At 56.4% G+C, this 55760-nt stretch carries 55 protein-coding genes (2 of these 55 cut by a window edge); 27 read left to right on the top strand and 28 right to left on the bottom strand.

Annotated elements, in window-relative coordinates; genetic code table 11:
• The 4 genes from ftsY to rpoH all read left to right on the top strand — a co-directional run.
• Positions 1-633: the final stretch of a signal recognition particle-docking protein FtsY gene (gene ftsY, locus K0H79_RS18070; RefSeq protein ID WP_220076752.1), read on the top strand. The gene continues 1110 nt to the left of window position 1, outside the view; 633 of the gene's 1743 nt are visible here — the last part of the coding sequence; its start codon lies beyond the left edge, outside the window; the stop codon is at positions 631-633.
• Complete coding sequence (ftsE, locus tag K0H79_RS18065) at positions 630-1319, top strand: cell division ATP-binding protein FtsE (RefSeq protein WP_203325351.1); 690 nt, start codon at positions 630-632, stop codon at positions 1317-1319. Before ftsY ends, ftsE begins: the two co-directional genes overlap by 4 nt.
• A 9-nt stretch (positions 1320-1328) precedes the next feature.
• Complete coding sequence (gene ftsX / locus K0H79_RS18060; RefSeq protein ID WP_220066025.1) at positions 1329-2294, top strand: permease-like cell division protein FtsX; 966 nt, start codon at positions 1329-1331, stop codon at positions 2292-2294.
• A gap of 212 nt (positions 2295-2506) precedes the next feature.
• Complete coding sequence (gene rpoH / locus K0H79_RS18055; RefSeq protein WP_011761571.1) at positions 2507-3364, top strand: RNA polymerase sigma factor RpoH; 858 nt, start codon at positions 2507-2509, stop codon at positions 3362-3364.
• A gap of 89 nt (positions 3365-3453) precedes the next feature.
• Here the strand turns inward: rpoH and menE are convergent, their stop codons facing one another.
• From menE to K0H79_RS18030, 5 genes are all read right to left on the bottom strand, one after another.
• The gene (gene menE, locus K0H79_RS18050; protein ID WP_220076751.1) at positions 3454-4917 is read right to left on the bottom strand and encodes an o-succinylbenzoate--CoA ligase; all 1464 of its coding nucleotides are present in this window, start codon (positions 4915-4917) and stop codon (positions 3454-3456) included.
• Entirely contained in the window at positions 4914-5999 is a 1086-nt protein-coding gene (menC, locus tag K0H79_RS18045) for an o-succinylbenzoate synthase (protein ID WP_220076750.1), read from the bottom strand. Before menC ends, menE begins: the two co-directional genes overlap by 4 nt.
• Complete coding sequence (gene menH, locus K0H79_RS18040) at positions 5992-6828, bottom strand: 2-succinyl-6-hydroxy-2,4-cyclohexadiene-1-carboxylate synthase (RefSeq protein WP_220076749.1); 837 nt, start codon at positions 6826-6828, stop codon at positions 5992-5994. Before menH ends, menC begins: the two co-directional genes overlap by 8 nt.
• Entirely contained in the window at positions 6810-8528 is a 1719-nt protein-coding gene (menD, locus tag K0H79_RS18035; RefSeq protein ID WP_220076748.1) for a 2-succinyl-5-enolpyruvyl-6-hydroxy-3-cyclohexene-1-carboxylic-acid synthase, read from the bottom strand. The genes menH and menD overlap by 19 nt, the downstream gene beginning before the upstream one ends.
• Before the next feature lie 546 nt (positions 8529-9074).
• A complete protein-coding gene (locus tag K0H79_RS18030; protein WP_203325344.1) occupies positions 9075-9506 on the bottom strand; it encodes an Lrp/AsnC family transcriptional regulator in 432 nt (143 codons plus the stop codon).
• A gap of 165 nt (positions 9507-9671) precedes the next feature.
• Here K0H79_RS18030 and yjeH point away from each other — a divergent pair, with 165 nt between their 5' ends.
• Complete coding sequence (yjeH, locus tag K0H79_RS18025) at positions 9672-10928, top strand: L-methionine/branched-chain amino acid transporter (RefSeq protein WP_220076747.1); 1257 nt, start codon at positions 9672-9674, stop codon at positions 10926-10928.
• On the opposite strand, the gene K0H79_RS18020 is transcribed toward yjeH, so the two are convergent.
• The gene (locus tag K0H79_RS18020; RefSeq protein ID WP_220076746.1) at positions 10925-11533 is read right to left on the bottom strand and encodes an energy transducer TonB; all 609 of its coding nucleotides are present in this window, start codon (positions 11531-11533) and stop codon (positions 10925-10927) included. The genes yjeH and K0H79_RS18020 overlap by 4 nt on opposite strands.
• Before the next feature lie 174 nt (positions 11534-11707).
• On the opposite strand from K0H79_RS18020, the gene K0H79_RS18015 reads away from it, so the two are divergent.
• Together K0H79_RS18015 and K0H79_RS18010 are read left to right on the top strand one after the other, a co-directional pair.
• The gene (locus tag K0H79_RS18015; protein ID WP_220076745.1) at positions 11708-12463 is read left to right on the top strand and encodes a class I SAM-dependent methyltransferase; all 756 of its coding nucleotides are present in this window, start codon (positions 11708-11710) and stop codon (positions 12461-12463) included.
• A 62-nt stretch (positions 12464-12525) separates the two neighbouring features.
• A complete protein-coding gene (locus K0H79_RS18010; protein ID WP_220076744.1) occupies positions 12526-13350 on the top strand; it encodes an HDOD domain-containing protein in 825 nt (274 codons plus the stop codon).
• Here the strand turns inward: K0H79_RS18010 and K0H79_RS18005 are convergent.
• Together K0H79_RS18005 and K0H79_RS18000 are read right to left on the bottom strand one after the other, a co-directional pair.
• Positions 13347-13784, bottom strand: coding sequence for a TerB family tellurite resistance protein (locus K0H79_RS18005; RefSeq protein ID WP_220076743.1), 438 nt, complete (start codon positions 13782-13784; stop codon positions 13347-13349). The two genes, K0H79_RS18010 and K0H79_RS18005, sit on opposite strands and share 4 nt — an antisense overlap.
• 25 nt (positions 13785-13809) lie before the next feature.
• Positions 13810-14352, bottom strand: coding sequence for a DUF2780 domain-containing protein (locus tag K0H79_RS18000; protein ID WP_220076742.1), 543 nt, complete (start codon positions 14350-14352; stop codon positions 13810-13812).
• A 231-nt stretch (positions 14353-14583) separates the two neighbouring features.
• On the opposite strand from K0H79_RS18000, the gene K0H79_RS17995 reads away from it, so the two are divergent.
• Positions 14584-15285: a hypothetical protein gene (locus tag K0H79_RS17995; RefSeq protein WP_220076741.1), complete on the top strand. Its 702-nt coding sequence runs from the start codon at positions 14584-14586 to the stop codon at positions 15283-15285.
• A gap of 12 nt (positions 15286-15297) precedes the next feature.
• Positions 15298-16713, top strand: coding sequence for a DUF4145 domain-containing protein (locus tag K0H79_RS17990; protein ID WP_220076740.1), 1416 nt, complete (start codon positions 15298-15300; stop codon positions 16711-16713).
• Between the two features lie 15 nt (positions 16714-16728).
• On the opposite strand, the gene K0H79_RS17985 is transcribed toward K0H79_RS17990, so the two are convergent.
• Positions 16729-17064, bottom strand: a complete 336-nt coding sequence (locus K0H79_RS17985; RefSeq protein ID WP_220066013.1) for a hypothetical protein — start codon at positions 17062-17064, stop codon at positions 16729-16731.
• Positions 17065-17133: 69 nt separating this feature from the next.
• Complete coding sequence (locus K0H79_RS17980) at positions 17134-18114, bottom strand: LysR family transcriptional regulator (protein WP_220066012.1); 981 nt, start codon at positions 18112-18114, stop codon at positions 17134-17136.
• Positions 18115-18223: 109 nt separating this feature from the next.
• Between K0H79_RS17980 and K0H79_RS17975 the strand changes: the two genes are divergently transcribed.
• From K0H79_RS17975 to K0H79_RS17940, 8 genes are all read left to right on the top strand, one after another.
• On the top strand, positions 18224-19426 hold the full coding sequence (locus K0H79_RS17975; RefSeq protein ID WP_220066011.1) for a multidrug effflux MFS transporter: 1203 nt from the start codon (positions 18224-18226) through the stop codon (positions 19424-19426).
• 138 nt (positions 19427-19564) lie between these two features.
• Complete coding sequence (locus tag K0H79_RS17970) at positions 19565-20146, top strand: tRNA-uridine aminocarboxypropyltransferase (RefSeq protein ID WP_258405430.1); 582 nt, start codon at positions 19565-19567, stop codon at positions 20144-20146.
• A 101-nt stretch (positions 20147-20247) separates the two neighbouring features.
• On the top strand, positions 20248-20592 hold the full coding sequence (locus K0H79_RS17965) for a hypothetical protein (RefSeq protein WP_408733358.1): 345 nt from the start codon (positions 20248-20250) through the stop codon (positions 20590-20592).
• Positions 20589-21230 carry a class I SAM-dependent methyltransferase gene (locus tag K0H79_RS17960; RefSeq protein WP_220076738.1) on the top strand — a complete coding sequence of 214 codons (642 nt, stop codon included), beginning with the start codon at positions 20589-20591 and terminating at the stop codon, positions 21228-21230. The genes K0H79_RS17965 and K0H79_RS17960 overlap by 4 nt, the downstream gene beginning before the upstream one ends.
• Positions 21231-21428: 198 nt before the next feature.
• Positions 21429-22760 (top strand): pitrilysin family protein, encoded by a 1332-nt coding sequence (locus K0H79_RS17955; RefSeq protein ID WP_220066007.1) that lies wholly within the window; start codon positions 21429-21431, stop codon positions 22758-22760.
• Complete coding sequence (locus tag K0H79_RS17950; protein WP_220076737.1) at positions 22757-24178, top strand: pitrilysin family protein; 1422 nt, start codon at positions 22757-22759, stop codon at positions 24176-24178. Before K0H79_RS17955 ends, K0H79_RS17950 begins: the two co-directional genes overlap by 4 nt.
• 165 nt (positions 24179-24343) lie before the next feature.
• A complete protein-coding gene (locus K0H79_RS17945; protein ID WP_220066005.1) occupies positions 24344-24919 on the top strand; it encodes a hypothetical protein in 576 nt (191 codons plus the stop codon).
• The gene (locus tag K0H79_RS17940; protein ID WP_258405429.1) at positions 24879-25439 is read left to right on the top strand and encodes a hypothetical protein; all 561 of its coding nucleotides are present in this window, start codon (positions 24879-24881) and stop codon (positions 25437-25439) included. Before K0H79_RS17945 ends, K0H79_RS17940 begins: the two co-directional genes overlap by 41 nt.
• 6 nt (positions 25440-25445) lie before the next feature.
• On the opposite strand, the gene trmL is transcribed toward K0H79_RS17940, so the two are convergent.
• The gene (gene trmL, locus K0H79_RS17935) at positions 25446-25910 is read right to left on the bottom strand and encodes a tRNA (uridine(34)/cytosine(34)/5-carboxymethylaminomethyluridine(34)-2'-O)-methyltransferase TrmL (RefSeq protein ID WP_220066003.1); all 465 of its coding nucleotides are present in this window, start codon (positions 25908-25910) and stop codon (positions 25446-25448) included.
• 78 nt (positions 25911-25988) lie between these two features.
• Here trmL and K0H79_RS17930 point away from each other — a divergent pair, with 78 nt between their 5' ends.
• On the top strand, positions 25989-26249 hold the full coding sequence (locus K0H79_RS17930; RefSeq protein WP_220076736.1) for a hypothetical protein: 261 nt from the start codon (positions 25989-25991) through the stop codon (positions 26247-26249).
• Between the two features lie 110 nt (positions 26250-26359).
• On the opposite strand, the gene K0H79_RS17925 is transcribed toward K0H79_RS17930, so the two are convergent.
• The 5 genes from K0H79_RS17925 to K0H79_RS17905 form a co-directional block, all read right to left on the bottom strand.
• The gene (locus K0H79_RS17925; RefSeq protein WP_220076735.1) at positions 26360-28612 is read right to left on the bottom strand and encodes a molybdopterin cofactor-binding domain-containing protein; all 2253 of its coding nucleotides are present in this window, start codon (positions 28610-28612) and stop codon (positions 26360-26362) included.
• Complete coding sequence (locus K0H79_RS17920) at positions 28609-29064, bottom strand: (2Fe-2S)-binding protein (RefSeq protein ID WP_220076734.1); 456 nt, start codon at positions 29062-29064, stop codon at positions 28609-28611. Before K0H79_RS17920 ends, K0H79_RS17925 begins: the two co-directional genes overlap by 4 nt.
• Positions 29065-29067: 3 nt before the next feature.
• Positions 29068-29679: a nucleotidyltransferase family protein gene (locus K0H79_RS17915; protein ID WP_220076733.1), complete on the bottom strand. Its 612-nt coding sequence runs from the start codon at positions 29677-29679 to the stop codon at positions 29068-29070.
• Positions 29676-30731 (bottom strand): XdhC family protein, encoded by a 1056-nt coding sequence (locus K0H79_RS17910; protein ID WP_220076732.1) that lies wholly within the window; start codon positions 30729-30731, stop codon positions 29676-29678. The genes K0H79_RS17915 and K0H79_RS17910 overlap by 4 nt, the downstream gene beginning before the upstream one ends.
• Positions 30732-30881: 150 nt before the next feature.
• Entirely contained in the window at positions 30882-32402 is a 1521-nt protein-coding gene (locus K0H79_RS17905) for an aldehyde dehydrogenase family protein (RefSeq protein WP_220076731.1), read from the bottom strand.
• Between the two features lie 275 nt (positions 32403-32677).
• Here K0H79_RS17905 and K0H79_RS17900 point away from each other — a divergent pair, with 275 nt between their 5' ends.
• Positions 32678-34456 (top strand): sigma-54-dependent Fis family transcriptional regulator, encoded by a 1779-nt coding sequence (locus K0H79_RS17900; protein WP_220076730.1) that lies wholly within the window; start codon positions 32678-32680, stop codon positions 34454-34456.
• A gap of 21 nt (positions 34457-34477) precedes the next feature.
• Here K0H79_RS17900 and K0H79_RS17895 read toward each other — a convergent pair whose 3' ends face one another.
• Positions 34478-35839 carry an ATP-binding protein gene (locus K0H79_RS17895; protein ID WP_220076729.1) on the bottom strand — a complete coding sequence of 454 codons (1362 nt, stop codon included), beginning with the start codon at positions 35837-35839 and terminating at the stop codon, positions 34478-34480.
• A complete protein-coding gene (locus K0H79_RS17890; RefSeq protein WP_220076728.1) occupies positions 35836-36522 on the bottom strand; it encodes a response regulator in 687 nt (228 codons plus the stop codon). The genes K0H79_RS17895 and K0H79_RS17890 overlap by 4 nt, the downstream gene beginning before the upstream one ends.
• 197 nt (positions 36523-36719) lie before the next feature.
• Between K0H79_RS17890 and K0H79_RS17885 the strand changes: the two genes are divergently transcribed.
• The 4 genes from K0H79_RS17885 to K0H79_RS17870 all read left to right on the top strand — a co-directional run bounded on the left by K0H79_RS17885 (position 36720) and on the right by K0H79_RS17870 (position 39814).
• Positions 36720-37211: a Spy/CpxP family protein refolding chaperone gene (locus K0H79_RS17885; RefSeq protein ID WP_220065993.1), complete on the top strand. Its 492-nt coding sequence runs from the start codon at positions 36720-36722 to the stop codon at positions 37209-37211.
• Positions 37212-37335: 124 nt separating this feature from the next.
• Entirely contained in the window at positions 37336-38205 is an 870-nt protein-coding gene (locus K0H79_RS17880) for a cation diffusion facilitator family transporter (RefSeq protein ID WP_220065992.1), read from the top strand.
• A 181-nt stretch (positions 38206-38386) separates the two neighbouring features.
• Complete coding sequence (locus K0H79_RS17875) at positions 38387-38956, top strand: porin family protein (RefSeq protein WP_220076727.1); 570 nt, start codon at positions 38387-38389, stop codon at positions 38954-38956.
• 312 nt (positions 38957-39268) lie between these two features.
• Positions 39269-39814, top strand: a complete 546-nt coding sequence (locus tag K0H79_RS17870; RefSeq protein WP_220065990.1) for a porin family protein — start codon at positions 39269-39271, stop codon at positions 39812-39814.
• Positions 39815-39879: 65 nt separating this feature from the next.
• On the opposite strand, the gene glnG is transcribed toward K0H79_RS17870, so the two are convergent.
• The 4 genes from glnG to K0H79_RS17850 form a co-directional block, all read right to left on the bottom strand.
• Positions 39880-41292, bottom strand: a complete 1413-nt coding sequence (gene glnG / locus K0H79_RS17865; protein ID WP_220065989.1) for a nitrogen regulation protein NR(I) — start codon at positions 41290-41292, stop codon at positions 39880-39882.
• An 18-nt stretch (positions 41293-41310) separates the two neighbouring features.
• Positions 41311-42357: a nitrogen regulation protein NR(II) gene (gene glnL, locus K0H79_RS17860; RefSeq protein WP_220065988.1), complete on the bottom strand. Its 1047-nt coding sequence runs from the start codon at positions 42355-42357 to the stop codon at positions 41311-41313.
• Positions 42358-42483: 126 nt separating this feature from the next.
• Positions 42484-43020, bottom strand: coding sequence for a DUF4124 domain-containing protein (locus tag K0H79_RS17855; protein ID WP_220065987.1), 537 nt, complete (start codon positions 43018-43020; stop codon positions 42484-42486).
• A gap of 101 nt (positions 43021-43121) precedes the next feature.
• Positions 43122-43430 carry a pyrimidine/purine nucleoside phosphorylase gene (locus K0H79_RS17850; protein WP_220065986.1) on the bottom strand — a complete coding sequence of 103 codons (309 nt, stop codon included), beginning with the start codon at positions 43428-43430 and terminating at the stop codon, positions 43122-43124.
• 216 nt (positions 43431-43646) lie between these two features.
• Between K0H79_RS17850 and K0H79_RS17845 the strand changes: the two genes are divergently transcribed.
• The gene (locus K0H79_RS17845) at positions 43647-45194 is read left to right on the top strand and encodes an AbgT family transporter (protein WP_220076726.1); all 1548 of its coding nucleotides are present in this window, start codon (positions 43647-43649) and stop codon (positions 45192-45194) included.
• Positions 45195-45249: 55 nt separating this feature from the next.
• Here K0H79_RS17845 and ovoA read toward each other — a convergent pair whose 3' ends face one another.
• The 4 genes from ovoA to K0H79_RS17825 form a co-directional block, all read right to left on the bottom strand.
• Entirely contained in the window at positions 45250-47379 is a 2130-nt protein-coding gene (gene ovoA / locus K0H79_RS17840) for a 5-histidylcysteine sulfoxide synthase (protein ID WP_220076725.1), read from the bottom strand.
• A gap of 223 nt (positions 47380-47602) precedes the next feature.
• Positions 47603-48229: a Type 1 glutamine amidotransferase-like domain-containing protein gene (locus K0H79_RS17835; RefSeq protein WP_220076724.1), complete on the bottom strand. Its 627-nt coding sequence runs from the start codon at positions 48227-48229 to the stop codon at positions 47603-47605.
• A gap of 18 nt (positions 48230-48247) precedes the next feature.
• Positions 48248-48802, bottom strand: coding sequence for a zf-TFIIB domain-containing protein (locus K0H79_RS17830; protein ID WP_258405428.1), 555 nt, complete (start codon positions 48800-48802; stop codon positions 48248-48250).
• 99 nt (positions 48803-48901) lie between these two features.
• Positions 48902-49366 (bottom strand): Lrp/AsnC family transcriptional regulator, encoded by a 465-nt coding sequence (locus K0H79_RS17825; protein ID WP_220065982.1) that lies wholly within the window; start codon positions 49364-49366, stop codon positions 48902-48904.
• A gap of 152 nt (positions 49367-49518) precedes the next feature.
• On the opposite strand from K0H79_RS17825, the gene K0H79_RS17820 reads away from it, so the two are divergent.
• Positions 49519-50697, top strand: coding sequence for a monodechloroaminopyrrolnitrin synthase PrnB family protein (locus tag K0H79_RS17820; protein WP_220065981.1), 1179 nt, complete (start codon positions 49519-49521; stop codon positions 50695-50697).
• Positions 50694-51809 (top strand): aminotransferase class V-fold PLP-dependent enzyme, encoded by a 1116-nt coding sequence (locus K0H79_RS17815; protein WP_220076723.1) that lies wholly within the window; start codon positions 50694-50696, stop codon positions 51807-51809. The genes K0H79_RS17820 and K0H79_RS17815 overlap by 4 nt, the downstream gene beginning before the upstream one ends.
• Positions 51810-51954: 145 nt before the next feature.
• Here K0H79_RS17815 and glnA read toward each other — a convergent pair whose 3' ends face one another.
• Complete coding sequence (gene glnA, locus K0H79_RS17810; protein ID WP_220065979.1) at positions 51955-53364, bottom strand: glutamate--ammonia ligase; 1410 nt, start codon at positions 53362-53364, stop codon at positions 51955-51957.
• A 458-nt stretch (positions 53365-53822) separates the two neighbouring features.
• Between glnA and typA the strand changes: the two genes are divergently transcribed.
• Complete coding sequence (gene typA, locus K0H79_RS17805) at positions 53823-55637, top strand: translational GTPase TypA (protein ID WP_220065978.1); 1815 nt, start codon at positions 53823-53825, stop codon at positions 55635-55637.
• Positions 55638-55688: 51 nt separating this feature from the next.
• Here typA and K0H79_RS17800 read toward each other — a convergent pair whose 3' ends face one another.
• On the bottom strand, positions 55689-55760 hold the 3' end of the coding sequence (locus tag K0H79_RS17800; protein ID WP_220076722.1) for a M20/M25/M40 family metallo-hydrolase. 1962 nt of this gene lie beyond the right edge of the window; the window shows 72 of its 2034 coding nt (coding positions 1963-2034); its start codon lies off the right edge, out of view — the gene reads right to left on this strand; its stop codon occupies positions 55689-55691.

Genomic DNA, 55760 nt, shown 5'->3' with positions numbered 1-55760 from the left:
GGCCCCTATGTGATCCTGATGGTGGGTGTAAATGGTGTGGGTAAAACCACCACCATCGGCAAGCTTGCCAAGCAGTACCAGAGCCAGGGCAAGAGCGTAATGCTGGCCGCCGGCGATACCTTCCGCGCCGCCGCCGTTGAGCAGCTTCAGGTGTGGGGCCAGCGCAACAATATCCCCGTGGTGGCGCAGCATACCGGTGCCGACAGTGCCTCTGTGCTGTTTGATGCGCTGCAATCGGCCAAGGCCAAGGGTGTGGACGTGCTGATTTGCGACACCGCCGGTCGTCTGCAGAACAAAAACCATCTGATGGAAGAGCTGAAAAAAGTCGTGCGGGTAATGAAGAAGCTCGACGAGAGCGCACCTCACGAAGTCATGCTGACCCTGGATGCCAGCACGGGCCAGAATGCCATCAGCCAGGCCAAGCTGTTCCAGGAAGCCGTGGGTGTAACGGGTATCTCCATTACCAAGCTCGATGGTACTGCCAAGGGCGGAGTTATCTTTGCCATTGCCGATAAATTTGGTATTCCTATCCGTTACATAGGTGTTGGCGAACAGATTGACGATCTGCGGGTATTTAACGCCCGCGACTTTATCGATGCCCTGTTCAGTCAGGAGAAAACGGATAACCCATGATTCGATTTGAGCAGGTCAGCAAGGTCTACCCCGGTGGTCAGAAGGCCCTATCCGATGTGAATTTCCATCTGCGCCGTGGCGAGATGGCGTTTCTCACCGGCCATTCGGGGGCGGGAAAGAGCACCCTGCTCAAACTCATTACGGTTATCGAACGTGCCAGTGCCGGTAAGGTGTTTATCAACGGCCACGATATCGCCGATATCAGCCGCCGTCATGTACCTTACCTGCGCCGTGAAATAGGCATGATTTTCCAGAATCACCATCTGTTGATGGACAGAAGCGTATTCGACAATGTGGCGCTGCCACTGGTGATAGAAGGCTTCAGCCACGGTGAAATCAAAAAACGGGTCGCCGCTGCGCTGGATATGGTGGGCCTGTATGGCAAAGAGCGCCATAACCCCATCATGCTCTCCGGCGGTGAACAGCAGCGGGTCGGCATCGCCCGCGCCATAGTTAACAAGCCGGCCCTGCTGCTGGCCGACGAGCCCACCGGCAACCTGGATCCCAAGCTGTCCATGGACATCTTGCGATTATTCGAAACCTTCAACGATGCCGGCACCAGCGTGCTGATTGCCACCCACGATCTGGGGCTGATAGCCCGGATGAAATACCGCACCCTGACCCTGCGTCAGGGCCGTATGTTGGGGGCGCGCGAAATCGGCGAGCCTCTGCGTCCGGGTGTATAAGGAGCCAAGATGCGCGAACATGGCGAACTGACCCGCAGCAAGCTGCCCATCAGTGGGCAAATCGTGATGTTTTTCATCCGTCACATTCAGCAGGGCATGGCCAGTATCGGTGAGCTGTGGCGTAATCCGGTATCGTCGCTGATGACCATGGCGGTGCTGGGGGTGAGCCTGAGTCTGCCTGCCGCGCTGCAGGTGCTGGTAAAAAACGCCGATACCATTACCCAATCCTGGAACAACGCCGCCGAAATCTCGCTGTTTATTGAAGAAGGCAAGAACGAGCAGGCGATTCAGAGTCTTATCTCCCGTATCAAGGTGTACCCGGAAGTTGCCGAGGTGCACTACATCAATCGTGACCAAGCCCTGGCGGAGTTTCAGCGTCTCTCCGGCTTTGGCGAGGCTCTGTCGTATCTCGAGTCCAATCCACTGCCCGCCGTGGTGACTGTGCTACCCACCGAGAAATACTCCAGCCCCATAGGCGCCCGTGAGCTGTTGACCAAGCTTGAGCGCGAGCAGGGCGTCAGCTTTGGCCGCCTCGACATCGAATGGCTGGAACGGCTGCAGGCCGTGGTGCGCTTGCTTGAGCGCACTGTGCTTGCCATCGCCGCGCTCCTGGTTGTGGCTGTGGTGCTCATCATAGGCAACACCATTCGGCTGGCGATTATGAACCGGCGCAACGAAATCGAGGTGATGAAGCTGGTCGGGGCCACAGAGGCTTTTATTCAACGGCCATTTTTGTACACCGGCATCTGGTATGGGGTGATTGGCGGCATGCTGGCCTGGATCATCATCAATCTGCTGGTGTGGTATCTCGATGGTGCCATTGCCGAGTTGCTTGGGCTCTACGGCAGCGATATCGAAATGGCTTCCTTAAGCTTCACCGAATTGGTACAGCTGGTCTTTTTGGCCTCATTCCTCGGCTGGCTTGGCTCATATTTATCAGTGCGTCAGCATCTTAGGGCAATTGAACCATCCTGAGTCAGCGGGTGCAGTGGCTGATAAATGAACGAATGTTCACTTGTGATGTCCAACCTGCAGAGCCAAAATAGCGACCTGTGCCCAGCACGCGAACCCGGTATGCCGGATGCTTGCTTGACATGACATGTCAGATGGCCGATAGTTCATCAGCCCGGTTTGGCCGCCATCCGGCGTCAGCTACGGGCAAATGTGAGAAGTAATCAGGAGTACCAATGACTGGACAAACGCAATCAATGGCGCTGATGGTCCCCCAGGGAGCCAGTAGTCTTGAAGCTTATATTCACTCGGTCAACAGCATGCCCATGCTGGAGGCAGAGCAGGAGTATCAGCTCGCCAAGCGTTTGCAGGAAACCGGTGACCTGCAGGCAGCAAAGCAGCTGATTATGTCCCACCTGCGCTTTGTGGTTCATGTGGCCAAGAGCTACTCAGGCTATGGCCTGCCACAGGCAGACCTGATCCAGGAAGGCAACATAGGTCTGATGAAGGCCGTTAAACGTTTTGACCCCGATGTGGGTGTGCGTTTGGTGTCTTTTGCCGTGCACTGGATCAAGGCAGAAATTCACGAATATGTGCTGAAAAACTGGCGCATTGTTAAAGTGGCCACCACCAAGGCACAGCGCAAGCTGTTCTTTAATCTGCGTAAAGCCAAACAGCGTCTGGGCTGGTTCTCGGACGACGAAGTGGCCATGGTGGCAGAAAACCTGGGTGTGTCCAAAGACGATGTGACCGAGATGGAGTCGCGTATGGCGGCTCAGGATCAAGCCTTCGATTTGGTGAACGATCACGACGACGATGAAGGCTTTGCCCCGGTGCATTATCTGGAAGACCACTCTTCCGACTTGGCCGCCAACATTGAAAACGACAACTGGGAATCCAATGCCCAGAATCGTTTGATTGCCGCCATCAAGACCCTCGATGAGCGCAGCCAGCACATTCTGCGTGCCCGCTGGTTGGATGACGATAAGGTCACCCTTCAGGAGCTGGCCGAGCAGTATCAGGTGTCTGCCGAGCGTATCCGTCAGCTTGAAAAGAATGCCATGAACAAGCTCAAGGCGCGCATGGAAGCCTGATAAGCTTCCCAAAACGAAAACCGGCCCAATGGCCGGTTTTTTGTTTTTGGTGATCCGTCAGGCATCCACTGATTTTGGTGCCCTGAGCCTCACTGTGGTTCACTGGCGCACAGCACTGCGGCCACCACCGACTTGCGGTTGGTTTTCAGGCCACTGGTTGTCATCTCGGGCCAGGCTTGATAACTGCGAGGCCGTTTAAAGCGGGCGATACGGCTTGCAAGAAAGTCATCCAATTCCGCTTGGGTCGGCATGGCATTCCGGCAGCGCAGCAGCGCATGGGGTAGCAGGCCAAAAGTGTTATCGGCTTTGGGATAAACGATGGCCTCCAGCACCTGTGGATGCTGGCACAGCGCCGCTTCAATTTCTTCCGGGTGCAGGTTTTCGCCGCCACAGATAAACATGTTATCGAGTCGTCCCGACACAAAAAGCCTGCCGGCTTCGTCCAGATGGCCGCAATCTCGGGTGGCAAACCAGCCCTTATCGGTGAGCGGTAACCTGAGACCATTATCCTCAAGATATCCCAGGAACAGAGTCTCGCCCCGCACCTGAATTTCCCCCTGATGGATTCTGAGCTCCCGTCCCGGCAACAGGGTACCGCTTGCGCCCTGGCTATTGGCCGGGCCTGTGGTGATTTGTGAGCTCATTTCTGTCATGCCGTAACTGGTAAAGGCACAGATCCCCAGCGCCTCCAGTCGTGAAAGCAAAGCGCCACCGATGGCGCCGCCCCCCAGCAGCAACGCCTTGACCGACTTAAGTGAATCTGGCGAGTCCTCAAGCAGGGCAGTGAGCTGCGCCGCCACCAAAGAGACATGGGTGGGTAACAGTGCTGACATGGCCTGGGCCACTGACAGTTGTATTGTCGATGCTTGCTGCTGTGGCAACACTACCGCAGCACCCGCGAGGGCGCAGCGATTGAGAATGGCAATACCACCGATATGAAACAGCGGCAGTGACAGCAGCCAGCGATCACCCGGCGACAGCGGAATAAGGCCTCGTGCCCCCTCGGCGCTGGCAATGTGATTGGCCAGAGCATGCACCGCCGCCTTGGGCTCGCCCGTGGAGCCTGAACTCAGCACCAGATTAACCGGCTGCGACAAATCTAGGGTTGCGGCGACAAGAGGTGCCTCGGTGCTTGCGGCCATCCCGCTGGTCGTGTCCTCAAGGTGGATACGGGGCAATGCCGGGCAAAGGCTTTCAAGCGCCGGGGCGTGCAGGGCATCAAGGGCAAAACGACGTATCAGGCCTTCAAGCTGAGATTCTGGGAAGCGCCATGACAGGGGGCAAAAAAGTGCGCCCGCTTCGGCGCAGGCCCAGTAGAGGATTATCTGCTCGACACTGTTGGGCCCAACCACCCCGAGACGCGTTATATCTTGCGCCCTAAGCTGTCTGGCAACCTCACGCACCCGCCTGGCCAGCACCTCGAAAGACAAGGTGTATTCCGGCGTTATCAGTGCAGGGGCGTCGGGCCAGGTGGCCGCTGCTTGCTGCAGGGGCGAGATGGACAGTTGAGGGTTGACTGAACGCTGCGGGCTGATTGAACGCTGAGGGCTCATAGCAGCGAGGCTCCGAGTTCACAGCCAAGCACAGGGCCTGGGGCTTCTGGCGTGAGGCAACGTTTTTGCCCGTGTGAGACGATGCAGTCGGCTTCAAAGGGAAACAAGGTGTCGAGCCCTGGCGCTTCGTCCGGGGTGACCTGTTTGGCAAAGGCCGCCAGCGCGGCTATGCCCAGAGATGACTCCAGTGCCGAGCTGATAACGCAGCGAATGCCCCGCGAATGGGCTTCGTCAATCAACGCCTGTACCCGGGCGGGCGAGCCGAGCAGCATGGGCTTTAACACCAATGTTCTGAGTCCCTGTGACTGGGGATCTTCTGGGAAGTGAAAGTCTGACAGGGCAAGAGACTCATCCAGGGCATAGCCGATGCCAACGGCCCGAAAGAGTGCGGGATTGTCAGCCGGATTGCGACAGGGCTCTTCGATATAGTCGATTGCTGCCCCGGGCAGACATGCACAAAAATCAATGGCATCGTCCAGTTCAAAGCCCTGATTGGCGTCGAGACGCAGCTTCAGCTGTGGTCGCTCTGCAAGAATCGAATGGATGAGTTTAAGCTCGGTCTCCATGGAGGTTTGGCCCACCTTCACCTTCACGAATCGGGTATGTGCCGGCAGCGCTTTGACGCGTTTTCGAACGGCCTCCAGCGGCTCGTCCTGGGCAAGGTAAATGAGCGGAATGCCGGGCATTGGGTGGGCTATGTCATCGGACAACGGCTCGCTAAGTTGTTCGTTGAGTTGGGCAGCGAGTATACCAAGCCCCCAGGCTACCGATGCTTCAGAAACCGACTCGGCCATGGCTTCAAGCTCGGCCACCCAATCAGCTTCGTCTGATGATGTTATGCCAGCCAAGCCGCTTTTTAACGTATTAATGCAGTCGTCAATGGACTCGGCGCTGAAACCAATGATGGGGGCGCCATCCATATCCGGGCCGCTTAAGGGCGCAATCTCGGCGAACACTCGCCGCTCGCCGATGCGTGCCTCTAACACCAAACCCGCGCGATGCATGATGCGCTGCTTACCCACGGGCAGCGGGCGACTGAGGGCGATGCGATAGGGATAAAGGGCAAAAGAAGGTTCAGACATGCGATTGACCCGCGCTGGAGTGATGGAATATGCCCTGAAGCAGGCAGTGTGCAAAGCGGCCGGGCTGCTCGGCATGGCAATTGTGACCGGCGCCTTCAATTGTAAACAATCGAATATCCGCTTGTTGCTGCTGCCACTGGTTGGCGAGGGCGGTAAATTTCTGGTCTTGCTCGCCCACATACAGATTCACCGGGCAGGGCAAGTTGGCTGGCACCGCTCTGAGGTCCTGTTGATTTGCCAGTGAGGTGGCCAGATACATCTGCAACAGGGCCTGGCGGTGTTTGTCTTGATGCTGGGCACAGCGCTTTGCCACCAGAGCATGGCGGGCGGTGTCATCGAGATGGGCAAATACGCCCTGACGATACCAGGCATCGAGAAAATCGGGCAGGGGTTCAGTGGCCAGTCGTTTGGCCCATAGGCTATCGGCGGCAAGCCGCTCGGCCCTGGCGATGTTGCTCTCAAGGCCCGGATGACAGGACTCAAGGTTAAGGCTCAGCAGACTTTTTGGGGCCAGACGTGCCATATGCAGCGCCAGGCGGCCACCGAGGGAATAACCGAGCAGGTGAAACTCAGTTACGTTCTGCTTGGCAAGCCAGTGGAGCAGGCCGAGGCAGACCTTGTCAAACGGGCTGCTGCCGTTGCCATCAAGCTGATGTTCGGCCTTATCGCCGAACTGCACCTCAAACGGGGCTGAGCCGTGCCCGGGTAAGTCGGGTGTCAGCAGCCGAAAATGGGGCTCAAGTTCGGAAGCCAATGTGTCCCAATCGCTGCCGCTGCCTAAAAAACCATGTAATAACAGCAGGCAGGGCTTCAGCGGCTGCGTATCCACTCTGCCATTCTCCTTATCTGATTACTGGCCTGGTCCTGAGCCACAGTCACTTCAATCACAGAGGCGCCCGGATGTTCCAGGGCCGCCTGATAGGCATCGATAAAGGCCTCCATATCTTCGGCCCGGTCGTAGGGCAGGCCAAACATGGCGGCGCCGTAGCCAAACTCCAGCCCATGGCTGAGGCGATAGAAATCGCTGCGCAGCTCTTCTGTGGGGACTGGCAGCAAGTTGAAGATATTGCCGCCATCGTTATTGAGTACAACTATTACCAGCGGCGATTGGCAATCCCGGGCGAGCGCCAGAGAGTTCAAATCGTGCAGCGCCGATAAATCCCCGAGAATCAGGGTGGTGGGTCGTCCTCTATGACGGGCTACACCGCAGGCGGTGGCGATAAGACCATCGATGCCGGAAGCGCCCCTGTTGGTATAGGTAGATGCGGCGCAGCAGCCAATGGGCGCAAACATGTCATAGAGGCGCACCGGTAGGCTGTTACCGATAAAGAGTTGCTGCTCGGCGGTATGGCTGGCGGCGATAGCGCGAATAACCTGCGCCTCACCGAATTCGCCACCATCGATATGGTGGATAAAATCCTGCTCAACCGACTGATTTAAAGCGATAAGCTGCGCCGCCCAGTTGGCCTCCGACGAGCGCGGCCATTCGAGGGCGCAAGCATCACCAGCCCGGCCGAGCCAAAGTTGCTTGTTGCTGTGGCTGGGGTCGAGCCTTTCCTGATGGGGCAATACCTGCCAGTAACTGTGCCAGTCTTTTTCAGCCAGATAACTGATAAGGCGTTTCGACAGAAGCCTACCGCCAAAGACCAGCACCCGTTCGGCCTGTTCCAACAGGGCACGGGCCTTGGGATTCAGCAGCAGCTGATCGATATGGCCTATGGCGCCCGGATGCTGACGCAGCTGGCTTTGAGCATCGGTCAGCAGTGGCCAACCCAGCTTTTGCGATAGTGTGATGAGTTCAATAGGTGCTTCGGCTTCGGTCAGCGTGCCCGCCACTATCACCCCTTTGCCATGGACAAAGCGCATCATGGCATCCCGGGGGGGGAAGGCGCTGAAGCTGGCATTGGCCACCGACAGATACGGCGCCTGGGTATCCTGCCACTGGCCAAGACGACTTAAATAACTGTCGAATTGCTCGAACCTGTGTTCTGAGGGATACAAAGGCTCGGGGTACATGCAATTGATATGCAGCGGCCGGTCGAGATTTGCCAATTGTTCATCGAGGGCACTGAGCAGCACTTCCGGGCCAATTCGCAGGTCGGGAGTCGGCAGATTGAGCTGGCGGGCATAACTGCCAAAAATACCGGGCTGTTCAATGGCCTGATTGGCGCCGCAGCCAATCAGTTCCCAGGGTCTGTCGCCGGAGAGAATAATCAGGGGGACGTGGGTCAGGGATGCTTCCACAATGGCCGGATACAGGTTGGCCACGGCGGTGCCCGAGGTGGTGATGATGGCGACGGGCGCTTTGCTGGCTTTTGCCAGTCCGAGCGCGAGGAAACCCAGCCCCCGTTCATCAAAATGCAGATGCCGGGTCAGCTTATCCTGGGCGGCGGCAGCCAGCGTCAGTGGCGTTGAACGGGAGCCCGGCGCCATACACAGGTGCATTACACCGTGGCGGGTGAGCTCCTCCAGAATCAAAGAGCCCCACAACAAATTGAGTTCGGCAGTACTCGAATGCAAGTGATCCATGGTGAAAAGGGATTGGATAACAATGACCTTAGTGTACCCCTAACCTTGCTGGTTAACAGGCTAATTTTGTCAGACTTAGATTAGGGAAGGTGCGAATAAGTCCCGTGCTTGCTCTGCGTGAGCTTAAAGTGGATAGATGCAAGGCACAGTTTGCTGCGAATGGCCCTAGTCCTTCGCAAGAACTGTAACGCAGCAGATACCGCTGTAAGCCACGCCCTGCGGGGCTTTGATAGCAACACCATTTCGGCGTTATTCAACTTCAGCAGGCCTCGGCATGCCCTCAGTTGAATGCCTTGAACTGTCGCTGCTATCAAAGCCAGAGCTGTGCGACGACTTGTTCGCACCTTCCTGAGGTCTCGCTAATTGTCCCGACATCCGTCGATTTGGCTTAACAACCAGATTGGATTGAACACCTGCCCATCACAACAGGGCGATTTCATCGGCGCTATTAGCCAGAGTGCTCGGGAAGTCCCGTTGGATTAATAACCCAAGCACTCAGTAACTCGCTGATAGCCACATTCACATGCGTTGGGTCTGTGCCTGGTCTCAGGGCGCGAGATTATTAATCCACTCACTCATCACCACATGAGTTTTGATTTTGACAATTTCGGTGTGGGTGTCGATATATTCGCGGATTTCGTGCAGGCGGCGCATGGAAGGGGCATGGACATACACCAGCAGATCCATATCTCCTGAGATCCCATGGCAGGTGAGCACTTCAGGAATGGCATGGAACACGTGCACCACATCGGCGCAGCGGGGGCACTTATGCTGAATTTCAAAGTAGGCCGACACGCCTTCTTTTTGCGATTCAGACAGGAGTACCTGATAGCCGCGGATCACTCCCGATTGCTCGAGTTTTTTAATACGTTCGGAGACTGCACTGCGGGACAGATTCACTTCGTCGGCAATGGTTGAAATGCTTCTTCTGGCATCCTGGCGCAATGCCTGAATAATGGCCTGGTCAAACTTGTCCAACCTGGAACTCCTCGATAACTTGAGCTTGCCGACGAAATGTCGGAATTGTCTTTAATAACCGCCAAAATGATGGCGTAAGTTCACCTTGTGCGGGAAAAGGGCGGCAGAATGTGGCGCTGCTCACAGCTATACTTTGCCTAACTTTCCACAGCAATAATCTAACAGATGGAACATATCAAAGGAACGATCGGTCGCTGGCAAGGCGCCGGACTCATGGCCACCACTTTATTGGGCACAGGGGTGTTTATCTTACCGCAGATGACACTGGCAAAAGCCGGTACCAGCGCGCTCTGGGCCTGGGCATTGCTTACCCTGGCCATTATCCCGGTGACTTTGGTGTTTGGCCGTTTGGCAAGCCGGTTTCCCCATGCCGCCGGCCCGGCCTTCTTTGTGGAAAAAGCCTTTGGCCGCACCCTGGGGCGGAGCATTGGGCTTATCTTTTTGCTGGTGATCCCCATGGGCGCTCCCGCCGCCATTTTGATGACATTTCAGTTTGTCACTGCTCTGTTGCCATTGGCGGGTGTTGAGTTGCTATTGGCGCAGCTTTTGGTCATAGGTCTCCTGTGGTTCGCCAATTTAAAAGGCTTGCAGGTGTCCGCCAAGGCGCAATTTGCACTGACCCTGGGAATAGTGGCCGTGGTGCTCGCGCTCTTTATGGGCCTGGGTGTACAGCATCAAACCGTCGAATTGCCGGATTTTGAATCAGCCTGGCAGACCGGCCCCATGATGCTGGCTGCGGGTATCGCCTTCTGGAGCTTTCTGGGGGTCGAGGCCATGACTCACCTGGCCCACGATTTTCGTGAGCCGGAAAAAGACATGATCCCCGCAATGATGCTTGGCACTGTGCTGGTGGGGCTGATTTATCTGGGTTGCACCAGTTTGTTGTGGCTGGTGCCATCCGGCACGGGCGTCGCCATGATGGGGGTATTCGACACCCTGCTTGGGGGCGGAGGTGTACAGGTAATCGGCATTCTGGGCGTGTCAGCGGGCCTTGCCACAGTAAACGTTTATGCCGGCAGTGCCGCACGTTTGCTGTGGAGCTTCAGCCGCGAGGGCATCATGCCCCGTTACTTCCAACGCCTGAATGACCACGGCGTCCCCGTGCGTGCGCAAACCGCTATTTTGGGCGCCATGGCGTTGGTGCTGACGCTGGTGTTTGTGTTTGAGCAGGATCTGGAACAGCTGATCGCCTGGAGTAACGGGGTGTTTGTAATTATCTATGCCATGTCCATGTTGGCAGCCTGGCGTTTACTCGGTGCTTCTTCGCGGCTCTGGATCCTGTTGGGGCTGGGGTTTTGCCTGGCGCTTGGGGTGTCACTCGGTGAGCGTATGGCTTATGCGGTACTTTTGCTGATGATGGTGTTGCCCCTGCTGTGGTGGCAGAAGGGGCATTTACAGCGTAAAGCGGGTGGCGCCTGTTAAATCCGCTGATCCAGACTGAAATCGAGGCGAATTTGCTGGTTACTCACACCAACGGGTTTACCATCGACCATCTTGGGTTTGTACTTCCAACGCTTCACCGCATCGCGAGCAGCAGCATCGAAGGTGCGTTTGGGGTTGGCGTCCAGCACACGCACATTGGTGGTGCTGCCATCGGCAGCGATATCAAAACCCACTACCACAAAGCCTTCTTTGCCGTTTTGGGCGGCGCTGATGGGGTAGTTGGGCTGGATTTGCACAACGGGCACGGCGTCATAATCTGAGTTGCCGAAGTTTGAGCCGCCTTGGGATACGGGTGGCAGTTCTATGGTGGGGGAGTCGATGGGCACTCCTGTTCCTGAGCTTTCCCCGGTTGTGGCGATTTCCACCGGTTTTATTGGCTCTGGCTTGGGTGGAGGCGTAGTGTTCCGAACTGGCCTGAGTTCTTCTCTGTCCGGCATAGTCACCTGAAGCTCCGGTGTTGCCGTTGGCTCCTGGTACTCCACCGGCGGCTGTTTTACCAGATAGGCCATAAAGACGAACAGCCCCAGGGTGACCAAGGCGCCCAACATGCCCAGCGTACCTTTTTGCATCAGCGATTTACCCATATCCACCTTCCTGTGTTGTATTGGCTTTCACTGATATAGCTAGCAGTTCGAAATTTAACCGGAAAACATTTTCTTACACTTTTCCTCAATAAAAGCAAATATTTACAAATAATAAACAGATAAAAAACCTTTTATTTACCAAAATGGTGGTGCAAGTCACTTTTGGGGGAAAATATGAAAGCTGTCACTGTATGGAGTTTACTGGCCTTGAGCCTTTGCACCACCGCCATGGCCGATGCCCGCGAAATCGGTCCGCATATTCGCGATGCCATGGCCGATCAAGCCCGGCCTGAAGCCGACCGGGGACGGGATATCCAGCGAAAGCCGGATCTTATCCTGAGTTACTTTGAGGTGGCACCCGGACAAAAGGTGCTGGACCTCTTTTCCGGTGGTGGATATTACACCGAGCTGCTCGCCCGCGCTGTTGGAAGAGATGGTCGGGTGGTGGCCCACAACAATCAGGCTTACCTGCCATTCGCCGGAGATGAACTCAAGCAAAGGGACTACGCTGCCCGCCTGCCCAATGTGGAAACCCTGCTGGCGGAAGCCAACGACCTGCACTTTGTCGACCAGAGTTTTGACAGGATTTTTTTCGTGCTGGGATTTCATGATGCGCTCTACAGCACCAAGGACTGGCCAGCTATCGACCTGGATAAGCTGGTGGCCCTGATGCAAAAATCGCTTAAGTCCGGCGGCCAGGTTGCGATTATTGATCACAGGGCAAAACCCGGCAGTGGAGCCGATGTGGCAGAGCAGCTGCACCGTATGGATCCCGCTCTGGTAATCGCAACAATGACTGAGGCAGGTTTCAGGTTCGATGGAGAGCTGGATGCATTGGCCAACAAGGCCGATCCGCTGGATATCTCAGTATTTGATAAAAGAATACGGGGTCATAGCGACCGATTCGTACTTAAGTTTACTAAACCCTGAACCCGGCTGGCGGCTGCTGCTTCTGGACTATAGTTTATCTGTTACCCAGAGGAGAACGTCCCATGCATTCAGCCGCACTGCTTCAAAAAGTTGATGAATTACCAAGGCTTCCCAAAGCCATAGCCGAACTCTTGGATATAGTGAATAACGAAGATTCCACCGTTAAAGCCGTCTCCGAGAAACTGTCCCATGACCCAGTGCTCAGCGCGCGGGTGCTCCGGCTTGCCAACTCTGCCCGTTTCGGGTGTTCACGGGAGGTGGGTACCATTGATGATGCCGTCGTGCGCCTGGGTATGCAGACCCTGAGGACCTTGGTTATTGCGTCGGCTGTGGTCGGCGCGGTTCCCAAGGTGGAAGGCTTCGACCTGGCCGATTTTTGGGGCAATACCTTTGAAGTGGCCATTATCTGTCAGGAGCTGGCAAAACGTCTGGGAACCCTGCCCGAAGAGGCCTTTACCTGCGGTATTTTGCATTCCATCGGAGAGTTGTTGATAGTCAATGGCGATCCGGCTGTGGCGGCTACCATCTCAGCCGCCGTTGCCGAAGGTGCTGATCGAAATCTGATGGAAAAAGAGATGTTGGGTTACGACAATGCCGAAATTGGGGCTCTGCTGGCCCAGAATTGGAAGTTTACGCCTGCGCTGGTGAAGGGCATTCAGTTTCAGAATCATCCCAAATCTGCCGAACCCTACTCCAAACTCGCCGGTATGTTGGCCATGGCGAAGCAAATTGCCGCCGACTGGGACAAAATTCCCGATGACGAGCGCACCAGTTGGCTGGCTCAGATTAATATTCTGGCCGGGATCAAGGTGGATTTGGGGGGACTTGCTGAGAAGCTTGCCAAAATGCATGGCCAGGGCATGGAAATGGGCAAACAGCTGGCTTAGCCAGCCTTTGCCTGATTACGCAGCTGTATCAGCTCACTGTGTTTGAGATAGAGCAGATCGGCCGTTTTACGGATGATCTGCTCTTCGTATTGGCATAATTCACCGTCGGAGAAGGCCAGTTGCCACATGGCCAGGATCAGGGCCTGCTTCTCTGCCAAGTCAAACTGCCTGTTTATCAGGTCTGTGTATTCAAACAATGAAATCGCCTGCTGATGGCGGTCGATGGCGTTTGTCATCAGGGCATGGGCTTCATCGACGCTCACCCCGGTGAGCCTGGCAATGAATTCCGGCAGCAAACGCTGTTCGCTGCCGGACAGATCTTCGTCTGCCAACACTACTTCAATCAAGAGTGCTGCCGCCGCTTCTGACTGCGTCAAACGGGGGCCAGTGTCACCCAGACGCTGGTTCAGCAACTTTTTCAGTGCACTAATCATCATGGCCTCCCGTGACGTTTATGAGTTACAGCAGGCTTCCCAAGCCTTTCATCAGTAAGCCAACAGTATCATCACCGGCAGTGCTTTGAAGATAGTTTTTGGCAACATCCACCATGGGAGCCGCCAACTCACGGGAAATACCCAGTTTTTCAAAAGCATCGTATACCATAGCACTGCCTTGCAGTGAGCTGCCAAGGCCTCCGGCCTTGGACAGCAGGCCAGACATACCAGTGTTGCTGTTAAGAGCAGGGACTGCTGAAAGCATCTGATCAGCGCCGGGGATGGCATCAGTCAGGCTGGAGAACTCGCTGCCGCTCAGGCTACCCTGTGCCATTTTAAGCAGTGCGCCCATGCCACCCTCGGCCTGGTTTTGATTTAACCCCAGGGCCATCAGGTCTCCCAGCAAGTAGCTGCTTTGTGCCTGAGTGGTCTGCGTGGCTGGCTGGGCGGTAGCGCCACTCACTTGCTTCAGGGTGTCGGAGGCCAGTGAGCCCAGATCCACTGCATTGGCGGAAGAAGACAGTGCCATGGCGGAGAAAACCAGTGAAAGGGCAGTGATTCGTTTCATTCAGTGACGTCCTGTAGGTGATTCATCTCAAAGTCAGGGGGCTATTCTAGACAAAGCGCGGTAAAAAATGCACGGAATTTGCGTCATATCATGGTGGATAGCTGCTTAAGGCCTGTGCATGCATGGGGGTTTTTGGGTATTCTAGGCGCACAAAATAAGGGGTCCATTTCCGGTCAGGCAGCCGAGTCTGTCGTCTGGATTGAATTTAACGTTAATCGGTTGGAAAGACATATGTCACTGTCCGTTATATTGAGCGAAGCTTATAACTTTTTTCGCAATCACCTGGGTCAACTCGCGGCTCTGACGATTCCGCTGCTTTTGGCGCAGACAGGTATCCAGCTGTGGCTGGGCAGTGAATTTGCCAAAGTTGATGTCAACAATCCGCAGTTTGGCTCACCACACTTTTTCGCCATGATGATGATGCTCATCATTTTCTCTGTTTTGATTGCCGCCCTGACGCTGTACTTGCAGCTGCGTAGCGAAGGCCATGAACTGTCCACTGGCGCTGTGCTCAAGGCCAGTTTGCCTTTTGTCCCACCGCTGCTGCTGGCGGGAGTGTTTTCCGGCATGGCGATCGCGGCACCCGTGATTATTGCAGCCGCCTTTGGCCCCCTGTGGCTGATTGGTTTGGGTATCAGCCTCTACCTTTTTGCTCGCCTGGCCTATGTGAACTTTATGGTGGTGGTGGAACGTCTGACGCCCCTTGAGGCCATCAAGGCCAGCTTCCGCTTTTCGTCTTCCATCGTGTCCAAAACCGTGGCCCTGCTGCTGTTGTATGTGCCCCTGTCTCTGGTGGGCGGCACCCTGTCGCAACTGGTGGCCGGTGTTGGGCTTCCGCTTCAACTGATTGTTGATGCGGGATTTTCCTTTGTTGCTCTGTTTGTTAACGTGGCGCTGTTCCGCCTCTACATGGTTAACAGAACTCAGGCTTAAGGAGCAAAGCGGATGGCTGGCAAGGGACTGACAGATACCGCAATGATTGCGGCCTTCGATGACGACCTTGCCAAGGAATATCGCCGCGCCAGACGCTTTGCCAAAGATGTCCCCGCCCAGGCGCTGCTGACACTGCGCAGCGCCCTCTACAAGCTCACCGGTATCCTGGCCGCAGGCCGCCTGACCTTCGAGAGCCCCAATCTTTACAACCGCATTGAGGCCTTGTCACAGGCGCGTTTGCTGGGGGTGCGTCAGGTCCGTGCCATGCACAGGCTCAGGGCCGACGGTAACCGTGGCGCCCATCCGGAAAAATATCATCTCGATGAGGCGTCGCTGCTTGCACTGGCAAACAAGGCGCTGCTGAATTTTTGCCAGCTGGTGTCCGAGTTGTCGGGTGCAACCCACTTCGAATTTGAACCCCTCGATGAGCTCAGCAACAGAGAACTCTGCTACAGGGCTGTTATGGCGGATGATGCCGAGGCACAGTATCTGCTGGGGATGGCCTTTAAAACCCAGGGCTTACTGGCCCGGGATGCGCAGCAAGGGCCGGATGATGAGCCCACAGCGTCAGCGGCGCTGGCGAAGGCGCAATATTGGTTTACCCAGGCAGCAAACAGCCTTGCGGTGGCCCGCTATGAATTGGGGGTGGCGTTTCTGCATGCTTATCAGGGACAGGTCGATGAGGCCAAAGGTATTTCCCTGATTGCCGAGGCCGCCACGCAAGGCGTGGAAGATGCAAAGGCCTTGCTGGGATACTTTGCGCTGACCGGACAGGGCATGGCCGTGGATCTGCCCAGGGCCGAATTTCTGCTGACCGAGGCTACACAAGGCGGCCATACCGAGGCCGAAGCCAACCTTGGGGTGCTCAGGTACCAGCAGGGGCGCCTCGAGGATGCATTCAGGCATATTGAATCGGCGGCGCGGGGCGGTTTCCCACAGGCGCAGTATCATGTGTCCCTGATGCTGAGTCGGGGTGAGGGCTGCCGGGTTGATGCCCTTGGCGCCGAGCGCTGGCTGGCCGAGGCTGCCGAGCAAGGGCAGCTGGACGCCATGTTGGCGCGTGCCCGGCATATGCTCCATGATGAGGCCACCCTCGGCAGTGATTTAACCCTCGCCGAAGATTACCTGCGTAAAGTCATCAGATTCAGTCAGAATGTGCCCGCCATGCTGGAGCTGTCGATGGCGCTTGCCGATGGCATTCTGGGGCGTATTGATGTGGTCGAGGCGGCAACCTTGCTTGGCGAGGCTGCACGGCTTGCCAATGACGAAGAGCGCGCCATCATCACGCCACTGTGGCAGTCCCTGGCGACCCAGATTGAAAATGTGTTGCAGCTTTCGGTGAATGCTGACGAAAAAAAGGCCCTGGAGAGAGCCAAAGAACTGCTTTTGGAGATGCCGGGGCAGGGTGAGAGCGCCCCGGAGCAGTGATATCAGTAGCTGACCTTACTCGGTCGGATCGTGTTCGAAGGTGCGTCCCTGATGGGGGCGCGGGCGGAATAGGTCTCGGTCACGAAAGCGAACAAATGCTTCTTCCCCATCGACGGTGCTCTGGGATTGCTGTGCAGCCTGGGCTTGCTGAGCCTGGCGCTGCAATTTACCCAGCCAAACCCGGCCAAACACACTGAGTAGTGCAAAGGCCACGGCGCCTGCCAATAAGACAAAGGGCAGCATCACCAGGCTGAGACCCAGCACCACAAATCCTGCGATAAACATGGCCAGCCCGCGGAATCCGCTGAAGCGCTCACGCAAGGGGGGAGTGTGGAATTGACTGTAGATCATAATGCCTCCTGGGCGAATGTCGTGCTGACAGTCTGCGTAAAATGTGCACCATAATCACGTGAAATATGGTTAATCTTGCGTCCATTTAAGCTTCTCACCAAAGCTTTTACGGGCGCTTTGGATGATAAGCTCGCGTATCCATCTGTGGCCGGGATCGCCGTCATTTCGCTGGTGCCACAAGAGCACATAGGCCAGAGGCATAAAGTCAAAGGGCAATGGCAGCATCTCCAGTGCGTAGAGCTTGGAGGCATGGCGCGCAAAGCTTTGCGGCAGGGTGAACACCAGATCGGTATTGGCGCAGACACTGGCGGCGCCATAAAAATCGGGCACGGTGGCGCACAGGTGCCGCTGCTTGCCCTGAGTCGCCAGATAGTAATCCAGCGCCCACCAGTCGTTGCCTTCGCAGCGCACCTGCACATGGGCCAACTCCAGGTAAGTGTTGAGATCCCATTTTCCTTCCCCAAGCAGTGCCATGGCCGGGTGTCCCTGGCGCACCAGGCAAATTTGTTGGTCCTGGTAGAGCGTTTGATGGCAAATACCTTCCGGCAGGCTGTCGATTCGAAAGTTGGCTTCGGGCTGCAAATCGATACCGTCTATCCCAAAATCAATCTGCCCCAGCTGAAGATCGCTGATGGATTTTTCGTTCCACACATAGGAGTTGAGCCGCAGACCCGGTGCCATGGAAAGCAGCGGGCCGATAAAGCCGGGGATCAGTGTCTCGTACGCACTTTCCACCATGGCAAAGCTGAAGGTGCGGGTACTGCTGGCAGGATCGAAACTGGGAGGCATCACCAACTGATTGAGCGCCTGCAACACCCCCGGCAGCCGCTCGGCCAGGGCCAGGGCATGGGCCGTGGGTTTCAGCCCGTGGGCCGTGCGGGAAAACAGCGGATCGCCCAGGGTTTCCCGCAGTCGGCTCAGGCTCTTGGACAGGGCCGACTGACTGAGATTCAGGCGCACGGCGGCGCGGGTGACGCTTTGTTCTTCCAGTAGTACCTGCAGTACCACCAGCAGATTGAGGTCGATGCGTGTCAGCTTGTCCAGTTGCATGTGATATTCCAGAAGGGAATTTTTAAAAGTATTTTATACCATTTCTGTTCATACCATGGCAGGAGTAAACTTCGCCTATCATTTTTATTTCCTTATCTGTGACTTTTTCATGCAACGAAATCTGCTGCCTATTTTGATGTCTCTGGTGCTGTTAAGCCCGCTGGCCATCGACATCTATCTGCCTTCTATGCCTGCCATGGCGCTGGACTTCAGCGTGGATGAACGGCAGGTGCAGTCGACTCTGGTGCTGTTTTTGTTCGCCATGGGGGTGGGGCAGGTATTGATTGGCCCCCTGGCCGACCGCTACGGTCGTCGTCCGGTGGCTCTGTTCGGCACAGTGCTCTACGTAATCAGCAGTCTGCTTGCCATGGCCGCCCTGGAGTTTGAATTGCTGCAACTGGCCCGCCTGCTTCAGGGGCTTGCCGCCTGTTCTACGTCCATCGTGGCGTTCAGCGCCGTGCGTGACAGCTACAGTCCGTCCGACAGCGCCCGTATCTACAGTTACCTCAATGGTGCCATCTGCGTGATCCCGGCGCTGGCACCCACCCTCGGTGGCCTGTTGGCTATTCAGTTTGGCTGGCGTTCGACCTTTGCCTTTATGGCCTTCTATGGGTTGGTGATGCTGTTGGTAGTGGGTTACCGTTTGCCGGAAACCCGTCCTGCCCATACCGAGTCCACCGGCCCTCTGTACCGCTGGGGACGTTACGCCCCGGTGCTCAAGAACAGCCATTTCATGTTTTATGCCGTGACCTGCATGGCCGCCATGGCCGCGATCCTTTGCTACGTTTCTTATTCGTCCATTTGGCTGATTGGTAAGCTGGGCGTATCTGAACTGGCGTTTTCCGGGCTCTTCGGTCTGAATGCCGTGGTGAACGTGGTGGCCTGTTTTGCAGCGCCAGTGGTGATCCGTAAGTTGGGGAACCGTCCAACCGTGTTGGTGGCGTTGGTGCTAATGATATTGGCATCCGTGCTGGAGCTGGTGTTGCAACTGCCTGAATGGGCATCACCCATGGCCGCGTCTTTTGCTTTTATGTTGCCTATGATGCTGCTGTGTGTGGGCTTTGCGCTGCTGCTTGGTCCTGCAACCAGTATGGCGCTGGCGCCCTTCGGTGAGCGTGCCGGTACTGCCACTGCGCTGCTGGGCTTTATTCAAATGAGTGGTGCATCTGTGATCACCGCCCTGGTACAGCTGACACCGCTGACCGCACCTTATGCCATTGGTTACACCATGGGTGGCCTGGCGCTGGTGCTGCTGGTCATCATGTTGATGCCACGGTTTGGTCATTGGCACCAGGAGCCGGCCACTCACTAATCCTCAGTTATCACCCTTTGGCCTGTCCGGGTTTCCCCGCGACGGGCTTTTTTTTATCATGGGCAAAATGTGTTGCCATGGGTGTTCAGGGTGTCCCGGGATTTTTGTGTAAATTGCCATTTTCCGCTTAGAGTCTGTGTGTGCGATGCCATCTCGCCGGTTGCTGCCCGTACCCGGGTTTGGGTGCTGCAGCATCCATCGGAAGTGGAGCATGGGAAAAACAGCGCTCGACTGCTGCCGCTTATCCTAGACACCGCCAGGATATTTGTTGGCGAGTCTGAGGCGGATTTTGCAGCGCTGCGACAACAGCTTGAAGTGGAGAATTTAGCGCCTGTCTTGGTATATCCGGCGGATGAAGGAGAGGAATTCAGTCCTTCATCGACTGGCGGCCAGCCGGACTCCAGAGTGCTGTTGCTCTTGGATGGTACCTGGCGCAAGGCGTTGAAAATGTATCACCTCAACCCCTGGCTGCATGGGTTACCCAAGTTGTCTTTCACGCCGGATACGCCATCGGCGTATCGGATCCGTAAAGCCAGTCGCAGTGACAGTCTGTCCACCCTGGAAGCAGCGGCCTGTGCATTGGAATGCCTGGAACCCGAACTGGATACCGGCCCAATGCTTCAGTGTTTTGATGCCATGATAAGCAGGCGCCTTGAGGCCATGCCGGAGGCGGTGCGGCAAAGGTATTTGGCTGACTCTGAAAGCGAAACTGACAGATGAGTGTTTTACGCGTCACTACTCGGTGAAAGCCTCTTTTTAGTTGCGCTCACCGCCTGCTGGCCGGACAATAAGCTGCGCGAAACTCCAAGGGAAGGATGTGTATGACATTATCAAAACTGCCGCTTGCCCTCTGGGTAGCCACTGCCCTGGCAGCCCCACTGCAGGCCGCCGACGATAGCAAACCACGGTTGGTGATGAAGGCCGATAAGGCCCGCGAACAGGCGCAGAAAACCGAGACCGAGCAGCTGGAAAAGGCCCGCGCCGCCGCGTCCGAGACCTCAAGCCGTGAGGCCGATGTGCTTAAGCGTCAGCAACAGGGCGAGTGGGAAGATAGCCAGCGCGAGAAGGCCGCAGCCCAGTTCGATGAACGTGAAACTCGCGAGCAAAAATACCTTCGGGAAGCCAAAGAAGCGGCCAAGAAAGAGCGCAAGATCCCCAAACCATGAGTTTTTCCTGTTCCCTGTGTGGTGGCAACGACTTGTATCTGTTTGCCGAAGACCGCCGTCGCCCCTATTACCGCTGCCGCTGCTGTGCCCTGGTGCAGGTGCCTGCGCCTTTTCATTTAAGCGCTGAAGAGGAAAAGGCCGAGTACGACAAACACGACAATGGTGAAGACAGCCCGGGTTATCGCAGCTTTTTAAGCCGCACCCTCACCCCCTTGATGCCACGTCTTACCCCCGGCGACAAAGGCCTGGATTATGGCTGCGGCGCTGGTGCCCTGCTCGCCAAAATGGCCGGTGAGCAAGGGTTTGAGTTTGCCGCGTACGATCTCTATTACTTCCCTGACCGCGCCGTTCTGGCAGCCCGGTATCAATGTGTGACCCTCACCGAAGTCATTGAGCACGTGGCCGATGCCCGCGCCTTGCTGGATGAGCTTTCAAACCTGTTGGCACCGGGTGCGCTGCTCGCCATCATGACCAAGCGGGTACTCTCGGCCGAAGCCTTTAGCCGCTGGCACTATAAAAACGACCCCACTCATATCAATTTCTACTCCGATGAAACCTTCGCCTGGATAGCGGCCGAGCGCGGCTGGACACTGGAGATAGTCGATAAAGACGTGGTGTTTTTACGCACTTCAAACTGACAGGGCACTGCGTTTTGCCGTGACAGTAGGCGAGCCTGCGGCATTGTCAGGATAGCGTCAGTCAGCCGGTATCACTTTCATTTACAATTTTTAAACCTCAATCTTTCTGTCCTCCCTTGCTGGCGTTGGGGAAATTGCTTTTAAATGGCGGATTAACCAAAGTAATACACCATTTAACCACTTGGAGCAGGAAGCGAGATGAAGCGAACGCTATCAGCCCTGGCTCTGGCAATGGGGCTGGCAATGGCCCCCATGATGAGCCAGGCCACCACTGCCGCCGATATCAAGAGTTTTACTCTGGATAACGGCATGAAAATCATGGTGCTGGAAGATGCTTCCATCCCCAATGCCAACATGTATCTGTTCTGGAAAGTGGGCTCGCGCAACGAAGCCCCGGGTCTTACCGGTATCTCCCACTTCTTCGAGCACATGATGTTTAACGGCTCGAAAAAGTACGGTCCCAAGATGTTTGACCGCACCATGGAAGCCGCCGGTGGCGCCAACAACGCTTACACCACCGAAAACCTGACTGTGTACACCGACTGGTTCCCAGCTTCCGGTCTTGAAACCATTTTCGACCTGGAAGCCGACCGCATCGCCGACCTGGACATCAATGCCGACATGGTTGAGAGCGAGCGCGGCGTGGTGACTTCTGAGCGCAGCACCGGTCTTGAAAACTCCAACATCCGAGCCCTGATGGAAGAGCTTAAAGGTGTGGCTTTCCGTGCCCATCCCTACAGCTGGCCCGTGATTGGCCACGAGTCAGATATTGCCGCCTGGACGCTGGACGACCTGGTGCAGTATCACAAGACTTACTATGCCCCCAACAATGCCGTGGTGGTGATTGCCGGTGATGTGAAACTGGCTGAGGTAAAATCTCTGGCAAACAAGTATTTCGCCCCAATTCCTGCCCAGGCGCCGCCCCGCGAAGTGAAAACCGTGGAGCCGCTGCAAAAGGGTGAGCGCAGAACCTTTATTCACAAGCCTTCTGCCAGCACGCCCAATGTGATGATGGCTTACCATGTTCCGGCTACCTCCCATGAAGACTACTATGCCCTGGAACTGCTGGCGGGCATTTTGAGTGCCGGTAACAGCTCGCGCCTGTATCAATCCATGGTCGACAGCCAGTTGGCGTTGGAAGCCGATACTTATTTCCCGATGTCGTTCGACCCCAACCTCTTTTACCTCTACGCCGTGGGCGCACCCGGGGTGAAGGCCGATGCGCTGGAACAGGAGCTGATTGCCCAAACCAATCGCATCGCCGCCGAGGGTGTAACCGAGCAAGAGCTTGAAAAAATCAAAAACATCAAGTTGATGGACTTTTACCGCACCATGGAAACCATTAACGGTAAAGCCAATACCCTGGGTACCTACGAACTCTTCTTTGGCAGCTTTGATAAGTTGTTCAATGCCCCCGAGGCCTACAACAAGGTCAGCACCGCCGACATTCAGCGCGTGGCGCAAACCTATCTGAAACGGGCCAACCGCAGCGTTGCCGTGCTGTCTGCCGAGGAGGAAATGGACAAATGATGCAATATAGACCTCTGTTGATTGTGGCAGCGCTCGCCCTGGCCGGCTGCGCCGCTACCCAGGACGTTAAGCGTACTCAGGAACCCGCTGCCGCCGCCTTTCAGTTGCCCTCCTATGAAAAGGTGACTCTGGATAACGGGCTGACGGTGTTTTTGATGCAGCAAAAAGAAGTGCCGCTGATTACAGTAAACGCCGTGGTACGTGCCGGAGCGGTGAACGACACCAGTGCCGGTATCTCTGCTTTGACGGCCGAAGGCCTGATGCTTGGCAGCGCCGGCAAGTCCAAGCGTGATATCGAAAACCAGGTGGATTTTTTGGGCGCCAGTTTAAGTGCCGAAGCCGGTAAGGAAGGCAGCTATATCAGTGCCAAATTCATGGCCAAGGATCTGGACACCATGCTGCCGCTGTTTGCCGATGTGCTGCTGCGCCCCGACTTCGATGCCACCGAATTCGACAAACTTAAGCAGCGCGAAGTGGGTGGGCTGATTCAGGCCAAGGAAAGCCCAAGAGCCGTGGTAGGTAATTACTTCGGTAAATTGGTGTACGGTGAGCATCCCTATGGCAATGCCAGCGGTGGCAACAGTGAGTCTGTCGCCGCCCTTACCCTGCCACAGGTTCGTGCCTTCTATACCGGTTTCTATCAGCCCGGTAATACCTCCATTTCCGTGGTGGGTGATTTTGATGTGGCCGACATGAAGGCGCAGCTGAAGCGCACCTTTGGTGAATGGCGCTCAGATGCAGCTCCCCAGCAGCAATCCTTGAAACAAGGTCTGCCGGTGCTGGAAAAGAGCCGGGTGCTCTTGGTGGACAAGCCAGACGCCATGGAAACCACCTTCCTGATTGGTGGTATGGGTATTTCTGAAGACAACCCGGACGCTGTGGGCTTAACCGTGGTGAACACCATTCTGGGTGGCCGCTTTACCTCCTGGCTCAATGACGAGCTGCGTGTGAATGCCGGTCTGACCTATGGTGCCCGCTCCGGCTTTGCCTCTTACCGCGACAGTGGTCTGTTTCAGATAAGCACTTTCACCAAAACCGACACCACGGAAGCGGCCATCGACCTCGCGCTGAAAACCTACGCCCGTCTGTGGGAGCAGGGGATCGATCAGGCAACGCTGGATTCGGCCAAGGCCTATGTGAAGGGGCAGTTCCCGCCTAAGTTTGAAACCAGCGGCCAGCTGGCCGGGCTTTTGTCAGACATGTACCTCTATGGCTTTGATAACAGCTATATCAATGACTTCGAACGTAAAGTCGACAGCCTGACCCTGGAAGAAACCCAGCGACTGATCAACACCTACTTCCCCAAAGACAAGCTGCAGTTTGTGCTGATTGGCAATGCCGCCAAGGTGGCACCTATCGCCGCCAAATACGGTGAAGTCACCCAGGTGAACATCAAGGATGTAGGGTTCGGCGGTTAACACCGAATCCCTACAAAGAAAAAGGGCCTGCTGTTGCAGGCCCTTTTCATTTTCAGCGTGGTGAAGCGAAGACGGTTATCTGTTCTACACTTAATTTCGAGATGGCGGCTGCAGCCAGAATGCGGCCGGAATTCAGTCCAGACCAAGAGGGAATGGAATAAGGCCATGAAAAATCAAGAACATGCCCAAGATGAAGATTCGCTGTCTATGGAAAGCCTGGAGGCGGCCTTGCTGGGAGAGGACGACTGGTTGCATGTGCAGGAAACGGTCAAATTGTTACTGCTTTCCATGGCCCAGATAGAACTGACCCTCACGGACGGGGAATACAATGTCACCGGTTTGGGACAACAGTTTACCGACATGGCGTCGCACTTGCGGCAGGTAAATCTTTATCTGGCCAATCAACCCGATACGCCAAAAGACATTATCAAGCACGGCATTATGCTCGAAACCGAAATCGACAAGGGTGTGGTGGCCTTCCAATTTTACGACCGCCTGTCCCAGCGGCTGCAGCATGTGGTGACTGGGCTTGCTCTCACGGAGGATCTGCTCTGTGACGATAAAAAACGATTGCAGGGTGAGGAATGGCTACGGGTACAAAAACAGATTAAATCCACATACTCCCTTGAATGTGAACGTAAAATGTTCGATCTTGTGCTCCAGGGGATGCCACTTCATGAAGCCTTGGCGCTGTATCGGGATGAACATCTTTACCGCAAAGACGATATCGAACTCTTTTAACTCTGCTCTCCTTGGCTTGTCTGCGTTGCTGCCGCTGGCCGCGGCAGAGATGCCCTTTGCCGATTGGTGCGCCAGCCTCGCCGGACAGTGGCAGGGCACGGGTGCCCGTCCCGGTGAGGTGCCAAAGCCGTTGACCACCCAGGCCATATGCAGCGCCGATCGCCAGCAGCTTATCTTCAGCGTCAGCCGTGGGGCACGATTTTCCAACAGTGAAACCTGGTGGTTTCGCCGTCAGGGAGACAGAGTCCTGCTGACTTACTTCAATGGTGTTAGCGAAGACAAGGGGCAGGCGTTCAGTCTTTATCGTCGCGGCGGCGGCTACTCACTGCTGGGTGAAGGGGTGGTGAATGAGCGTCCTGCCCTGATCCAGCTGTTGTTTGAACCTAAAGACCAGGGTTGGCAGTGGCTGCAACAAGCCCGATTTCTCGACGATGATATTGAGCAGTACATGCTCTACCGCGGGTTATCCTTACAGCCGTTACCGGCCTTAACTACGAGTGAAGGCCGTCAGGTTAACTGAGGTGGATTAACGGGCACCGCCAAAACCCTGCTGACGCCAGGCTTCGTAGCTGATAATGGCCACGGCATTGGACAGATTGAGGCTGCGGCTCGACTCCACCATGGGAATGCGCAGACGCTGCTCTGTGGGTACCGAGTTGATAATGTCCATGGGCAGACCACGGCTCTCGGGGCCAAACAAGAGCACATCACCGGCTTGGTAAGTCAGCTCTGAGTGGGGGCGGCTGCCCTTGGTGGTGCAGGCCAGAATGCGCCGCCCGGCCATGGCTTCAAGGAAGCTCGGGAAGTCCTTATGGCGGGTTACCCGGGTCATATCACTGTAATCCAGCCCGGCACGGCGCAACTTTTTCTCTTCCAAATCAAACCCCAAAGGTTCAATCAGGTGCAGTTCGCAGCCATTGTTGGCGCACAGGCGAATAATATTGCCCGTGTTGGGGGCGATTTCGGGTTCATAGAGGGCGATGTGGAACATAAAGCGGTTGCGGCAGTCCAAAAGAGCGTCGAGTATAGCAAAACTCGGATTAATCAATCATTAGAATGGATTTTAATAATGAAAGCGCCACTGCTTATTCTGGTCGTACTGCTGCAAGGATGCTCGTCTTCGGATTGGGTCGACTTGCCAAAAAGTTATGAAGATGAAAGAGATGGCAAGGCATCACCTGCCGAAGTCGCCCTGAATCTTCCGCGGGCCATTGCCGGGGCAGATCCCTGTAAAAATGGCCATCCCGATGATATTGCCAAGTGCCGCACCGAGCGTCAGGCCGAGACGGATGCACTGACTGAAAGCATCCGTAATCGCACCCAAAAGTAATCTCGCCAAGCTGGCAAATAACAGAGGCGGAAAAGTGATAATCACTTATCCGCCTCATCTTTTTGTGCCGTTAGCAACTTATCATCAAGCTGCCAATACCTTGAACGTCATCAGATTTTAAGGTGCTTCGACAGCGGCAGTTCGCGGTAACGCGCGCCGCCAGCGGCTACTATGGCATTGGCAAGGGCCGGGGCCACAGGCGGCACGCCGGGTTCCCCCACACCGCCAGGTACAGCACTGGAGGCGATGATCTCAGTAGCAATCGGCGGGCAGTGTGGCAGCCTGAGTAGCGGGTAGTCGTGGAAGTTTGACTGGGTCACGGCGCCCTGGTCGAAATCGATTTCGCCAAAGAGCGCAAGGCTTAAGCCAAACATCACCGCACCTTCCATCTGCGCGGCCACCCGGTCCGGGTTCACCACAGTACCTGCATCCATCAGCGCGATGGCGTCCACCACAGTGAGCTTGTCACCTTCGAGCCGCACCTTGATGGCCACGGCGGCATAGGCAACAAAGCTGCGGTGAATGGCAAAGCCCCAGCCTTCGTTTTTACCCGCTGGTTTTTGTGCCATCAGCGCTTCGGCGCGGTCAATCAGCTTAAGGTAGCGGCCCACATCCACCGGATGACGGCCCTGATCTTCACCATAGTTGCCATATTCAAAGCCTTGATTGGCAAAGTTTTCAACCCGCGCCTTGCCGAGCAGTTCCCGCCACTGGGCGGTGCAGGATTTTCCATTGGCAATGGCGAGCTCGTCCACAAAGCTGCCCACCCCAAAGCCGTGTTGAATGTTACTCACCGACCTTAACCAGCCGATGCGGGTGTGGGTTTCGGCCTTGACGGCTTCGCAGCGCACGGCACTGATATCCCAGGGGATATCGGTAAAACCCAGGTCCAGCTCGAACGGCTGCGGGGTATCCACAGCACTGTCAAAGGTGCTGCCGATGGAGGGGAAGGCGGTGCGCGACAATATCGCCTGCACCTTGCCTTTATCGTCAATACAGGCCTGGTAGTACTGGGCGCTGATGGCGTGCAGGTAGCCGTTTCTCAGCTCATCTTCACGGCTCCATTGCACCAGCACCGGCTTGTTTATTTTGCTGGAAATAAACGCCGCTTCGACGCTGAAATCCGGCTTGGATTTGCGGCCGAAACCGCCGCCGAGCAGGGTGACGTTTACCTTCACCTTGTCTTCATCGATACCCAGCATACCGGCCACATTCTGCTGAGTGCTTTGGGGCGTTTGGCTGCTGGCCCACAGCTCGCAGCCGTTTTTATCGACGCTGGCAATCACCGCCGGAGGCTCCATGGGCGCGTGGGCGAGATAGGGCACTGTGTAAGTGGCGCTGAACATCTTGTCCTCTGGCCAGTTAGCAGGCTGGCTGCCAAGCTCGCGGGCGACCTTGGCGGGCTCCCGCACCCTTTGTTTAAGGGTATCGAGATACGACTTGCTGTTATGGCTGTCGTTGGCGCTTTTGCTCCAGCTGAGTTTGAGGGCTTTTCTGCCTTCCAGCGCGCTCCAGGTATTACTGGCCACCACGGCGACGCCGCCGAGCGGCTGAAATGCCGGTGCGCCCTTGGGGATTGGAAGAGGGACTATATCCAGCACCCCTGCCACCTTGCGGGCGGCGCTGTCGTCCATGGACTCGAGCGCGCTGCCAAACACCGGCGGGCGGGCAATCACCGCATACACCAAGCCTTCGGGACGGTTGTCGGCGCCATAAATGGCACGGCCACCCAGCATATCGTCCATATCGACAATGGTGTGACCCTTGCCGATTTGGGTGAATTGGTCAGGGGTTTTGAGGGTGAGAGTTTTGGCATCCGGCAGCGGCAGCTTGGCGGCGGCCATGGCGAGCTCACCGTAGCTTAAGCGCTTGTCGCTGCCTTTGTGATGCACCGCATGGGCCTTGGCGTAGACCTCAGTCACGGGCACCTGCCAGCGTTCGGCGGCGGCTTGCTCCAGCATGTGTCTTGCCATGGCACCCATCTCGCGCATCTTGTCGAAGCCCTTGCGGATACTGCGGCTGCCGTCGGTGTTCTGGCTGCCATAGCGCTTGTCGGCCAGGCCCTGTACCACCACCACCTTGTCCCAGTCGGCTTCCAGCTCGTCAGCCAGTACCTGCGGAATGCCGGTGCGTATGCCCTGGCCCATTTCCGAGCGGTGGCAGGTGAGGTACACCCTGTTGTCTTCGCCGATGGCGATAAAGAGGTTGAGGCGCTGCTCTTCGCCAAAGGCGGCGGTTTGCGCCGCCAGCATGGGGCTCCAGCCGAGGCCTGAGGCCCCCAGCATCAGGGCGCCACCAGAGGCGCCAAACAGCTTGAGCACATCGCGGCGGCTGAAGTTTTCAATGGCAGTAAACTTGCTCATGACTTGGCCTCCTGCTTGCCCTGATAGTCCTTGATGGCGGCGCGGATGCGGGTGTAGGTGCCGCAGCGGCAAAGGTTGCCTGCCATGGCTTCGTCAATCTGGCTGTCGCTGGGGGCAGGATGCTTGCTCACCAGCACTGCTGCCGACATCAACTGGCCCGCCTGACAAAAGCCGCACTGGGGCACCTTGTGGCGGCGCCAACTGTCTTTGAGCTTGTCGTCAGCGAGGCCCTCGATGGTGGTCACCGATTTGCCTTCCAGGCTTTGGATACTGGTGAGGCAGGCGCGCATTGGCTCGCCGTCCACATGCACAGTGCAGGCGCCGCAAAGCCCCGCGCCGCAGCCATATTTGGTGCCGGTTAAGCCCATCAGGTCCCGAAGCGCCCATAAGAGTGGCATTTTGGGGTCGGCGTCCAGAGTAAACAAACGGCCGTTGATCTTAAGTGAAGTCATGGTTCACTGGCTCCTTGTGCTCACAAAGCGCCCGAAATCGGCGCGGGTGTCTATATCAATGCTGGCGCCTGGCAGCGCCATCCATCCCAGCTGTTGTTGTTTTTGCAATGATTTCAAAAGCCCCTTGGCGCCTCTGTCGCCACAAAGGTGGGTCAGCTCATCAAAGTCGGCACGGTTGAAAATCGCCGGTGCGCCGGGGGCATCCAGATACCAGGAGGCAGTGGTTTTACCCGACTCCTGCCAGCTTTGAATAAGGGACTCATAGTCTTCAGCACTCAGCAGCGCATGATCCGCAAGCGCCAGCAGCAAGGCATCGGCGTCGGTGCCAAGCGCCGCGTTGGCGGCTGCGGCAATACTGTGGCCAAGCCCCAGCTGCCAGTCGGGCGAGGGGATAATGGTGGTGTCCGAAGGCAGCAGAGGCCTCAGTGCCTTGGCGTGGCCACCCAGGCATACCTGCACCGGCAGGATGTGGGTGTCGCAGCTACTGCGCACCTGGCTGAGTGCATTAAAGCTACGGCCAAGCAGGGTGGTGCCGCCGGGCAGCTGCATGGCGAGCTTGACCCCTTCGAAGCGGCGCGAGCCGCCTGCGGCCAACAGCACTGGCAAGAGTTTCATCCAAGGCCTCCATTGCTGTGTTTGTGATGGTTGTTTATGTGATAGTTGGGTTTGCCATGCAGGTTTGCCTGGCATGCAGCGAGTATCGACAGGGCAATGTCGGCGGGCAGCTCGCCGCCCAAATCAATTCCGGCTGGGCTTGCGGGTGGGCAGTAAAAATCGTCCCAGCCCATGCCTGCCGTGTTTAACAGTTTCTCGCCCCGGTGGCGCGGTCCAAGGAGCGCCAAATATTGAAGTGGCAAGGAACTGAGTTTGGGCAAAATAGCGGCATCGAGTTCTAGGCTGTGGTGCATCACCACCGCCATATCAATGCTGGCAAGAAAGTCAGGCGTCAGTGCATCTGCTGAGGTTTTAATGAGCTCACAGCCTTCAAAGTCGCAGGGGCGGGCATAGCTGGTGCGCGGGTCGACAATGGAGATGCGCCACTCAAGCTGGCGCGCCATTTGTGCCAGTGGCCGGGCATCCATGCCGCCACCGAAGATGGCCAGATGTGGCCTTGGGCGGACCGGCACCACCAGTAGCTCTGATTGATGACTGCCGCTTTGCGGATTGGGCAGTAAGCGGCCGGGACGGCTGAAATCGGCCGCAGGAAAAGGCGCGTCGGCTTCAGGATAAAAGTGGGCGTGAAGACTGTCGGCAGGGGCGCGGTTTTGCGGCAATTCGAGGCACCAAAAGCCTGGGTTGCCGCTGGCGAGAGCCTCTGACATGGCGGCGAATTGCAGTTGCTGATTGGCGGCGGTTAACGGCAGCAGCAGTATATCCACCAGACCGCCGCAGCCGAGGCGGTAGCTGGCGTCGGTTTCGTCTCTGGCATCGTAACGGCCAAGCACGGCGCAGTGTCCCGCCAGCGCTTTTTGGGCCTGACGGCGAAGGTCAGCCTCAAGGCAACCGCCGCTTAACATGCCAAGGCTTGGCCCCGAGGGGTGAAACAGCATCATGGCCCCGGATTTTCGGTAGGCGCTGCCTTCCACCGAGGCAATCACCGCCAGCACCCAGTCGGCATCCGGGTCGCTGCGCCAGGCATCCAAGAGTGAATCCAAACGGTTGGCCATCTGTCCCTGCATCCTTTTGGCGTAAAGTTTTAAACTAGCAAAAGGTGCCCCAATTTAGAAGGCGCTTAAGTTTTGCCAAATGTTTCTCTCGTGTGGCTCCCATAAACAAAACCCCGACCGGGGTCGGGGTTTTGAGAAGGCAGGTTAAGTTTAGAAGAAGCCCAGCGGATTGGTGTCGAAGCTCACCAGCAGGTTTTTGGTGTTCTGGTAGTGCGACAGCATCATCTTGTGGGTCTCGCGGCCAATGCCCGACTTTTTATAGCCACCAAAGGCGGCGTGGGCAGGGTAGGCGTGGTAGCAGTTAATCCACACCCGTCCGGCCTGAATGCCGCGGCCCATGCGCTGGGCGAGATTCATATCCCGGGTCCAGACACCGGCGCCAAGGCCATATTGGGTGTCGTTGGCAATGGCCAGTGCTTCGGCTTCGTCCTTGAAGGTGGTCACCGATACCACGGGGCCAAAGATTTCTTCCTGGAACACCCGCATCTTGTTGTGGCCCTTGAGGATGGTGGGCTGGATGTAGTAGCCGCCTTTTTCGGGGCCATCCTGCAGGTTGATTTCGCCGCCCATCAACACCTTGGCGCCTTCGGCACGGCCAATGTCCAGATAGCCCAGGATCTTGTCGTACTGCTCGCGGGACGCCTGTGCACCCACCTGGGTGTCAGTATCCAGCGGGCTGCCCTGACGTATGGTCTTGGCGCGGGCGAGTACCTTTTCGATAAAGGCATCGTAGATGGACTCCTGCACCAATACCCGGCTTGGGCAGGTGCACACTTCGCCCTGGTTGAAGAAGGCCAGCAACATCCCCTCGATGGCCTTGTCGAGGTAGTTGTCTTCGTGGCTCATCACATCGGCAAAGTAGATGTTGGGAGACTTGCCCCCAAGTTCCACCGTGGACGGAATGAGGTTTTCGGCGGCGCACTTGAGGATATGATTGCCCACTTCGGTGGAGCCGGTAAAGGCCAGTTTGGCGATGCGTTTGCTGGTGGCGAGGGCTGCGCCTGCTTCGGCGCCAAATCCATTGACCACGTTGAGTACGCCGGAGGGCAGCAGATCTTCGATGGTTTCCAGAAGCACCATGATGGAGGCCGGTGTTTGTTCGGCAGGCTTGAGCACGACGCAGTTACCCGCCGCCAACGCCGGGGCGATTTTCCAGGCCGCCATCAGCAGTGGGAAGTTCCAGGGAATGATTTGCCCGACCACGCCCAAAGGCTCGGGGAAGTGGTAGCTCACGGTATTGGCATCAAGATCTGCTGCGCTGCCTTCCTGGGCGCGGATACAACCGGCGAAATAGCGGAAGTGGTCAACAAACAGCGGCAGGTCGGCGTTCAGGGTTTCGCGCACCGCTTTGCCGTTTTCCCAGGTTTCCACCACGGCGAGGCGTTCCAGATGCTGCTCGACCCGGTCGGCGATTTTCAAAAGCAGATTGCTGCGCTCGGTGACCGAGGTTTTGCCCCAGCTGTCTTTGGCGGCATGGGCGGCATCAAGGGCGAGTTCGATGTCGCGATAGTCTGAGCGGGCCGCCTGACAGAATACCTTGCCATCCACAGGCGAGACGTTATCAAAGTACTCGCCACCCACGGGGGGCACCCACTTGCCGCCAATAAAGTTGTCGTATCTGGCCTTGAATGAAGCGATGGCACCCGCTGTGCCCGGAGCGCTGTAAATCATCTGCTTGTCCTTTTTTGCTGTTGAGAGTGTCTTGTTGTTGTGATTGTTCCGACGGTGCAATCGGCCCGTCGGTGAACAACCTCTATCGCAAAGGATGGGCCATAATTGTTCAACTTGTCGTTAAATCGGCCTAACAGTATGATGAAAATCTTATTTTCGAATATACGCAGCAGCGGGTCGGCCGAGGGATTGGCGTGGCGACCGAAGTCGCATTGTTGCGCCTTGGTACAGTTGTTATAAGTGACTGTGCCGAAACGGAACACAGGAGCACACAGATGAAATCTGCCGTACAGCCCTGGCTTGCCGACTCCTGGCGTCGCAGTGAAGGCGCCGGTCTCAGTGAAACCCGTCCCGGGGAACTTAAACTCTCCCGGGTCGAACTGGATGAGCGCTGTGAGCGCCACCGTCAGCTTATCGCATTGGTGGAATCCGAAGCCCTGCCGCTGTTTACCCGTCTGATGGCCCACACCGACAGCCGGCTGATTTTGTCGGACGCCGAAGGCTTCGTGCTGCGCCACTGGGGACTGTCACGCTACTCCGACCGGCTCGCCAACGTGGCGCTGGACTGCGGCGTGAATTGGCTCGAAGAGCACAAGGGTACCAATGCCATAGGCACAGCGCTTAAGGCCAAAGAAGCCCTCTCAGTGGTGGGTGAGCAGCACTTTTGCCGCCCCCACCGTTTTATGAGCTGCACCGCCAGCCCGATTTTTTCGCCATCCGGCGAGCTGATTGGTGCCCTCGACATCACCTCCGAGCGGCTTAAGCACAACCAACAAACCTTATTGCTTATCTCCAGCCTGGCGCAGCAGGTGGAAACTGCGCTTCTGTGCGCGCTGCCCGGTGGCCGTTTTCGGGTGGATTTGGCCGCCAGTCGGCAACTGCTCAGTTCCGGCTGGCAGGGCATTCTGATTGCCGATGACGATGGCCGTTTGCTTGGGCTTAACCCCATGGCTCGCCAGTACCTTGGCGGCGCCTCGCCCGGTATGCAACTGGGCGAGCTGTTGGGGGATGACTGGCAGGCACAGCAGGCGCAGTGCCTTCGCGGCGAGTTGCATCTGGCCACCTCGGCCATTGGCGAGGGCGCCTTGTCGATTCCAACCAATAAAGCCAGCGGTTTGCATGGCATCAAGCCGCTGCGATTCCACGACCCACAGCTGGAAACCGCCTGGCAGCAGGCGCGCAAGGTCGTTAGCCGCAAGATCCCGCTGTTGGTGCAGGGGGAAACCGGGGTGGGTAAAGAGCACTTCGTGCGCCAGCTGTATCAGGACAGTCGCCTCGATGGTGAGCTGGTGGCGGTTAACTGTGCTGCCTTGCCCGCCGAGCTGATTGAGGCCGAGCTCTTTGGTTATCAGGGCGGCGCCTTTACCGGCGCAGCCCGTCAGGGGCACCTTGGCAAGGTGCGTCAGGCCGATGGCGGCTTTCTGTTTCTGGATGAAATCGGTGAGCTGCCGCTGGCGGCTCAGGGCCGGTTGTTGCGGGTACTGCAGGAGCGGGAAGTGACACCTGTGGGTGGCCTTAAAAGCCACAGGGTGGACATTCAGGTGGTGGCTGCTACCCACATGGATTTGGCTACCATGGTGCGTGATGGCCGTTTTCGTGAAGACCTGTATTTTCGCCTCAACGGTCTGCAGGTCAGCCTGCCGCCTCTGAGGCAACGGACAGATAAATCGCGGCTGATCCACAAGCTTCACCGCCAGTATCGGGTCAATCCGCCGGGGGATGAGCAGCGGCTGTGCCCGAAGTTACTGGCATTGCTGGAGGCCTATGGCTGGCCGGGGAACCTTCGGGAGCTGGATAACCTGATGCAGGTGGCTTGCCTGATGGCTGAAGGGGATCGCGAACTGAGTGAGGCGCACTTGAGTGATGCCCACAGGCGGACACTGATGCAGGGCCAAGAGGTGCAATCAGCTCCTGAGCCGAGCCTTAAGGCCGGGCTTGATGGCCGTATTCAGACAACGCTCTCTGAGTGCGACGGCAATATCAGTGAAGCGGCTCGCCGCCTTGGGGTAAGCCGCAACCTGATTTACCGCAGCCTTAAGCGCACCGACAGTTAGCGGAAAGCCTCTCGCAAGCTGCTAACGCGGTAATTGAATCGTCACGCACAGGCCGCCGGTTGGCCTGTTTTGGGCGCTGATATTGCCGCCCTGGGCTTCAATGGCCGCCGCGGTAATGGCAAGGCCAAGCCCCCAGCCGCCGCTTTCTCGCTCCCGGGACTTATCGGTGCGATAAAAAGGACGGAAGATGGCTTCGAGTTCGGCTTCAGCCACGCCGGGTCCATCGTCGCAGATTTGGATCTCGACCTGAGTTGACGAGTCTGCCACCGTCAGACTGACCTGCAGCTTGGCGTAGCGGATGGCGTTACGCAGCAGATTTTCCACCGCCCTCGCCAGCAGCTTGGGGGAGTGGCTCAGGCGCAGGTTGTCGTCCATCTCAATGGCCAGATTTTTGCCACACTCGCTGGCTTCAAATTCCGCATCATCCAACACCTGGCCGAGGGTCTCGGCAAGTTCGCAGTCAACTTTGGCTTCGGTGGCGCCCATGGTCACCCGGGAGAGGGTCAGCAGCTCGGCTATCAGGGCATCGAGCTGCTCGGCCTCGTGGGCAATACGGCTAAGCTCATTGCTGTCCTGACCGCGCTTGCGCGCCAGTGCCAGCGCCAGTTGCAGCCGGGTCAGTGGGGTGCGCAGCTCGTGGCTGATGTCCCCCATCAGCCGCTGTTGATTATTGACCTGCTGCTCTATGGCTTCAGCCATGGCGTTAAAGGCATGCCCAAGCTGGCCCAGTTCATCACGGCGATTCAGGGTGGCTTTATCGACCCGGCTGCCAAGGTCGCCCCGGGCCAGGGCATCGGCGCTCTGTTTGAGCATCTTAAGCGGTCTGCCAAGGTGCCAGGCCAGCAGGCCGCACAGGAGACCCGAGACCAACACCGCCAGCCCCAGCGTCAGCAGTTTGTGCTCGATAAAAAACAAAAACAGTGGCCGGGGATGCTGCCCGGGAACCCGGCCATAGAGGCGGTATTCCTTGCCGTCGACATGGAACTCTTTGGGGCCAAACACCATTTCGTCGCGGAACTGGTACAAGATGGGGCGCTCGGCTTCTTCGGCGAGCAAAATAAATTTACGCAGGGAGCGGGGTTGGCGTTCCCCGAGAATACGGCCTTCCTCATTGGTGATAAACACCCGCATGGGCTTGCCATCGGCGTGACGCGAACGCTCCCAGCGCCGCATCCGCTCTGGCTCCATCAGTTCGGGCTCCCGCTCAATCGCCTTGGCAATCTTATCCAGACTCTGTTGCAGCTCTTTGGGGATAGGGGTGGATTCCTGCCGCTGCTGCAGCAGCGGCAGGCTGCCAACGGCAACCAGCACCACAGAGCTGCACAGCCAGAAGCCGAGCAGCAGTTTGATAAAGAGGCGATTGGGCAGGGTGTGGGTGTTCATTTCAGCCAGATGTATCCCTTACCGCGGATGGTTTTTACCCTGGGGCGACCATCGCTGCGCTCGGGCAGCTTTTTGCGCAGGTTCGACAGGTGCATATCGAGGCTGCGGTCAAAGGGCATCAGGCGCTTGCCGAGTACGGTTTCACTCAGGGTTTCTTTACTCACCAGCTCGCCCGCCTGGGACGCCAGCTGTAACAGCAGGGCGAATTCGGTACCTGTCAGGTTGATAAGGCTCTGGGCGCACCAGGCTTCCTGGCGGCTGGGGTCCAACTTCAGGTCACCAAGTTGTATCTCTTCCTGGACCTGACTCTGCGACGTGCCCGGCTGAGCCCGTCGCAAAATGGCGCGGATGCGGGCCACCAACTCACGGTCGTTGAAGGGCTTGGGCAGATAGTCGTCGGCGCCGATTTCAAGCCCCACGACCCGGTCGATATCATCACCGCGGGCGGTAAGCATAAGCACCGGCGTTTGCTTGTGGTTACGTAGCTGCTTAAGCACTTCAAAGCCATTCAATTTCGGCAGCATCACATCCAGCAGAATGAGATCAAAGTGGCTGCTGACGGCTTTGCTGAGTCCTTCGGCGCCATCGTGGGCGAGGGTGAGGACAAAACCTTCCAGCTCCAGCAATTCTTTTAACAGCTCAGACAAACCTGGATCGTCATCAACAAGCAACAAATGATTCATTTAACCTCCGGGATCAGGACTCCCAGTATAACCAGCCGTACGTCAATGGGTGTTTTACCTTTGTAAGTCTGTGTAAAGAAGCAGGCGGTGCTCATCTTTACACTTTTTTACCCGTCCGACACCCTCGTTGACATTGACCACAATACACTGGGAATTGTCGAAACACACAAGTCCCACCAATCACAATGAGGTGATATATGAACAAGTTAATGATCAAACGTGGTCTGATTGCGCTGGTTGCCGGCAGTGCGCTGCTCGGTGGTGTTGCCATGGCCAATCCCCACCACGAAGGGGGTCATGAAGGTCGCCCCATGATGGACAATATGCGCCATATGTTCCGTGGCCTGGATCTGACCGATGAGCAAAAGACGCAGTTCCGTGAGCTGATGAAAGCCCACAAGGACGAGCGCAAAGCCCAGCGCGAAGGTAAAGATGATGCCGCCCGCACGGCTCATCATGAAAAAATGAAAGCACTGATGAGCGCTGCCACCTTCGATGAAGCAGCGGCCAAGGCACTGATTGCCGAGCGTCAGGCCAAGGGTGAAGCACGCGCACTGGAAGCCATGAAGCTGCAGCATCAGATGTATCAGTTGCTGACCCCTGAGCAAAAAGCCAAGTTTCAGGCCCGTTTTGACGAGCGCAAAGCCGACCGGGAAGAGCGCCGTAAAGAACGCCAGGAAGCGTTTTAAGCCAAGGTACAGCTTGCCCTGACAGGCCGGTGCCTTGCGCCGGCTCGCGTTTCCCGACCCAGAACGGGCGTAGCTGCACAAAATTTGTTATAAGAGAACCACCTGCCTTGTGTGGTTCTTTTTTATGTCTGCTGAAAGAGATTATGCATTCTGGGTTAAGCTTGCCAGCCGCGCGGCGGTGGCAACGGCCCTGACACTGATTCTGATAAAACTGCTTGCCTGGCTTTGGTCCGGCTCGGCCAGTATGCTGGCATCCCTCACCGACTCCTTCGCCGATGCCCTGGCTTCCATCGTGAATTTCATTGCAATCCGCTATGCGCTGACGCCGGCAGACGATGAGCACCGGCATGGCCACGGTAAGGCCGAACCACTGGCGTCGCTGGCGCAGTCGGCATTTATCATGGGGTCTGCCTTTCTGTTGCTGTTTCATGGCGGCGAACGGCTGCTGAGCCCGACGCCACTTGAGCATGCTACCGTGGGTATTTGGGTATCCGCCATTGCCATTGTGCTCACGCTCGCCCTGGTGACCCTGCAGAAAAAGGCGTTGGCCGCAACCGGCAGCACTGTGGTGGAGGCCGACTCGCTGCACTATAAATCGGATTTGTTTTTGAACGGTGCCGTACTGCTGGCGCTGGTACTGGCACAGTACGGACTCTGGTGGGCCGATGGTCTGTTCGCCGTGTTGATAGCACTCTATATCGGTCAGCAAGCCTTTGGGTTGGGGTATCGCTCAATTCAGGCATTGCTGGACAGAGAACTCGATGAAGATATGCGCCTCACTATTGTTAACCTCGCCAAAGAGGACTCCCGGGTAAGAGGCGTGCACGACCTCAAGACCCGTCAGGCCGGTCAGACCATCTTTATTCAGTTGCATCTGGAACTCGATGGCGACTTGCCACTTCGCGAGGCACACCGCTTATCGGACAAGACTTCGGCGCGTATTCGTAATGCCATTCCTGAGGCGGAAATTATTATTCACCAGGACCCGGTGTAACGTCTGTGTTAGTGGATGTGGCCTCGGCGTGTTCTGTTGTGCTGCCAGGAAACCTTGGGTTAACCCGGTTTACGGTTGTGAAATAAATTTTTCTTAACGTATTGATACATTCAGCAATTGTTCAGCAGACTTGGACGATATTCTCCGGCATAGCTCCAGCAATGTCGTGAAAGGAAATCCAATGAACAAAATGAAACTGGCGGCCCTGGCCGCACTCATTGCCAGCACAGGTGCCATGGCTGAAACCGATAAAACCGGTTTTTACGTGGGTGGTGCCATCAATCAGGTGAAGGCCTCCGGTGACGGTGACGGCTCTTCTGATGGCGTAGGTTTTGGTGCTTACGGTGGCTACAACTTCAACGAATGGTTTGGTTTGGAAGCCAACCTGTTTGCCAGTGGCGATCTGGGCGAAGAGGGTGTGGATGTCGGTGCCGGCGCCCTGACCTTTACCCCAAAATTTACTTACCACTTCAATGATACCTTCTCTGCCTTTGCCAAAGTGGGTGTGGCGTCCATGGCGGTGGTGGTCGACTATGGTCCATTCGATGCCGACTACACTGGCTGGGGCGTGACCTGGGGTGTGGGCGTTAATGCGGCGCTGACCGAAAAACTGAACCTGCGCCTGAGCTACGATGAAACCCGTGGTGATTTGGATGACAGTGGTTTTTGGTATGACAACGAATACTACAATGGTGAAATCGACAACGTGAAGATTTCCCAGATCTCCCTGGGACTGCACTACCAGTTCTGATGTCAGGGCGGCGGTGAAAGTGCCGGCCAGGGACGGTGTGATAAGGACGCTTCGGCGTCCTTTTTTCTTGTCTGCTCACAGGCGGAATAAGGTGAAGAGCGCCTTCGAGTGGGTGATAAGCCGTGGATTTTTTTAATCTGGCAAGGGCTCAGCGGCAGGCCTGCGGGGGTGTGATTGATAACCCGAATCTGTGGCTGGATATAACCTAAAGGTTTATTTTTTCAAGGGATAGGCGCTAAAATAGGCAGCTGAAATCAAGGAATAATGGGCAGACACAGAGGGATGCCCAACTCAACTGAAAAAGGATGTCCGATGAAACTTAAATGCCTGTTGGCGTCAGCCCTGATGCTGTGCGCCGTTTCGCCTGCCTTTGCTGCCAAAGATCTCGGTTTTTACGCCGGTGGCTACGTCAGCAACACCAATCTCGATGACAAGATTGGCCCTTTCGATGAATCTGCCTGGGGGCTGGGTGCCTATGGCGGATATAACTTCAACCAGAGTTTTGGTCTCGAAACCAGTGTGTTCGGCACAGACAGCTTTATTGATGGTGTCGACCTGCAGGTCGTGGGCCTGACTTTTGCCCCCACTGTGCGCCATGCATTCAGCGATACCGTGACTGTCTACCTCAAGGGTGGTGTGGTGTATCAGGTGATTGCCAGTGACGACAGCCTGGACGATGACTATCAGGGCACGGGTTATCTGCTTGGCGCCGGAGTGGATATCAGTTTCTCCAGCAACCTGGCCATGCGGGTGTTTTATGAATTCAGTGAAATCGAGCCAGAGCACGATGAACTGAACAATTATTTTGCCAACACGCGCATGGATCACTATGGCGTGGGCCTGCACTGGCGCTTCTGAGGCTGGGCATAATGCCATAAAAAGGGACGCACACAGCGTCCCTTTTCTTTGCTTCTCAAGACCTGCTAATCCATCTCAAGCTCTTTGAGTTTGCGGGTCAGGGTGTTACGGCCCCAGCCGAGACGGCGGGCGGCTTCCTGTTTATGGCCCTGAGTGTGCTTGAGCGCAACTTCGAGCATGATGCGCTCGAAGGTCGGCTGCATATCGGCCAGCAGATCCGATTCCCCTTCTCCGAGACGCCTGTCGACTATATCTCTGAGGGCACTTTCCCAGTCACCTGCCACCACGGCGCCGGCATGATTGATCACTGGGTCCTTGAAGAGCTCTGGTGGCAGGTCCTGTGGCAGTATCTCCTGCCCCGAGGCCATTACCGTAAGCCAGCGGCAGGTGTTCTCCAACTGGCGCACGTTGCCGGGCCAGGGCAGTTGCTGTAGCTTGGCGGCGGTTTCTTTGGCAAGCACCTTGGCTTCAACACCAATTTCCCGGGCGGCGGCGGCCAGAAAGTGGCGGGTCAGTTGCGGAATATCTTCGCGGCGCTCTCTGAGCGGTGGCAGATGCACCCTGATCACATTGAGGCGGTGAAACAGGTCTTCCCGGAATTGACCCTGTTGCACCAGCCGCTCCAGATCCTGGTGGGTGGCGGCAATAATGCGTACGTCCACCTGCACCGGCGAGTGGCCTCCTACACGGTAAAACTGACCATCGGCCAGCACCCGCAGCAGCCGGGTTTGCACATCCAGGGGCATGTCGCCGATTTCATCCAAAAACAGGGTGCCACCGTTGGCCTGTTCAAAGCGGCCCTGACGCACGCCGGCTGCGCCGGTAAAGGCGCCTTTCTCGTGGCCAAACAGCTCAGATTCAATCAAATCCTTGGGAATGGCGGCCATGTTCAGTGCGATAAAGGGCTTGTCTTTGCGGGGGCTGTGTTTGTGCAGTGCCCCAGCCACCAATTCCTTACCCGTACCGGACTGACCGTTGATCAGCACGCTGATGGAGGAACGCGACAGACGACCTATGGCACGAAACACCTCCTGCATGGCAGGGGCTTCACCTATGATTTCCGGCGCCTTGACCGGTTCACTGGCGTGGGCCTGGGGTGCCTGTTCGCTGGCATGGGTAAGAGCCCGTTCCACCAGGGCGATGGCTTCGTCGATGTCGAAGGGCTTGGGTAAGTATTCAAAGGCTCCCGACTGGTAGGCGGCCACGGCGCTGTCGAGGTCCGAGTGCGCCGTCATTATGATGACCGGAATATGGGGGTAATGCAGGCCTATACGCTCCAGCAGCGTTAAGCCATCGGTGCCGGGCATGCGGATGTCCGACACTATCACTAAAGGTTGCGACAGCTCCAATGCCTGCCACAGCGACTCTGCTGCTGCGAAGCTGGCGCTGGTGATGCGTGCGCTCTTGAGGGCTTTTTCCAGTACCCAACGGATAGAGCTGTCGTCGTCGAGGATCCAAACCTGTTCACTGATACTCATGCAGTCTCCTTTTGGGTCCTATTTTCCGGTTTTAATGGGCAGGGTGAGCACAAACTGGGTGTGACCGGGGGCAGAGTCACAGTCGATGCGGCCACCATGAAGCCTGGCGATGTTGTGGGCGATGGACAGCCCCAGGCCAGAGCCCTGTTCGCGACCTGTCACCATGGGGTAGAAGAGGGTATCCATCAATTCCGGCGGTATCCCCGGGCCATCATCAATGACAGATAACATCAGCACCAGTTTGTGGCGCTGGGCGCCCAGGGTGACCTGGTGGCTGGTGCGGGTGCGCACCGTGATGGTGCCGCCGCCGTTTTCCAGTGCCTGTACTGCGTTTTGCACTATGTTGAGCAGCGCCTGCTGCATCTGGTCTGCGTCCAAATCTATGTCGGGAATGGAAGGGTCGTAGTCCCGGATAACGCGGATATTGGCAGGGGCGGACAGCTCGACCAGCTTGATCACCTTTTCGGCGACTTCATGGATATTGTGGGGCAGGTGGGCCGTGGGTTTTTGTGGCCCCAGCAGCTTATCCACCAGGGCGCGCATACGATCGGCCTGCTCGATAATCAGGGTGGTGAATTCCTTGAGTGACTCATCTTCCAGCTCGCGGGACAGCAACTGCGCCGCGCCCCTCAGGCCGCCGAGGGGATTTTTGATTTCATGGGCGAGGTTACGCACCAAAAACTGGGCCGCCTGCTGCTGGGCATCCTGGGTCAGTTGCTGGTGGATGCGGCGCTGCTGATCGACCTGACGCAGCTCAAGCAAACTCAGGCCGGGTTCATTTTCCAGTGGGATCAGGGTGAGATCTACTGTGTGGTGTTGGCCATCGAAGGTGACCAGGCTGGCGGTGTTGACCGTCAATCCCAGCCCCTGACGCACCGCATCGGCCAGTATGGTGGCAGGTACTTCCTGCAACTGAAATATATCGGTCAGAGCTTGTTCGCTGAGGCGATGACTGCCGGTGCCAAGCAACTGCTCGGCAGCAGCATTGGCAAAGCAGGGTTTTAGACCTGAGTCTATGACCAGTACCGCGGTCACCAGGTGATTGAGCAGGTTTTGAGTATCCATCGGGCCTTTCCTGACTGGGTCTGCACCAATATGGTGCACCAATATGGTGCAGTCCGCAAGTGTCAGCAGTGGCCGTTGGCGTGAGTTGGGTTTGATTAACTTATTGTTATAGTTGTTTTTATTTTATCAATTACCCGAAATGGGAACCGCCTTGGGTTGCTGCAACATGGTGGTACGGTGCAAAAACAGGGTTCTACTGCCACTGGATGCAATCGGTTTGCCATTTCGGGCAATCAGTTGCACTTCAATGCTGTGCTCACCCCGGTCCAGTTCGCTGACCCGAAACAAAGGCACGTCCATCGCATCGCCCCATACCTTGCCATCAATGCGCAGCACCCACAGGGCGTTGGCTGGCTTTTCAGGGGTAACGGTGGCCGTGACTTCAAACTTACCTTCGTTGTTGCGAATGGTTTCGTCGGCTTCGGGGGTCAGAATGGATACTTGATATTCGATGGCTTCCACTTTGGTGTCTGCCTTCGGAATGGCAGCGGGTACGTCCAAACGAATTTGATTGGAGGAGGTCTCTTTCAACTCAACAACTTCGGCGTTGGGCTGGGGTTTATCGCTGTAATGAACCTTGCCGTCTTTGTCGACCCATTTATAGACATTTGCCTGAACACTCAAGCTAAGGGCCAGCATGCCAAGAAGGGTAAAGGTGCGCATAAGCCTATCCTGTAGTTTCACATGTGACTAAAGATAGCGGTTTGCGTGCAGAAAGTCGCCAAACTCAGGGTGTTTCTGCACGCCAGCGGATAAATATGACGTCAGAGATAGCTGCAAAGGTACTCGGCAACGTCTGCAGCACGAATTGAGAAGCTGACATCGGCGTCCAGATTGAAGGTGCTGCCTTCAGCGAAGGTTTGCCATTGACTCTCCCCCGGCAGCAACACCTCAAAGGCGCCGCTGATCACCTGCATTTGCTCAGGCTGAGTGGTGGAAAACTCATATTCGCCCGGTAATACCACGCCGATAGTCTGCTTTTGTCCGCCAACGTAGATGGCACGGCTGGTAACCTTACCGTCAAAGTACACATTGGCCTTAAGGGCGACGTTCACGTTTTCCAAAACCTTCATAGTTTTCCTCTCCTTTAGCTGCGATTACTCGAATATAAAGGGCAACGCGGCTACAGGCCAATGAATAATTTGATGCTGTAATTTGATTAGGTTTCGGCCTGCGTAGCGGTCTGGATCCTGCTGGAAAAGTCACTTTCCTTAAGTTGTATTTCATTCCTCTGTTCTAGGATGATGGGTTAATTTAACAAAACCAAAATCAATAAAGGGAGCAACAGCATGGAGACAGGCACGGCGACCAGGGAGGGAGGCCTCCTTGGCAAGTTTTTGAATGGCATCGAGAAGGCTGGAAATAAGCTGCCGGATCCGGCGGTGATATTTTTGCTGGCCATGGTGCTGATTTGGGGTCTGTCGGCGCTGTTTTCCCGCTTTGAGTTCAGTGCCATCGATCCCCGCACCGGCGAAGCGATTGTGGTGCACAACCTGCTGACCGGTGATGCGCTGGCGGGATTCCTCGCCAATATGGTGAAAACCTTCACCTCGTTCGCCCCGCTGGGAGTGGTGCTGGTGGCCATGCTGGGGGTTGGGGTGGCCGAGCATTCGGGCTTTATCAATACCGGCCTGAAGATGATGCTGAAGGTGACACCGGCCAAGCTGCTCACGCCATCCATTATCCTGATTGCCATTGTCAGCCACACCGCCACCGATGCTGGCTACGTGCTGGTGATCCCGCTTGCCGGGGTGATCTTCTACGCCATGGGGCGTCATCCCCTGGCGGGCATTGCCGCGGCTTTTGCCGGGGTGTCCGGCGGCTTTGGTGCCAACTTTGTGCCTTCAGGGCTGGATCCCTTGCTGCAAAGCTTTACCCAGAGCGCGGCGCAAATTATCGACCCGGAAATCGCCATCAACCCGCTCAATAACTGGTTCTTTGCTTCGGCGTCGAGCCTGCTTATTGTGCTGCTGGGCTGGTATCTCACCGACAAGGTGATTGAGCCGCGTCTGGCCAATACCCCAATCGATGGTGATACTTCCAACCTGCCCAGGTTTGACGAAGCGGGCCCCCGCGAGAAGCAGGGCTTTTTGCTGGCCGTAGCTGTGATGGTGGCTGGACTGGTGCTTCTGTATCTGGCGGCAAGCCCGGCGGATTCTCCGTTAAGGGCCAAGAGTGGTAATTTGTCTGACTTCAGCGCGCCCCTGATGCAATCCATAGTGCCGCTGATTTTCCTGCTGTTTTGGATCCCCGGCGCCGTGTACGGCTTCTACGTGGGCACCTTCAAAAAGAGTAAGGACATGATAGATGCCATGTCCAAGTCCATGGGCAGCATGGCCTATTACATAGTAATGGCCTTCTTCTGTGCGCTCTTTATTGCCGCTTTCAGCCAGTCTAATCTGGGTGCTTTGCTGGCCATTGAAGGGGCCGAGGTGCTTAAGGCGTTGGCGCTGCCAAGTGCGGTGACCATAGTCGGCATCATCTTCCTCACCGCCTTTGTGAACCTGTTTGTGGGCTCAAGCTCGGCCAAGTGGGCGCTGCTGGGCCCCATTTTTGTGCCCATGCTGATGCAGCTGAATATCTCCCCCGACCTGACCCAGGCGGCCTACCGGGTGGGCGACTCAGGCTCTAACATCATCACCCCTCTGATGCCTTACTTCCCGCTGGTGGTGGTCTATTGCCAGAAGTATGTGAAAAACACCGGCATTGGCACCCTGATTGCCATGATGCTGCCGTTCTCGGCGGTGTTCCTGGTGGGTTGGACTGCCTTCCTGCTGCTGTACTGGACCCTGGGCTTCCCGCTGGGCTTGCAGGCGAGCTACACCTACGGTCTGTAGACAACATGAGCTAATAAAAACGCCCGCAATCGCGGGCGTTTTTATCAGCAGGGACTCATTGGCGTTTGCGCCAGATACTCATCTCCGACAGGCTGTGCTGGAACTTGCGCTTGGTCTCGCGGATGACGAAGGGCACTTCCTTCACCGCCACCAGTTCGAAGTGGGGAATAAGCGTCTCGGTGAGGCCATCGAGGGTGGTGAAGTTCTCACCGTTCACCTTGATACCGCCCAGCCAGTTGGCCTTGGGGGTGTAGTCCTCAAGCCAGGTGTAAGGTGAGGCAATCACCAGATAACCGCCCGTATTGATGCGGCTGTGAATTTGCTCCAGGAAAGCCTTGGGCTCATTCAGCCTGTCGATAAGGTTGGAGGCGTACACCAAATCATAGCCACTGAAGCGCGGCTTTAGATTAAGCGCATCGCCCTGAAGGAAATCGATTTTGTGCTTCACCTCGTTGTAGCCAAGGCTGGCAAGCGAGGCGGTGCGGTATTCCACCAGTTCGCCTTCGGTGCGAATGGTGTAGCGCTTCTCGCCCTGCTCCTTGAGGGCGTAGGCCTGCTGGATAAAACGGGCGGAGAAATCGATGGCATCTACGGCATCAAAATAGCGCGCCAGCTCAAAACTGGCCCGGCCCACGGAGCAGCCGATGTCCAGAGCCCTGGCGTGGCGCTCAAGGTTGATTTCGGCCAGCGCTTCCTGCACCCCTTTGACACAGAAGTTGGCCACGCCGAAGTACTCGCGGCCGTAATGGAATTCGAGGTACTGGGAAATCAGTTCATCGGTTTCATACACATTCACCTTCACGCCCTCATCCGGTGATTGGCTGGACTCCACGTAGCGGAAGCCAGCATGCTGATAGAAGTGACGGCGAAACGCATAGCGCGAGGCGGCGATGGCTTCGTTGCCGGTGGAAATCCAGCTGCCGCCCTTGATGAGGTTATGCTTGCCATCAAAGGTGGGGGTGGAGAAGTCGTCATACAGCGGGTGCACCCCAAAGCCCGGGAAGCCGTCGATGGCAGTCTCGGTCCATTGCCACACATTGCCCACCAGATCGAAAAAGCGTCCCTGACGGAAACGGTTCACCGGGCAGGATGAAGCGTAGTGGGCCAGATTGAGGTTACCCGGGAGTTCGCGCCAGGCGGGCGCGGCGCCTATGGCGGTCATATCGCCTTCAAGCTCTTGTCTGAGCCAACACCATTCGGCCTCGGTGGGCAGACGAATACTGCGCTCCGTAGTCGCCGCCTTCCAGTTGCAAAAGGCTTTGGCTTCCAGCTGGTTTACTTCCACCGGCCAATTGAGTGGCAGCGGGATTTCGTTGCAGAGATTACGCTGATACCAGCGGCCGTCTCTCTGGCGCCAAAAGCGTGGCATGTCGGCGTTGGTGTATTCACGCCAGGCATTGCCTTCATCGCTCCACCACTTGGGTTCCTGATAGCCACCGGCTTTTACAAAGGCCATAAACTCGCCGTTGGACACCAGTTTTTCGCTGGCGCGAAAATCGTTGATGTGGTGATGGCTATAGCCGTATTCGTTATCCCAGCCGTAGGTTGCATCTTCATCGGTTTTGCCAAGGCTGATATCGCCGCCTTTGACCTGGAGCATCGGATTATCCGGTGTCTCGCCATAATCCCTGCATTCGGGCCACTGCATTGAAGGTGTCAGGTCTTCAAGGGGCAGCTGGCGGATAATCACCGAGGAGGTCTCGAGGTGAATGCGCTCGTGTTCAATGCCCATCAAAATCGCCCAGGCGAGGCTATTTTGGCCGATGGGCAGCTCCAGCGGCATGGTGTCGATACGGCCTTCTATCAGGGCTCGCACCTCATTGCGGTACGCGCGCACCTCATCCACCTGCGGCCAGTCGTAATGGGCATCGTTCAGGTCATCCCAGGACATTTCGTCCACACCAATGGCAAACATGGACTCGAAATGGTCGTTGATACGCTCGTCTATGTACTTGCCCAGCTTGAGCTTATTGATAAAAAAGGTGGCTGTGTGGCCGAAGTAGAAAATCAGTGGATGGCGTAGCGGCTCGGCCTTTTTAAAGTAGGCATCGTCATTGGAAATCAGGGAAAACAGGGATTCATACTGAGCCCAACTGTTTTGGAAATAGGCTTTGATTTCAGCGCGTTTGCTTTGAGAGTCCTCGCCGCTGAGCAAAGGCGTGGGCGGTGCGGTCAGTAATTCCATGGCAAGTTTTTCCCCTGTGCGGATATGGCTGTCGGCAGCCGTGCCAATCAATATAAGTGCTGAGAATGACAGCGAGCCATTACGGCCAGAATGGATGTGCGGATCAGCTTGATAGACCTTGTAATCCGATAATGGCTTTCAATGCTCAGCAATTAACCGGCACACCCACAAAGGCCTGTGCCGAATGGTTAGCCCCAAGGCTTGGGGTCGAGACCCGCACCGGTTATTCCGGCGCAATAAGAGTGGGTGTGCCTGTTGTGTGAAGCGCGTTGTCCCTCAGCTCGATGGCATCAGTGTCTGCCATCAGATACAGGGCGGCGGGCGTTTCACTGACCTTGAGGCTGGCCGCCAGCGCTGCCTTGTCCTGAACATGGGGGATGATCCCAAAGGGGGCCAGCCCCAGCCCCTGTGTGATTTGAAAGGGTACGACCGGCTCGTCGCCACAGTAGACCGCTGAGGCGATGTCCGGTGTCATCAGGATGGCTCCGGCGCTGACGCCCACCAGATGGCCACCTGCCGCTGCGAAGGATTTCAGGCGCTCATCCAAACCACTTGCACCAAGGTGGTGCAGGTATTCAAAGCTGTTGCCACCGCATAGATGAATGATGTCGCAGGCAAACAGCGGCTCATACAGTTCGCAGTCCGGCCCGTGGATAGGTTCGGCAAAAGCGGTTATCTGTGCGCCCAGGCTATCGTAGAGTTCGACTATGGGCTGAAAGTATTCCCGGGTGGGGTCGGCGCTGGAGGCCAGGTAGCCTACGCTGGGATTTTCACCAATGGAAGCCAACCATTTGCCCAGACAGGCCCGAATTTCGTCAGCGCGGGTATCACTCAGTAACAGCAGCGACATCTATTGCTCCTTACTCCTTTACCGTTTGGTGCTGTAGGGATCGTCTGCCAGCAGATAACTCTTCAGCTCGGCTTTATTTGGCTGGCCCTGTAACCAATCGCGGATCCTTTTAAGTTCAGTGTAGGTGCTGTCACCAAACTTGCGGCGATAGTGCTCGCCAAAATTGGCCTGAGTCTGGCTCTGTTTTAAGCGATTTTGCCACTCCTGAGTGACCAGCAAATTCAGGCAGCTGGCAAGCCCCATGGACTTGAGCAGTGGCCATTCGCCTTTATCGAGCCATACGCCACCCACAGCGGCGCTGTAGTCGAGCCTGTGGTCTGTGTCTGTGCTGATTTTAAGCTTACGCATCAGGGTATGGCTCATGGGACAAAACAGCGCCATGGGGCTGTCTTCACTGTCTTCTACGGCCGTAATGGCCTCAAATTCGGTGTCGGGGTTGGCCTGTTTCCAGGTGACAAAGTCGTCAATCAGGACCCAGTGGCCGCCGCAGTGATTACAACGGTGGGCCAAGAAGAGGTTATCGAGCCGGGTAGGAACCAGGCTGCCGTGTTTACAGGCGCTGCAGTGCATCATCAATCCTTTGTATGAGCTTTACGCTTGGGGTCGTTAAATTTGAAAAGCCTTCCCAGACTAGGGGATTTTCAGTTGCCGCTCAAGACCGGCAATGCTTGGTCAGTCCAATGGCAGTGCTGTGCGGCAAAAGGTTTGTTTGAGTACCACGGTCGACTCTATACCCGATACTCCCGGCAGGCTTCCGAGGGATTTTTTGACGAAACGTTCGTAGGCCAGAAGGTCTTTGGCGACGATTTTGAGCAGGTAATCGTGGGCCCCCGTAATTACAGAGCACTCCATGACCTCAGGCAGCAGGGCGACCGCAGTTTCAAACTGTTCGGCGGCCCTGTCGGAGTTTTCGCTGAGTCTGACCGAGGCATAGACTATTACCTCGAAGCCCGCTTTTCTGTGGTTGATGGCGGCGGTGTACCCCGTGATATAGCCTTCCTGCTCGAGGCGACGAATACGCCGCAAACAGGGGGTGTCAGACAGGTTTACCGAGGCGGCCAATTCGGTGATGCTCTGGCGGCCATTGCGTTGCAGTGCGGCGAGGAGCGCGAGGTCTTTCTTATCCAGCTGGCTCATGGTGAGTGAAATTCGATATTGGATGTTTATTTGTTGTTGATTATCACTAATAAGTGACGCTTTGTCGCCAGGCTTTGGTGAAAATACCCTGTTTCTCTGTGCTAGGCTGATACAGGCTCTGCCCGAATGGCTGAGCATGGAGAACGATAATAATGAAACCCATGACACTGAACGTTGAAGCTTTTGATGACTGGCTTCGTACCCGCTTTGTAGAACTGAACAATGAACTCGAACACCTCTATTGGCTGCAAACCGATAGAGCCAACGTGGTTGGCGTGGGTGATGATCTGAAGGCGCAGCTGGAAACCGAGGGGCGCAAACATATTTGCGCCCTGCTGGATGAAGGCAATACCGACGAAGGCTTCGATGCCGCCTTCGATTTACTCGGCAATGTGGGCCTGTATATGGCCGCCTGCCGCCGTCACGAAATTACCGAGCCAACACGGGAGACCCAGTCTCCGCTGGTGGAGGCCTCGGCACTGGCGATGCACATAGGTGCGTCCATCGGCGTAACCCCACGCTTTGCCACCGCGCACCTGACTACCCATAACCTGGCCCGGGATGGCAAATACAAGCGATTTACCGATTTGCACGACGAACGTTTGTTCGTGGACTACAACACCAAGGGCATTCTTGCGTACAAGCGCGCGGCCGATGCGCTGCTGAAAATCCTGCCGCTGGGGGTATCTCACCCCATCACCGCAGACTTGCTCAAGGTCGCCCGTCAGGCGTTGCAGGATGTGATGGACTCAAATACCACCCTGTTCAACGAGCTGGATACCGACCGTTTCTTCTATTGTGTGCGCCCTTACTACAAGCCTTACCGGGTGGGCAGCCAGGTGTATCGTGGCGCCAACGCGGGGGATTTCGCCGGCATCAACGTGATAGATCTGCTGCTGGGGCTTTGTTACGCCAATGAGCCATCCTATTCCCAGATGCTGGTGGATAAGTTCCTCTATATGATGCCGGAAGATCAGGCTATTTTGCGTGACTGCATGCGCCGCACCAGCCTGATGGAGCATTTCCTGGCCGCCACGGGCGCCAAAGAGCAGAGCTGGTATCAGGACAATTTGCGCCTGTTCCTTGAGGTGTGTGAACTCCACGGCCAAACAGCCATTCAGCATCACGACCAGTTGGTACACAAATACATTGCCGAGCCGTCGGTGAATATGCAGCAGCAACATATGTCCAAGGTGACAGCCAGTGGCCCACCGCTGCATGTGCTCATTGGGGCGCTGGAAAAACTCAGGGACAGACGCGCGGCAGCCAAGCGCAGCGATATACGTACTGCCTGGCAGGAAGTGGCGCGATTAAAGGCGACTTTGTCATGAGTGACCAAAAATCAGCATTTTTTCTACCCGATGGCACCTACCTGCTGAGCCACTCGGTTGGTCGGCCGCTTAAAGCGGCCAAGGCGGGATTCGAGCAGGATTATTGGCAGCCATGGTGCCAATCGGGGCGCGAGCCCTGGGGTGACTGGTTGTCTGCGGTTGAAGGGTTTCGCACGGCATTGGGGAAACTCTTTGATGGTAACGCCAGGGATTTTTGCCCACAGGTGAATTTGTCGTCGGCGCTGACCAAGCTGGTGTTATCGCACCCAAGGCTTAAGGCCAGCGGCGCGCGCATTCTGATGTGCGAAGAAGACTTTCCTTCCATGGGATTTGCGCTGCAGCAGGCCTTGCCCCATGCCCGTCTGGAATTCATTCCCGCGGGCGTCGACATCACAGACGCCAATGCCTGGGAGGCGTATTTAACCCCGGGGCTGGATCTGGTGTTTATCAGCCATGCGTTTTCCAATCTGGGAGCCTTGTCACCGGTGGAAGCACTGGTCCCGCGCTGTCGTGAGCTGGGAATTTTGACCCTGGTGGACGTGGCACAGTCGGCGGGGGCCGTGCCCTTGTCAGTGACCGGGCTGGCACCTGACTTTCTGATTGGCTCGGCGGTGAAATGGCTCTGCTCCGGGCCGGGCGCGGCCTACCTCTGGGTTCATCCCGAGCGGCTGGCAGAATGCGAGCCTGTGGATGTGGGCTGGTTTTCCCATGAAAACCCGTTCGAATTCAATATTCACGATTTTCGTTATCATCCGTCGGCGTTGCGATTCTGGGGTGGAACCCCCTCTGTGGCGCCTTACGTGATTGGCGCCCACAGTATTGGCTGGTTTGCTTCCCTGGGTGCTGACAAGGTAAGAGCGCACAATCAGGCTTTGATTTCAATGCTTTATGATGGATTGCACCAGTATGGTGCAGGCCCTTCTCAGGCGCAAAGCCGCAGTGGCACTGCCATTTTACAATTCGGTGACAGTACTGCAGCTGTGATGGCCGCCCTCAATCAGGCCAGTATCAGCGTCGACAATCGTCGCTACGGCATGCGGGTGTCACCGCATCTCTATAACGATGAGGCGGATATACAGCGCTTTATTGCGTGTGTGCGAGGTGCACTGTAAGACGGGTTGCACGGTGGCGGTGACATTGTTGTTTGTGTTGCCGTAAGCCCAAAATAAACGCCCCGGACCTGAGTCCGGGGCGTCTTTTTTATTTTCCGCCTACTTTATCTGCTGACCGCAGATAAAGGGGCGGTTTTGCAGGGTATTACAGGCTGTAATACATTTCGAACTCGAGTGGGTGAGTAGTGCGGTTCACGCGCTCGGCTTCAGCAGTCTTCAGACGGATGTAAGAGTCGATGAAGTCGTTGCTGAACACGCCACCCTTGGTCAGGAACTCGCGGTCTGCATCCAGAGCCGCCAGTGCCACGTCCAGAGACTCGGCTACAGTTGGGATCTCGGCCGCTTCTTCGGCTGGCAGATCGTACAGATCCTTATCCATGGCATCGCCAGGGTGGATCTTGTTCTGGATACCGTCCAGACCGGCCATCAGCAGAGCCGCGAAGCCCAGATATGGGTTGGCAGTTGGGTCTGGGAAGCGGGTCTCGATACGACGACCTTTAGGGCTTGGTACCACTGGGATACGGATAGAAGCAGAGCGGTTACGGGCTGAGTAAGCCAGCATTACCGGGGCTTCGAAGTGTGGTACCAGACGCTTGTAAGAGTTGGTGCTTGGGTTGGTGAAGGCGTTCAGGGCACGGGCGTGCTTGATGATACCGCCGATGTAGTACAGGGCAGTTTCAGACAGACCGCCGTACTTGTCGCCGGCAAACAGGTTAACGCCATCTTTGGCCAGAGACTGGTGAACGTGCATACCTGACCCGTTGTCGCCAACGATTGGCTTAGGCATAAAGGTGGCAGTCTTGCCGTAGGCGTGGGCCATGTTGTGCACCACGTACTTCAGGATCTGGATTTCGTCGGCTTTCTTGGTCAGGGTGTTGAAACGGGTTGCGATTTCGTTCTGACCGGCAGTGGCCACTTCGTGGTGGTGAGCTTCAACTACCTGACCCATTTCTTCCAGTACCAGACACATGGCAGAGCGCAGGTCCTGTGAAGAGTCAACCGGAGCAACGGGGAAGTAACCGCCTTTCACGAATGGACGGTGACCTGTGTTGCCATCTTCGTAGCTGGTGCCTGAGTTCCAGGCGGCTTCTTTGGCGTCGATCTTCACGAAGGTACCGCTCATGTCGGTGCCGAAACGTACGTCGTCGAACAGGAAGAATTCTGGCTCTGGGCCCATCAGCACTGTGTCGGCGATGCCGGTGGCGCGCAGGTACTCTTCGGCCTTCTTGGCGATGGAGCGTGGGTCACGATCGTAACCAGTCATGGTGCCTGGCTCGAGGATGTCACAACGGATGATGGCAGTGGTTTCTTCGGTGAAAGGATCCAGCACGAAGGTGGTCGCATCTGGCATCAGTACCATGTCAGATTCGTTGATACCTTTCCAACCGGCGATGGATGAGCCGTCGAACATTTTACCGTCTTCAAAGAAGTCGGCGTCTACCTGATGCGTTGGAATAGACACGTGCTGTTCTTTACCCTTGGTATCGGTAAAGCGCAGATCCACGAACTTCACTTCCAGGTCTTTCAACTGCTTCAACACATTTTCAACTGACATGCTTGAGTCTCCGGTAGGGTAAAGGGTCTTCCCTTACTATCATTACTTTTGTCGGTGGTGGCTTTTGCAGGCTGCACCGAAACTTGGCACAGATAAAGCCAGTAACGTGCCAAGATGATAACTTGCTGATTATAAGAGAAATGGTGTTTAGCTGGTGACCAGAATGGACAGGGTTTGCACCAAAATGGAGCATGTCGCGCACAATGTTGGTGCGCGCACTGTGGCTGTGCATGATAAAGGTGCAGTCGGGCAAGGCCTGGCTCTCCCAAACGGCCAAAAAATAATCCTGTCCGTGAGGACGCTGCTAGAGTAGAATGGCACGCTTTTTAACGCAAGGGGCTGGGGAATAGTTCAGAAAAACGTCATATTCCCACCCCCGCCGGCAACAAATCCGGCCGTTCCTGGGCGCGCCCACATAGGAACATCGCACACTGAAACAAGATGGTAAGAGGCTAACCGTGTTAGAAAATTTGCGTAACATCGCCATTATTGCCCACGTTGACCATGGTAAAACCACCCTGGTTGACAAGCTGCTCTCCCAGTCCGGCACCCTGGAAAGCCGTGGCGAAGCCACCGAGCGCGTGATGGACTCCAATGACCTGGAAAAAGAGCGTGGCATCACCATTCTGGCGAAGAACACTGCCATCAAGTGGAATGACTACCGTATTAACATCGTAGACACACCCGGCCACGCCGACTTCGGTGGTGAGGTTGAGCGTGTACTGTCTATGGTGGACTCTGTACTTCTGCTGGTTGATGCCGTTGACGGCCCAATGCCACAGACCCGTTTCGTAACCAAGAAGGCATTCGCCCAGGGCCTCAAGCCTATCGTGGTTATCAACAAAGTTGACCGTCCGGGCGCCCGTCCTGATTGGGTAATAGATCAGGTATTTGACCTGTTCGACAACCTGGGTGCCACCGACGAACAGCTGGACTTCCCTATCGTTTACGCCTCGGCCCTGAACGGCTTTGCCACTCTGGATCCCGATGAGCCAAGCGAAGACATGACTCCGCTGTTCCAGACCATCGTTGAAAAAGTATCTCCTCCGGATGCCGACGCCGAAGGCGCCTTCCAGATGCAGATCTCTCAGCTGGACTACAACAGCTACGTGGGTGTTATCGGTGTAGGCCGTATCAAGCGCGGCAGCGTAAAGACCAACCAACAGGTCACTGTGGTAGGTGCTGACGGCAAGACCCGTAACGGTAAAATCGGACAGGTACTGGGTTACATGGGCCTGGAGCGTCACGAAGTCACCAGCGCCAACGCCGGTGACATCGTTGCTATCACAGGTCTGGGCGAGCTGAAGATTTCTGACACCATCTGTGCCGTAGGCAACGTTGAGGCTCTGCCTCCGCTGTCTGTAGACGAGCCAACCCTGACCATGACCTTCCAGGTAAACACCTCTCCGTTTGCCGGTAAAGAAGGTAAGTACGTGACTTCACGTAACATCCTTGAGCGTCTGCAACAGGAACTGGTTCACAACGTGGCCCTGCGTGTAGAAGAGACCGACAGCCCTGACCGTTTCCGCGTGTCTGGCCGTGGTGAACTGCACCTGTCTATTCTGATCGAAAACATGCGCCGTGAAGGTTACGAGCTGGCGGTATCCCGTCCAGAAGTAATCATCAAGGAAATCGACGGTGAGAAGTGCGAGCCATACGAGCAGCTGACCGTTGACGTGGAAGAAGATCATCAGGGCACTGTGATTGAAAAGCTGGGTACCCGTAAGGCTGACATGAAAGACATGCAGCTGGACGGCAAGGGTCGTGTACGTATCGACTTCGTTATCCCAAGCCGTGGCCTGATTGGCTTCCAGACCGAGTTTATGACTGCGACCTCTGGTACCGGTCTGCTCTACCACACCTTCGACCACTACGGTCCATACAAGGGTGGCGACATCGGTCAGCGCAACAACGGTGTACTGATCTCCAACGCTACCGGTAAGGCACTGACCTTCGCCCTGTTCGGTCTGCAGGACCGTGGTCGTCTGATGATTGGCCACGCCGCTGAAGTTTACGAAGGCCAGGTGATCGGTATCCACAGCCGTTCAAACGACCTGACCGTAAACTGCCTCAAGGGCAAGCAGCTGACCAACATGCGTGCCTCTGGTACCGACGAAGCTCAGGTGCTGACTCCGCACATCCAGATGACCCTGGAGCAGGCGCTGGAGTTCATCGATGATGACGAGCTGGTAGAAGTGACTCCACAGAGCATCCGCGTACGTAAGAAGTTCCTGACTGAGAACGACCGTAAGCGTGCCAGCCGTCAGGGCTAATCCCTGATAACGGACCAAAGAAAACCCCCGGCAAGCCGGGGGTTTTTGTTTTTACAGATTTACCTGCACCATTTGGGAGCAGGCATTGCTGTTGTCGCAGACCTGATAGCTGACCGAGACCGG

The sequence above is a fragment of the Shewanella sp. FJAT-52076 genome, from assembly GCF_019457455.1.
Lineage (GTDB): Bacteria > Pseudomonadota > Gammaproteobacteria > Enterobacterales > Shewanellaceae > Shewanella > Shewanella zhangzhouensis.
This window is presented reverse-complemented; position numbering and strand designations above follow the sequence as displayed.

Excerpts from the sequence above, each read along its gene's own strand:
- ftsE (WP_203325351.1), top strand. The coding sequence starts at position 630 with ATGATTCGATTTGAGCAGGTCAGCAAGGTCTACCCCGGTGGTCAGAAG.
- ftsX (WP_220066025.1), top strand. The coding sequence starts at position 1,329 with ATGCGCGAACATGGCGAACTGACCCGCAGCAAGCTGCCCATCAGTGGG.
- rpoH (WP_011761571.1), top strand. The coding sequence starts at position 2,507 with ATGACTGGACAAACGCAATCAATGGCGCTGATGGTCCCCCAGGGAGCC.
- menE (WP_220076751.1), bottom strand. The coding sequence starts at position 4,917 with ATGAGCCCTCAGCGTTCAATCAGCCCGCAGCGTTCAGTCAACCCTCAA.
- menC (WP_220076750.1), bottom strand. The coding sequence starts at position 5,999 with ATGTCTGAACCTTCTTTTGCCCTTTATCCCTATCGCATCGCCCTCAGT.
- menD (WP_220076748.1), bottom strand. The coding sequence starts at position 8,528 with ATGGATCACTTGCATTCGAGTACTGCCGAACTCAATTTGTTGTGGGGC.
- yjeH (WP_220076747.1), top strand. The coding sequence starts at position 9,672 with ATGGAACATATCAAAGGAACGATCGGTCGCTGGCAAGGCGCCGGACTC.
- K0H79_RS18020 (WP_220076746.1), bottom strand. The coding sequence starts at position 11,533 with ATGGGTAAATCGCTGATGCAAAAAGGTACGCTGGGCATGTTGGGCGCC.
- K0H79_RS18015 (WP_220076745.1), top strand. The coding sequence starts at position 11,708 with ATGAAAGCTGTCACTGTATGGAGTTTACTGGCCTTGAGCCTTTGCACC.
- K0H79_RS18010 (WP_220076744.1), top strand. The coding sequence starts at position 12,526 with ATGCATTCAGCCGCACTGCTTCAAAAAGTTGATGAATTACCAAGGCTT.
- K0H79_RS18005 (WP_220076743.1), bottom strand. The coding sequence starts at position 13,784 with ATGATTAGTGCACTGAAAAAGTTGCTGAACCAGCGTCTGGGTGACACT.
- K0H79_RS18000 (WP_220076742.1), bottom strand. The coding sequence starts at position 14,352 with ATGAAACGAATCACTGCCCTTTCACTGGTTTTCTCCGCCATGGCACTG.
- K0H79_RS17995 (WP_220076741.1), top strand. The coding sequence starts at position 14,584 with ATGTCACTGTCCGTTATATTGAGCGAAGCTTATAACTTTTTTCGCAAT.
- K0H79_RS17990 (WP_220076740.1), top strand. The coding sequence starts at position 15,298 with ATGGCTGGCAAGGGACTGACAGATACCGCAATGATTGCGGCCTTCGAT.
- K0H79_RS17985 (WP_220066013.1), bottom strand. The coding sequence starts at position 17,064 with ATGATCTACAGTCAATTCCACACTCCCCCCTTGCGTGAGCGCTTCAGC.
- K0H79_RS17980 (WP_220066012.1), bottom strand. The coding sequence starts at position 18,114 with ATGCAACTGGACAAGCTGACACGCATCGACCTCAATCTGCTGGTGGTA.
- K0H79_RS17975 (WP_220066011.1), top strand. The coding sequence starts at position 18,224 with ATGCAACGAAATCTGCTGCCTATTTTGATGTCTCTGGTGCTGTTAAGC.
- K0H79_RS17965 (WP_408733358.1), top strand. The coding sequence starts at position 20,248 with ATGACATTATCAAAACTGCCGCTTGCCCTCTGGGTAGCCACTGCCCTG.
- K0H79_RS17960 (WP_220076738.1), top strand. The coding sequence starts at position 20,589 with ATGAGTTTTTCCTGTTCCCTGTGTGGTGGCAACGACTTGTATCTGTTT.
- K0H79_RS17955 (WP_220066007.1), top strand. The coding sequence starts at position 21,429 with ATGAAGCGAACGCTATCAGCCCTGGCTCTGGCAATGGGGCTGGCAATG.
- K0H79_RS17950 (WP_220076737.1), top strand. The coding sequence starts at position 22,757 with ATGATGCAATATAGACCTCTGTTGATTGTGGCAGCGCTCGCCCTGGCC.
- K0H79_RS17945 (WP_220066005.1), top strand. The coding sequence starts at position 24,344 with ATGAAAAATCAAGAACATGCCCAAGATGAAGATTCGCTGTCTATGGAA.
- K0H79_RS17940 (WP_258405429.1), top strand. The coding sequence starts at position 24,879 with ATGAACATCTTTACCGCAAAGACGATATCGAACTCTTTTAACTCTGCT.
- trmL (WP_220066003.1), bottom strand. The coding sequence starts at position 25,910 with ATGTTCCACATCGCCCTCTATGAACCCGAAATCGCCCCCAACACGGGC.
- K0H79_RS17930 (WP_220076736.1), top strand. The coding sequence starts at position 25,989 with ATGAAAGCGCCACTGCTTATTCTGGTCGTACTGCTGCAAGGATGCTCG.
- K0H79_RS17925 (WP_220076735.1), bottom strand. The coding sequence starts at position 28,612 with ATGAGCAAGTTTACTGCCATTGAAAACTTCAGCCGCCGCGATGTGCTC.
- K0H79_RS17920 (WP_220076734.1), bottom strand. The coding sequence starts at position 29,064 with ATGACTTCACTTAAGATCAACGGCCGTTTGTTTACTCTGGACGCCGAC.
- K0H79_RS17915 (WP_220076733.1), bottom strand. The coding sequence starts at position 29,679 with ATGAAACTCTTGCCAGTGCTGTTGGCCGCAGGCGGCTCGCGCCGCTTC.
- K0H79_RS17910 (WP_220076732.1), bottom strand. The coding sequence starts at position 30,731 with ATGGCCAACCGTTTGGATTCACTCTTGGATGCCTGGCGCAGCGACCCG.
- K0H79_RS17905 (WP_220076731.1), bottom strand. The coding sequence starts at position 32,402 with ATGATTTACAGCGCTCCGGGCACAGCGGGTGCCATCGCTTCATTCAAG.
- K0H79_RS17900 (WP_220076730.1), top strand. The coding sequence starts at position 32,678 with ATGAAATCTGCCGTACAGCCCTGGCTTGCCGACTCCTGGCGTCGCAGT.
- K0H79_RS17895 (WP_220076729.1), bottom strand. The coding sequence starts at position 35,839 with ATGAACACCCACACCCTGCCCAATCGCCTCTTTATCAAACTGCTGCTC.
- K0H79_RS17890 (WP_220076728.1), bottom strand. The coding sequence starts at position 36,522 with ATGAATCATTTGTTGCTTGTTGATGACGATCCAGGTTTGTCTGAGCTG.
- K0H79_RS17885 (WP_220065993.1), top strand. The coding sequence starts at position 36,720 with ATGAACAAGTTAATGATCAAACGTGGTCTGATTGCGCTGGTTGCCGGC.
- K0H79_RS17880 (WP_220065992.1), top strand. The coding sequence starts at position 37,336 with ATGTCTGCTGAAAGAGATTATGCATTCTGGGTTAAGCTTGCCAGCCGC.
- K0H79_RS17875 (WP_220076727.1), top strand. The coding sequence starts at position 38,387 with ATGAACAAAATGAAACTGGCGGCCCTGGCCGCACTCATTGCCAGCACA.
- K0H79_RS17870 (WP_220065990.1), top strand. The coding sequence starts at position 39,269 with ATGAAACTTAAATGCCTGTTGGCGTCAGCCCTGATGCTGTGCGCCGTT.
- glnG (WP_220065989.1), bottom strand. The coding sequence starts at position 41,292 with ATGAGTATCAGTGAACAGGTTTGGATCCTCGACGACGACAGCTCTATC.
- glnL (WP_220065988.1), bottom strand. The coding sequence starts at position 42,357 with ATGGATACTCAAAACCTGCTCAATCACCTGGTGACCGCGGTACTGGTC.
- K0H79_RS17855 (WP_220065987.1), bottom strand. The coding sequence starts at position 43,020 with ATGCGCACCTTTACCCTTCTTGGCATGCTGGCCCTTAGCTTGAGTGTT.
- K0H79_RS17850 (WP_220065986.1), bottom strand. The coding sequence starts at position 43,430 with ATGAAGGTTTTGGAAAACGTGAACGTCGCCCTTAAGGCCAATGTGTAC.
- K0H79_RS17845 (WP_220076726.1), top strand. The coding sequence starts at position 43,647 with ATGGAGACAGGCACGGCGACCAGGGAGGGAGGCCTCCTTGGCAAGTTT.
- ovoA (WP_220076725.1), bottom strand. The coding sequence starts at position 47,379 with ATGGAATTACTGACCGCACCGCCCACGCCTTTGCTCAGCGGCGAGGAC.
- K0H79_RS17835 (WP_220076724.1), bottom strand. The coding sequence starts at position 48,229 with ATGTCGCTGCTGTTACTGAGTGATACCCGCGCTGACGAAATTCGGGCC.
- K0H79_RS17830 (WP_258405428.1), bottom strand. The coding sequence starts at position 48,802 with ATGATGCACTGCAGCGCCTGTAAACACGGCAGCCTGGTTCCTACCCGG.
- K0H79_RS17825 (WP_220065982.1), bottom strand. The coding sequence starts at position 49,366 with ATGAGCCAGCTGGATAAGAAAGACCTCGCGCTCCTCGCCGCACTGCAA.
- K0H79_RS17820 (WP_220065981.1), top strand. The coding sequence starts at position 49,519 with ATGAAACCCATGACACTGAACGTTGAAGCTTTTGATGACTGGCTTCGT.
- K0H79_RS17815 (WP_220076723.1), top strand. The coding sequence starts at position 50,694 with ATGAGTGACCAAAAATCAGCATTTTTTCTACCCGATGGCACCTACCTG.
- glnA (WP_220065979.1), bottom strand. The coding sequence starts at position 53,364 with ATGTCAGTTGAAAATGTGTTGAAGCAGTTGAAAGACCTGGAAGTGAAG.